59 protein-coding genes and 1 tRNA gene (2 of these 60 only partly in view) are annotated in these 54422 nt (G+C 67.4%); 31 read left to right on the top strand and 29 right to left on the bottom strand.

The window, feature by feature from the left end:
• From ypfJ to gcl, 6 genes are all read right to left on the bottom strand, one after another.
• On the bottom strand, positions 1-878 hold the 5' portion of the coding sequence (ypfJ, locus tag KHO22_RS05705; RefSeq protein ID WP_211946132.1) for a KPN_02809 family neutral zinc metallopeptidase. Its footprint begins 1 nt before the window's first position; only the first 878 of its 879 coding nucleotides appear in the window; it begins with the start codon at positions 876-878; only part of the stop codon is in view: it crosses the left edge, with 2 bases visible at positions 1-2.
• A gap of 244 nt (positions 879-1122) precedes the next feature.
• A complete protein-coding gene (pyk, locus tag KHO22_RS05710) occupies positions 1123-2586 on the bottom strand; it encodes a pyruvate kinase (RefSeq protein WP_211946133.1) in 1464 nt (487 codons plus the stop codon).
• A 103-nt stretch (positions 2587-2689) separates the two neighbouring features.
• Positions 2690-3997, bottom strand: a complete 1308-nt coding sequence (locus tag KHO22_RS05715) for a glycerate kinase type-2 family protein (protein WP_211946134.1) — start codon at positions 3995-3997, stop codon at positions 2690-2692.
• Positions 3998-4114: 117 nt separating this feature from the next.
• On the bottom strand, positions 4115-5035 hold the full coding sequence (gene glxR / locus KHO22_RS05720) for a 2-hydroxy-3-oxopropionate reductase (RefSeq protein WP_211946135.1): 921 nt from the start codon (positions 5033-5035) through the stop codon (positions 4115-4117).
• A gap of 69 nt (positions 5036-5104) precedes the next feature.
• Entirely contained in the window at positions 5105-5887 is a 783-nt protein-coding gene (hyi, locus tag KHO22_RS05725; RefSeq protein ID WP_211946136.1) for a hydroxypyruvate isomerase, read from the bottom strand.
• Positions 5888-6018: 131 nt separating this feature from the next.
• Positions 6019-7803, bottom strand: coding sequence for a glyoxylate carboligase (gcl, locus tag KHO22_RS05730; RefSeq protein WP_211946137.1), 1785 nt, complete (start codon positions 7801-7803; stop codon positions 6019-6021).
• Positions 7804-8085: 282 nt separating this feature from the next.
• On the opposite strand from gcl, the gene KHO22_RS05735 reads away from it, so the two are divergent.
• A complete protein-coding gene (locus tag KHO22_RS05735; protein WP_230426747.1) occupies positions 8086-8865 on the top strand; it encodes a hypothetical protein in 780 nt (259 codons plus the stop codon).
• A 13-nt stretch (positions 8866-8878) separates the two neighbouring features.
• Here the strand turns inward: KHO22_RS05735 and KHO22_RS05740 are convergent, their stop codons facing one another.
• A complete protein-coding gene (locus KHO22_RS05740; RefSeq protein ID WP_211946138.1) occupies positions 8879-10093 on the bottom strand; it encodes a M20 aminoacylase family protein in 1215 nt (404 codons plus the stop codon).
• A gap of 29 nt (positions 10094-10122) precedes the next feature.
• Complete coding sequence (locus KHO22_RS05745; protein ID WP_211946139.1) at positions 10123-11418, bottom strand: MFS transporter; 1296 nt, start codon at positions 11416-11418, stop codon at positions 10123-10125.
• Positions 11419-11745: 327 nt separating this feature from the next.
• Here KHO22_RS05745 and KHO22_RS05750 point away from each other — a divergent pair, with 327 nt between their 5' ends.
• From KHO22_RS05750 to KHO22_RS05760, 3 genes are all read left to right on the top strand, one after another.
• Positions 11746-12696: a LysR family transcriptional regulator gene (locus KHO22_RS05750; protein WP_211946140.1), complete on the top strand. Its 951-nt coding sequence runs from the start codon at positions 11746-11748 to the stop codon at positions 12694-12696.
• 64 nt (positions 12697-12760) lie between these two features.
• The gene (locus tag KHO22_RS05755; protein WP_211946141.1) at positions 12761-13675 is read left to right on the top strand and encodes a LysR family transcriptional regulator; all 915 of its coding nucleotides are present in this window, start codon (positions 12761-12763) and stop codon (positions 13673-13675) included.
• 5 nt (positions 13676-13680) lie between these two features.
• Positions 13681-14055 carry a DUF2784 domain-containing protein gene (locus tag KHO22_RS05760; RefSeq protein ID WP_211946142.1) on the top strand — a complete coding sequence of 125 codons (375 nt, stop codon included), beginning with the start codon at positions 13681-13683 and terminating at the stop codon, positions 14053-14055.
• Between the two features lie 85 nt (positions 14056-14140).
• Here the strand turns inward: KHO22_RS05760 and KHO22_RS05765 are convergent, their stop codons facing one another.
• The 6 genes from KHO22_RS05765 to KHO22_RS05790 all read right to left on the bottom strand — a co-directional run bounded on the left by KHO22_RS05765 (position 14141) and on the right by KHO22_RS05790 (position 21062).
• Positions 14141-14983 (bottom strand): crotonase/enoyl-CoA hydratase family protein, encoded by an 843-nt coding sequence (locus KHO22_RS05765; protein WP_211946143.1) that lies wholly within the window; start codon positions 14981-14983, stop codon positions 14141-14143.
• Positions 14984-15054: 71 nt separating this feature from the next.
• Complete coding sequence (locus KHO22_RS05770) at positions 15055-16716, bottom strand: long-chain-fatty-acid--CoA ligase (RefSeq protein WP_211946144.1); 1662 nt, start codon at positions 16714-16716, stop codon at positions 15055-15057.
• Between the two features lie 100 nt (positions 16717-16816).
• Positions 16817-17602 (bottom strand): enoyl-CoA hydratase-related protein, encoded by a 786-nt coding sequence (locus tag KHO22_RS05775; protein ID WP_211946145.1) that lies wholly within the window; start codon positions 17600-17602, stop codon positions 16817-16819.
• A gap of 32 nt (positions 17603-17634) precedes the next feature.
• Positions 17635-18435, bottom strand: a complete 801-nt coding sequence (locus KHO22_RS05780) for an SDR family oxidoreductase (RefSeq protein ID WP_211946146.1) — start codon at positions 18433-18435, stop codon at positions 17635-17637.
• Positions 18436-18930: 495 nt separating this feature from the next.
• Positions 18931-19623 (bottom strand): GntR family transcriptional regulator, encoded by a 693-nt coding sequence (locus KHO22_RS05785; protein ID WP_211946235.1) that lies wholly within the window; start codon positions 19621-19623, stop codon positions 18931-18933.
• Between the two features lie 47 nt (positions 19624-19670).
• A complete protein-coding gene (locus KHO22_RS05790) occupies positions 19671-21062 on the bottom strand; it encodes a C4-dicarboxylate transporter DctA (RefSeq protein ID WP_211946147.1) in 1392 nt (463 codons plus the stop codon).
• 405 nt (positions 21063-21467) lie between these two features.
• Here KHO22_RS05790 and KHO22_RS05795 point away from each other — a divergent pair, with 405 nt between their 5' ends.
• Both KHO22_RS05795 and KHO22_RS05800 read left to right on the top strand, forming a co-directional pair.
• Positions 21468-22721, top strand: coding sequence for an allantoate amidohydrolase (locus KHO22_RS05795; RefSeq protein ID WP_211946148.1), 1254 nt, complete (start codon positions 21468-21470; stop codon positions 22719-22721).
• Positions 22722-22777: 56 nt separating this feature from the next.
• Positions 22778-24046 (top strand): M20/M25/M40 family metallo-hydrolase, encoded by a 1269-nt coding sequence (locus KHO22_RS05800; protein WP_211946149.1) that lies wholly within the window; start codon positions 22778-22780, stop codon positions 24044-24046.
• A gap of 284 nt (positions 24047-24330) precedes the next feature.
• Here KHO22_RS05800 and KHO22_RS05805 read toward each other — a convergent pair whose 3' ends face one another.
• Positions 24331-24906 (bottom strand): GNAT family N-acetyltransferase, encoded by a 576-nt coding sequence (locus KHO22_RS05805; protein ID WP_211946150.1) that lies wholly within the window; start codon positions 24904-24906, stop codon positions 24331-24333.
• A 140-nt stretch (positions 24907-25046) separates the two neighbouring features.
• Between KHO22_RS05805 and arsC the strand changes: the two genes are divergently transcribed.
• Positions 25047-25406 (top strand): arsenate reductase (glutaredoxin), encoded by a 360-nt coding sequence (gene arsC, locus KHO22_RS05810; RefSeq protein ID WP_211946151.1) that lies wholly within the window; start codon positions 25047-25049, stop codon positions 25404-25406.
• 119 nt (positions 25407-25525) lie between these two features.
• On the opposite strand, the gene KHO22_RS05815 is transcribed toward arsC, so the two are convergent.
• The 3 genes from KHO22_RS05815 to KHO22_RS05825 all read right to left on the bottom strand — a co-directional run bounded on the left by KHO22_RS05815 (position 25526) and on the right by KHO22_RS05825 (position 27262).
• Positions 25526-25753 carry a hypothetical protein gene (locus KHO22_RS05815; protein ID WP_211946236.1) on the bottom strand — a complete coding sequence of 76 codons (228 nt, stop codon included), beginning with the start codon at positions 25751-25753 and terminating at the stop codon, positions 25526-25528.
• 185 nt (positions 25754-25938) lie between these two features.
• A complete protein-coding gene (locus tag KHO22_RS05820; RefSeq protein WP_211946152.1) occupies positions 25939-26586 on the bottom strand; it encodes a 3'-5' exonuclease family protein in 648 nt (215 codons plus the stop codon).
• A gap of 25 nt (positions 26587-26611) precedes the next feature.
• Positions 26612-27262 carry an MBL fold metallo-hydrolase gene (locus KHO22_RS05825; protein WP_211946153.1) on the bottom strand — a complete coding sequence of 217 codons (651 nt, stop codon included), beginning with the start codon at positions 27260-27262 and terminating at the stop codon, positions 26612-26614.
• A gap of 260 nt (positions 27263-27522) precedes the next feature.
• Between KHO22_RS05825 and KHO22_RS05830 the strand changes: the two genes are divergently transcribed.
• Positions 27523-28251: a septal ring lytic transglycosylase RlpA family protein gene (locus tag KHO22_RS05830; protein ID WP_211946154.1), complete on the top strand. Its 729-nt coding sequence runs from the start codon at positions 27523-27525 to the stop codon at positions 28249-28251.
• A gap of 65 nt (positions 28252-28316) precedes the next feature.
• On the opposite strand, the gene rsmI is transcribed toward KHO22_RS05830, so the two are convergent.
• Positions 28317-29213, bottom strand: a complete 897-nt coding sequence (rsmI, locus tag KHO22_RS05835) for a 16S rRNA (cytidine(1402)-2'-O)-methyltransferase (protein WP_211946155.1) — start codon at positions 29211-29213, stop codon at positions 28317-28319.
• An 11-nt stretch (positions 29214-29224) separates the two neighbouring features.
• Between rsmI and KHO22_RS05840 the strand changes: the two genes are divergently transcribed.
• The 18 genes from KHO22_RS05840 (at position 29225) to KHO22_RS05925 (ending at position 42914) form a co-directional block, all read left to right on the top strand.
• Positions 29225-29608, top strand: coding sequence for a YraN family protein (locus tag KHO22_RS05840; protein ID WP_211946156.1), 384 nt, complete (start codon positions 29225-29227; stop codon positions 29606-29608).
• Positions 29609-29724: 116 nt separating this feature from the next.
• Positions 29725-30312 carry a phosphoheptose isomerase gene (locus KHO22_RS05845; RefSeq protein WP_211946157.1) on the top strand — a complete coding sequence of 196 codons (588 nt, stop codon included), beginning with the start codon at positions 29725-29727 and terminating at the stop codon, positions 30310-30312.
• A gap of 31 nt (positions 30313-30343) precedes the next feature.
• Positions 30344-31162, top strand: coding sequence for a BON domain-containing protein (locus KHO22_RS05850; RefSeq protein ID WP_211946158.1), 819 nt, complete (start codon positions 30344-30346; stop codon positions 31160-31162).
• Positions 31163-31288: 126 nt separating this feature from the next.
• The gene (locus KHO22_RS05855; RefSeq protein WP_211946159.1) at positions 31289-31615 is read left to right on the top strand and encodes a c-type cytochrome; all 327 of its coding nucleotides are present in this window, start codon (positions 31289-31291) and stop codon (positions 31613-31615) included.
• A gap of 25 nt (positions 31616-31640) precedes the next feature.
• A complete protein-coding gene (locus KHO22_RS05860) occupies positions 31641-32900 on the top strand; it encodes an NAD(P)/FAD-dependent oxidoreductase (protein WP_211946160.1) in 1260 nt (419 codons plus the stop codon).
• Between the two features lie 101 nt (positions 32901-33001).
• Entirely contained in the window at positions 33002-33901 is a 900-nt protein-coding gene (locus KHO22_RS05865; protein WP_211946161.1) for an EamA family transporter, read from the top strand.
• 75 nt (positions 33902-33976) lie between these two features.
• Positions 33977-34393, top strand: a complete 417-nt coding sequence (locus KHO22_RS05870) for an ArsR/SmtB family transcription factor (protein WP_211946162.1) — start codon at positions 33977-33979, stop codon at positions 34391-34393.
• A gap of 69 nt (positions 34394-34462) precedes the next feature.
• Entirely contained in the window at positions 34463-35812 is a 1350-nt protein-coding gene (gene soxC, locus KHO22_RS05875) for a sulfite dehydrogenase (RefSeq protein ID WP_211946237.1), read from the top strand.
• Positions 35796-36845, top strand: coding sequence for a c-type cytochrome (locus tag KHO22_RS05880; protein WP_211946163.1), 1050 nt, complete (start codon positions 35796-35798; stop codon positions 36843-36845). The genes soxC and KHO22_RS05880 overlap by 17 nt, the downstream gene beginning before the upstream one ends.
• Before the next feature lie 117 nt (positions 36846-36962).
• Positions 36963-37289, top strand: a complete 327-nt coding sequence (locus KHO22_RS05885; RefSeq protein ID WP_211946164.1) for a c-type cytochrome — start codon at positions 36963-36965, stop codon at positions 37287-37289.
• 167 nt (positions 37290-37456) lie between these two features.
• Positions 37457-37912 carry a thiosulfate oxidation carrier protein SoxY gene (gene soxY, locus KHO22_RS05890; protein ID WP_211946165.1) on the top strand — a complete coding sequence of 152 codons (456 nt, stop codon included), beginning with the start codon at positions 37457-37459 and terminating at the stop codon, positions 37910-37912.
• Positions 37913-37958: 46 nt separating this feature from the next.
• Positions 37959-38270, top strand: a complete 312-nt coding sequence (gene soxZ, locus KHO22_RS05895) for a thiosulfate oxidation carrier complex protein SoxZ (RefSeq protein WP_211946166.1) — start codon at positions 37959-37961, stop codon at positions 38268-38270.
• A 76-nt stretch (positions 38271-38346) separates the two neighbouring features.
• Positions 38347-38805, top strand: a complete 459-nt coding sequence (locus KHO22_RS05900; protein WP_211946167.1) for a DsrE family protein — start codon at positions 38347-38349, stop codon at positions 38803-38805.
• 76 nt (positions 38806-38881) lie between these two features.
• Positions 38882-39709 (top strand): sulfur oxidation c-type cytochrome SoxA, encoded by an 828-nt coding sequence (gene soxA, locus KHO22_RS05905; RefSeq protein ID WP_211946168.1) that lies wholly within the window; start codon positions 38882-38884, stop codon positions 39707-39709.
• 18 nt (positions 39710-39727) lie between these two features.
• A complete protein-coding gene (gene soxX / locus KHO22_RS05910; protein ID WP_211946169.1) occupies positions 39728-40402 on the top strand; it encodes a sulfur oxidation c-type cytochrome SoxX in 675 nt (224 codons plus the stop codon).
• A 10-nt stretch (positions 40403-40412) separates the two neighbouring features.
• The gene (locus tag KHO22_RS05915; protein WP_211946170.1) at positions 40413-40919 is read left to right on the top strand and encodes a TlpA family protein disulfide reductase; all 507 of its coding nucleotides are present in this window, start codon (positions 40413-40415) and stop codon (positions 40917-40919) included.
• A 124-nt stretch (positions 40920-41043) separates the two neighbouring features.
• Complete coding sequence (gene soxB, locus KHO22_RS05920) at positions 41044-42765, top strand: thiosulfohydrolase SoxB (protein ID WP_211946171.1); 1722 nt, start codon at positions 41044-41046, stop codon at positions 42763-42765.
• Positions 42766-42838: 73 nt separating this feature from the next.
• Positions 42839-42914 (top strand) — tRNA-Ala (locus tag KHO22_RS05925).
• Between the two features lie 80 nt (positions 42915-42994).
• Here the strand turns inward: KHO22_RS05925 and KHO22_RS05930 are convergent.
• The gene (locus KHO22_RS05930) at positions 42995-43246 is read right to left on the bottom strand and encodes a hypothetical protein (protein ID WP_211946172.1); all 252 of its coding nucleotides are present in this window, start codon (positions 43244-43246) and stop codon (positions 42995-42997) included.
• A gap of 120 nt (positions 43247-43366) precedes the next feature.
• Positions 43367-44902 (bottom strand): DHA2 family efflux MFS transporter permease subunit, encoded by a 1536-nt coding sequence (locus tag KHO22_RS05935; protein ID WP_211946173.1) that lies wholly within the window; start codon positions 44900-44902, stop codon positions 43367-43369.
• 143 nt (positions 44903-45045) lie between these two features.
• Between KHO22_RS05935 and KHO22_RS05940 the strand changes: the two genes are divergently transcribed.
• The 3 genes from KHO22_RS05940 (at position 45046) to KHO22_RS05950 (ending at position 46957) form a co-directional block, all read left to right on the top strand.
• Entirely contained in the window at positions 45046-45489 is a 444-nt protein-coding gene (locus tag KHO22_RS05940) for a MarR family winged helix-turn-helix transcriptional regulator (protein WP_211946174.1), read from the top strand.
• A 6-nt stretch (positions 45490-45495) separates the two neighbouring features.
• Positions 45496-46425, top strand: coding sequence for a cation diffusion facilitator family transporter (locus tag KHO22_RS05945; protein WP_211946175.1), 930 nt, complete (start codon positions 45496-45498; stop codon positions 46423-46425).
• 388 nt (positions 46426-46813) lie between these two features.
• The gene (locus KHO22_RS05950; protein ID WP_211946176.1) at positions 46814-46957 is read left to right on the top strand and encodes a hypothetical protein; all 144 of its coding nucleotides are present in this window, start codon (positions 46814-46816) and stop codon (positions 46955-46957) included.
• Between the two features lie 31 nt (positions 46958-46988).
• On the opposite strand, the gene KHO22_RS05955 is transcribed toward KHO22_RS05950, so the two are convergent.
• The 3 genes from KHO22_RS05955 to KHO22_RS05965 all read right to left on the bottom strand — a co-directional run bounded on the left by KHO22_RS05955 (position 46989) and on the right by KHO22_RS05965 (position 49242).
• Positions 46989-47615 carry a DNA-3-methyladenine glycosylase I gene (locus tag KHO22_RS05955; RefSeq protein WP_211946177.1) on the bottom strand — a complete coding sequence of 209 codons (627 nt, stop codon included), beginning with the start codon at positions 47613-47615 and terminating at the stop codon, positions 46989-46991.
• A gap of 146 nt (positions 47616-47761) precedes the next feature.
• The gene (locus KHO22_RS05960; protein WP_211946238.1) at positions 47762-48679 is read right to left on the bottom strand and encodes a hypothetical protein; all 918 of its coding nucleotides are present in this window, start codon (positions 48677-48679) and stop codon (positions 47762-47764) included.
• 236 nt (positions 48680-48915) lie between these two features.
• The gene (locus tag KHO22_RS05965) at positions 48916-49242 is read right to left on the bottom strand and encodes a hypothetical protein (RefSeq protein WP_211946178.1); all 327 of its coding nucleotides are present in this window, start codon (positions 49240-49242) and stop codon (positions 48916-48918) included.
• A gap of 274 nt (positions 49243-49516) precedes the next feature.
• Between KHO22_RS05965 and KHO22_RS05970 the strand changes: the two genes are divergently transcribed.
• Positions 49517-50419, top strand: coding sequence for a DODA-type extradiol aromatic ring-opening family dioxygenase (locus KHO22_RS05970; RefSeq protein ID WP_211946179.1), 903 nt, complete (start codon positions 49517-49519; stop codon positions 50417-50419).
• A 50-nt stretch (positions 50420-50469) separates the two neighbouring features.
• On the opposite strand, the gene KHO22_RS05975 is transcribed toward KHO22_RS05970, so the two are convergent.
• The 4 genes from KHO22_RS05975 to KHO22_RS05990 all read right to left on the bottom strand — a co-directional run bounded on the left by KHO22_RS05975 (position 50470) and on the right by KHO22_RS05990 (position 53067).
• Positions 50470-51747, bottom strand: a complete 1278-nt coding sequence (locus KHO22_RS05975; protein ID WP_211946180.1) for an MFS transporter — start codon at positions 51745-51747, stop codon at positions 50470-50472.
• Positions 51748-51826: 79 nt separating this feature from the next.
• A complete protein-coding gene (locus KHO22_RS05980) occupies positions 51827-52237 on the bottom strand; it encodes a VOC family protein (RefSeq protein ID WP_211946181.1) in 411 nt (136 codons plus the stop codon).
• Positions 52238-52254: 17 nt separating this feature from the next.
• Complete coding sequence (locus tag KHO22_RS05985) at positions 52255-52605, bottom strand: GFA family protein (protein WP_211946182.1); 351 nt, start codon at positions 52603-52605, stop codon at positions 52255-52257.
• 33 nt (positions 52606-52638) lie between these two features.
• Positions 52639-53067 carry a GNAT family acetyltransferase gene (locus tag KHO22_RS05990; RefSeq protein WP_211946183.1) on the bottom strand — a complete coding sequence of 143 codons (429 nt, stop codon included), beginning with the start codon at positions 53065-53067 and terminating at the stop codon, positions 52639-52641.
• Between the two features lie 125 nt (positions 53068-53192).
• On the opposite strand from KHO22_RS05990, the gene KHO22_RS05995 reads away from it, so the two are divergent.
• Entirely contained in the window at positions 53193-53813 is a 621-nt protein-coding gene (locus tag KHO22_RS05995) for an HD domain-containing protein (protein ID WP_211946184.1), read from the top strand.
• Between the two features lie 44 nt (positions 53814-53857).
• Here KHO22_RS05995 and KHO22_RS06000 read toward each other — a convergent pair whose 3' ends face one another.
• Positions 53858-54422 carry the 3' portion of an indolepyruvate ferredoxin oxidoreductase family protein gene (locus KHO22_RS06000; RefSeq protein WP_211946185.1) on the bottom strand. The gene runs 3041 nt beyond the window's last position, so only the last 565 of its 3606 coding nucleotides appear in the window; its start codon lies beyond the right edge, outside the window; the stop codon is at positions 53858-53860.

Genomic DNA, 54422 nt, shown 5'->3' on the forward strand with positions numbered 1-54422 from the left:
CAGAGCTGGCGCGCGGCGAAGGTATCGCACTTGCGGATATCACCCGTGGTCAGGCCCTGGCGCAGCCAGCGCACGCGCTGCTCGCTGGTGCCGTGGGTGAAAGCTTCCGGCACCACATAGCCTTGCGCCTGCTTCTGCAGCCGGTCGTCGCCGATGGCGGCGGCGGCCTTCAGGCCTTCCTCGATATCGCCCGGCTCCAGCAGCTGCTGGTTGGCGCGCTGCGCGTTGGCGGCCCAGACGCCGGCCAGGCAGTCGGCCTGCAACTCCATGCGCACCGAAAGCTGGTTGGCCTGCGCCTCGCCCATGCGCCGGCGCGCGGCATCGACCTTGTCGGAGACGCCCAGCAGGTTTTGCACATGGTGGCCGATCTCGTGCGCGATCACATATGCCTGCGCGAAATCGCCGCCCGCGCCGAAGCGCCGGCGCAGCTCGTCATAGAAAGCCAGGTCGATATAGACCTTGTGATCCCCGGGGCAGTAGAACGGGCCCATGGCCGATTGCCCCGTACCGCACGCGGTCGGTGTCACGCGCGAGAACAGCACCAGCTTGGGCGGCTCGTAGCGGCGGTTCAGCTCGGTCTCGAAGATGTGCTCCCATGTCCGCTCGGTATTGCCCAGGACCTTGCTCGTGAACACCGTCAGCTGGTCATTGGCCGGCGGCCGGTTGGCCTGTTGCTGCGGCTGGGGTGCCTGCTGGCCCTGCAGCACCGACGCGCCCTGCATGATGACCGACGGGTCGATGCCAAAGAAGTAAGAAGCGGCAAGGGCGATGATGACCGTGCCGATGCCGATGGTCTTCGGACCACCGAACCCGCCACCGCCAAAGCCGCCGCGGCGGTCTTCAACGTTCTGGCTTTCGGACTCGTCATCGAGACGCATGGGGGGCTCCGGGGGATTGGGGGACGGGTAGGTAGTGAAGTATAGCAACGAGGATTGGCGGCATACGTAGGGGCCGGGTACCCGCCAGGCAGGACAATTCATCAGGTTTCCAGCAACCCGTTCCCCAAAAAAAACGCCACCCGCGCAGCCTTGGAGAAGGCTCTCGCGGGTGGCGGGCGGCAATCGGCACAAGCGGGGCACCACCGGGGCACGGCCAGTGCCCCGGCAGTTACAAAAAGGCGGATCAGACCGTGGCAGCCTCCCGGGCGGAGCCCACCGCGGCCACCGCATTGCCGCTGACTTCCGCCACGCGCAGCAGGTTCGTCGTTCCACCCTGGCCAAACGGCATGCCGGCGGCAATCGTGATCTGGTCGCCGGGCGCGGCATAGCCTTCGACCAGCGCTGCGCGCGTGGCCGCTTCGACCATCTCGTCGACGCTCTTCACATCCGGGCTCACGGTCGAGTGGACGCCCCAGGCAATCGCCAGCCGGCGCGCGATCTCGAGGTTCGGCGTGATGCTGACGATCGGTGCGCACGGCCGCTCGCGCGCCGCGCGCAGCGCCGTGGCGCCAGACGACGTATAGGTCACGGTCGCCGCGGCACCGATGATCTGCGTGACTTCGCGCAGCGCCGCGCAGATGGCATCCTGGCGCGTGTTCAGCGGCGTTTCGTGCTGGGCGTCGAGCAGGTTGCGATAGAGCGGATCGCGTTCCACTTCCGTGACGATGCGGTTCATCATCGACACCGCCGGCACCGGATAGCGGCCGTTGGCCGACTCGGCCGACAGCATCACCGCATCGGCGCCTTCATAGATCGCGCTCGCCACATCGGAGGCTTCGGCACGCGTCGGCACCGGCGAGTCGATCATCGACTCGAGCATCTGCGTGGCGATCACCACCGGCTTGCCGAGCTGGCGGCACACGCGCAAGATGCGCTTCTGCACGCCAGGCACACGCTCGGGCGGCAGTTCCACGCCAAGGTCGCCGCGCGCAACCATCACCGAGTCCGACACGCGCACGATCTCTTCGAGCTGCTGCAGCGCGGCCGGCTTTTCGATCTTCGACAGGATGCCGGCACGCGTGCCGACGATCTCGCGCGCTTCGACAATGTCGGACGGGCGCTGCACGAACGACAGGCCGATCCAGTCGGCGCCGAGCGACAGCGCGAAGTCCAGGTCCTTGCGATCCTTGTCGGTCAGCGCGGGAATGGGGATCACCGCGTCGGGCACGTTCACGCCCTTGCGGTCGGACAGCGTGCCGTTGTTCACCACACGCGTGGTGATGCTGCCGCTTGCCACGGCTTCGATGGCCAGGCGTACCTTGCCGTCATCGATCAGCAGCGACTGTCCGGGCTGCGCCGCGCGGAACAGTTCCGGGTGGGGCAGGTGCACGCGCGTGCCGTCGCCGGGCGTGGGGTCGCTGTCGAGCACGAAGGTATCGCCGGCACGCACGGCCACCTTGCACGCGGCGAACACGCCGATGCGCAGCTTGGGGCCCTGCAGGTCGGCCAGCACCGCGATCGGGCGGCCGGTCTCGGCTTCGATCTGGCGCACGGCGTCGTAGCGTGCGCGGTGATCTTCATGCGTGCCGTGGCTGAAGTTCAGGCGGAACACGTCGGCCCCGGCTTCGAACAGCTGTCGGATCACCGCGATATCGGTGCTCGCGGGACCGAGCGTGGCAACGATCTTGGCTTTGCGCTGGCGTCTCATGATGTCTCCTCTTCCATTCTCGGAACGGCGCGCCGGATGCGGCGCGCCGGTGATGCAATGCGATTCGGCAATGCGATTCGTCTATTCGGTTCGGCGGCGATGCTCAGACGATGAGGATCGCGCGGAAGTCGTTCACGTTGGTGCGGGTCGGTTCGGTGACGATCAGGTCGTCCACGCCGGCAAAGAAGCCATAGCCGTCGTTGTTTTCCAGGTGCGCGCGGGCCGACAGGCCGCGTGCCGCGGCACGCGTCAGCGTGTCGGGCGTGAGCAGGGCGCCGGCGTTGTCTTCGGAACCATCGATGCCATCGGTGTCGCACGCAATCGCATGCACGCCGGGCAGGCCGTCGAGTGCGACGGCCAGCGACAGCAGGAACTCGGCATTGCGGCCGCCACGGCCCTTGCCGCGCACGGTGACGGTGGTTTCCCCGCCGGACAGCAGCACGCATGGCTTGCTGAACGGCTGGCCGTGCTGCGCAATCTGGCGTGCGATGGCGGCATGCACGACGGCCACGTCGCGGGCCTCGCCTTCGATGCAGTCGGACAGTATGTGCGCCTCGAAGCCGAGTTCGCGCGCGCGCGCCGCCGCGGCTTCGAGCGACTGCTGCGCGGTGGCCAGCGTCACGCTGCGGTGGCCGGCAAAGCGGGCGTCGCCGGGCTTGGGCGTTTCGCCCGCGCCGCTCTCCAGGTGCGCGCGCACATTGGCTGGCACATCGATGCCGTACTTGGCGATGACGGCGAGCGCGTCGGCGCAGGTGGTCGCATCGGGCAGCGTCGGGCCGCTTGCGATCAGCGTCGGGTCATCGCCGGGAATATCGGAAATCAGCAGGGTCTCGACGCGGCCCGGCGCGCAGTGCAGCGCCAGGCGGCCGCCCTTGAGCGCGGACAGGTGCTTGCGCACGCAGTTCATCTCGCCGATGCTCGCGCCGCTGCGCAGCAGCGCCTTGTTGACGGCCTGCTTGTCGGCCAGCGAGATGCCGGGCGCGGGCGCGGCCAGCAGGGCGGAGCCGCCGCCGGAGATCAGGCACAGCACGAGGTCGTCGGCGCTCAGGCCCTGCACGAGTTCGACCATGCGCTGCGCGGCGCGGGCGCCGGCTTCATCGGGCACCGGATGCGCGGCCTCGACGACTTCGATGCGCCTGCAGTCGGCACCGTGGCCATAGCGCGTCACCACCAGTCCGCTCAGCTCGCCCTGCCAGTGGGCTTCGACAGCCTGCGCCATCGCGGCGGCGGCCTTGCCGGCGCCGATCACCACCGTGCGGCCCTTGGGCGGCTGCGGCAGGTGCGGGGGCAGGCAGTGGCTGGCGCTGACCGACGCCACGGCGGTATCGAACAGGTCGCGCAGCAGGGCACGCGGCTGGAGGCTGGGGCGCTGCGGGGTCAGCAGGGCGGCGCTGGTTTCGGTGTCGAGCATGGGGAATCCTGGGAACTGAAACTGAGGCCGTCCCCGGCGCAGGGGACGGCGTTTGCTGCAACTACAGGTACTGCGGGTACTGCGGTTACTGCGGGAAGTGCGTGTACAACGACGCGCTTACTTGGCGCTGGCGATGTCGTGGTTCGACATGATCTCGATCGCGCGGCACAGGGCCGAGTGGTCGGCCTTGCCGAAGCCGTTCGCGGCGCAGGTGTTGAACAGCTCTTGCGCGGTCGCGGTGTTCGGCAGTGCCACGCCCAGCGCCTTGGCGCCCTGCAGCGCGAGGTTCAGGTCCTTCTGGTGCAGTTCGATGCGGAAGCCCGGGTCGAAGGTGCGCTTGACCATGCGTTCGCCGTGCACTTCCAGGATGCGCGACGCGGCAAAGCCGCCCATCAGCGCCTGGCGCACGCGTGCCGGATCGGCACCGGCCTTCGACGCGAACAGCAGTGCTTCGGACACGGCCTGGATGTTCAGCGCGACGATGATCTGGTTGGCCACCTTGGTGGTCTGGCCATCACCGTTGCCGCCCACCAGCGTGATGTTCTTGCCCATCAGCTCGAACAGCGGCTTGACCTGGTCGAACGCTTCTTCCGGACCGCCGACCATGATCGTCAGCGAGGCAGCCTTGGCGCCCACTTCACCACCGGACACCGGTGCGTCCAGGTACGAGGCGCCCAGCTTGTTGATGCGCGCGGCGAAATCCTTGGTCGCGATCGGCGAGATCGAGCTCATGTCGACCACGATCTTGCTGTAGCTGGCTTCCTTGCCGGCGGCCTTGAACGCGGCGGCAACGCCCTTCTCGCTGAACAGCACGGCTTCGACGTGCGGGGTGTCCGGCACCATGATGACGATGATGTCGGCGCGCTTGGCGACTTCCTCGGCGCTCGTGCACACGGTCACGCCGGCATCGACCAGGACCTGCGGGGCCGGGTTGACGTCATGCACGAACAGCGTGTGGCCGGCTGCGCGCAGGTGCCCCGCCATCGGTGCGCCCATGATGCCCAGACCGATGAAGCCGATATTGCGTTGGTTTGCCATGTTGATGTCTCCGATTGGATGTTAAGTCTGTGATGGATAGCGTGGGCGGTAACCCGTTACTGCACGTTGTTACTGCACGCCGTGGGCGGCGCGCCAGCCCAGGCCGGCTTCGGTGGTGGTCTTCGGCTTGTACTCGCAGCCGATCCAGCCGGTGTAGCCGATCTCGTCCAGGTACTTGAACAGGAAGGGGTAGTTCAGCTCGCCCGTGCCCGGCTCGTTGCGGCCCGGGTTGTCGGCCAGCTGCACATGCTTGATCTTCGGCAGGTTGGCCTTGATGGTGTTGGCGATTTCGCCTTCCATGCGCTGCATGTGATAGATGTCGTACTGCACGTAGAGGTTGGGCGCGTTGACCTGGTTGATCAGGTCCACGGCCTGCTGCGTGCGCGACAGGAAGAAGCCCGGGATATCGAAGGTGTTGATCGGCTCGATCAGCAGGTCGATATGCTCGGCGGCCAGCGCGTTGGCGGCGAAGCGCAGGTTCTCCACCAGCGTTTCCTGCGCCTGCTCGCGCTTCACGTTCTGCGGCTGGATGCCGACCAGGCAGTTGAGCTGGCGCACGCCCAGCACCTTGGCGTACTTGATGGCCTCGCCCACGCCGTCCTGGAACTCGCCGACACGGTCCGGGTGGCAGGCAATGCCGCGCTCGCCCGCATCCCACTTGCCGGCCGGCAGGTTGTGCAGCACCAGGTCGAGCTGGAAACGGTTCAGGCGGTCCGCGATCTGGTCCGCGTGGAACGCATACGGAAACAGGAATTCCACGCCGCGGAAGCCCGCGCGTGCAGCGGCTTCGAAGCGGTCGAGAAAGCCGACTTCGTTGAACAGCATGGTGAGGTTTGCCGCAAGTTTGGTCATGAATCTCTCCGGTTTAATTGTGGTTGTCGCTCCGCCGGTGCGGAGCCATTACTGCGCGTGCTGCAAAAACTGGGGGCGCCGACAGCGGCGCGGGCTGGTTTTTTTTGCCCGCGCCGCTTGGGGAGGCTTGCTTACGCCGTTTCCACTTCTTCCTTCAGGATCGCTTCTTCGATGTCCTCGAGGTCCTCGATCGGCTCGAACTCGTTGATGTTGTCGATCTCGGTGCCCATCGCGATATTGGTGACGCGTTCCAGGATCACTTCCACGACCACCGGCACGGAGAACTCGGCCATCAGGTCGCGCGCCTCGGCAAAGGCCGGGGCGATGTCTTCCGGCTTGAACACGCGGATCGCCTTGCAGCCCAGGCCTTCGACCACCTTGACGTGGTCCACGCCGTAGCCGTTCAGCTCAGGCGAGTTGACGTTGTCGAACGCGAGCTGCACGCAGTAGTCCATCTCGAAACCGCGCTGTGCCTGGCGGATCAGGCCGAGGTAGGAGTTGTTCACCACCACGTGGATGTACGGCACCTTGAACTGCGCGGCCACGGCCAGCTCTTCGATCATGAACTGGAAGTCGTAGTCGCCCGAGATCGCCACCACGTCCGAGTCCGGCGAGGCGGTCTTCACGCCGATCGCGGCCGGGATGGTCCAGCCCAGCGGGCCGGCCTGGCCGCAGTTGATCCAGTGGCGCGGCTCGTTGACCGACAGGAACTGCGCCGCGGCGATCTGCGACAGGCCGATGGTGCTGACGTAGCGCACGTCGCGCGGGAAGTACTGGTTCATCTCGCGGTACACGCGCTGCGGCTTGACCGGCACGTTGTTGAAATCGCTCTTGCGCTGCATGGTGCGGCGGCGCTTCTGCACGTCGGCGACCCACGACTTGCGGCACGGCAGGCGGCCGGCCATCTTCATTTCGCGGGCGACTTCGACGAACAGTTCCAGCGCGGCCTTGGCGTCCGACACGATGCCCAGGTCCGGACCGAACACGCGGCCGATCTGGGTGGGCTCGATGTCGACGTGCACGAACTTGCGACCCTTGGTGTAGACGTCGACGCTGCCGGTGTGGCGGTTGGCCCAGCGGTTGCCGATGCCCATCACGAAGTCCGACGCCAGCAGCGTGGCGTTGCCGTAGCGGTGCGAGGTCTGCAGGCCGACCATGCCGGCTTGCAGCGGGTGGTCGTCGGCCAGCACGCCCCAGCCCATCAGCGTCGGCACCACCGGCACGTTGACCAGCTCGGCGAACTCGACCATCAGGTCGGCTGCGTCAGCGTTGATCACGCCGCCGCCGCACACGATCAGCGGCCGCTCGGCCGCGTTGAGCATGGCGATGGCCTTCTCGATCTGGGCGCGCGAGGCGGCCGGCTTGTACGGCTGCAGCGACTGGTAGGTGTCGACATCGAATTCGATCTCGGCCACCTGCACATCGAACGGCAGGTCGATCAGCACCGGACCCGGGCGGCCCGAACGCATGATGTGGAAGGCTTGCTGGAACACCTGGGGCACCAGTGCCGGCTCGCGCACGGTCACGGCCCACTTGGTCACGGGCTTGGCGATCGACTCGATGTCGACGGCCTGGAAGTCTTCCTTGTACAGGCGCGCGCGCGGGGCCTGGCCGGTGATGCACAGGATGGGGATCGAATCGGCCCAGGCCGAGTACAGGCCGGTGATCATGTCGGTGCCGGCGGGGCCCGAGGTGCCGACGCAAACGCCGATATTGCCCGGCTCGGCACGGGTGTAGCCCTCGGCCATGTGCGAGGCGCCTTCGACGTGGCGGGCCAGCACGTGGTTGATGTTGCCCGTCTTGCGCATGGCCGAGTAGAACGGGTTGATGGCCGCGCCCGGCACGCCGAATGCCGTGGTCACGCCTTCCTTCTCCAGCACCGCGATGGCCGCGTCGATTGCTCTCATCTTTGCCATGATCTTGTCTCCAGTTGGGGTGGGTTTTCCGTTGGAGTTGATCCTATTCCCGCAGCCGGTGTGGGATAAAGGGAAGCGAGATCAGTTGATTCGATACCTGGAGTTTGCAATGTGGCCCTGGAAGGCGCGACGGACGGTCGGCGCCCATGCCGCGCGCGCCGGGATTCGAGATGACGTGTGATGATCTGGATACGTGAACGCTTTCCGCTGCGCGCGGCTGCGGCGACAATGGCGGGATCGGCCCCGCCGCGCCGACTCCAAACCACCACCTTCCCGAGCGCCATGTACTCCCGGCTACCGTCCACCTACGAACTGCTCGAAGCCCTGGCCGCCGCGCCGGCGCCCGCGCCCGTGCCGGCATCCGTCAGTGCGGCGGGGGTGACGCCCTGGGCGCAGCGGCTTGGCCGGGGTCTGTGGCTGGGCTTCGTGGTCACGCTGGTGGCAACCCTGCTCGCGGCCACCGGGCTGGCGGTCTGGCGGCTGGTGCTGAAGCATCCGCTGGCACCATGGTCGGTCCGGCTGGCCGAGGCGCTGCTGGTGCTGTGCGCCGCGTGCTATGCGGGGGCGGGACTGATGCGCCTGCCGCGCGTGCTGGCAATCGTGCGCAACCCGCTGCGCTGGCAGGCCGGCCAGATGGATCTGGACAGCGCCATCGAGAACGCGCTGCTGCGCCGGCTGGGGCGGATTCCTCCGCTGCAGCTGCAGGCGCGGCAACGGCGGGTGGCCTTGCAGATCCGGTTGTGGGAAGGGATGGCGCGTACCGTCGGCCTGCTGCTTGCACTGGCGCCCGCGGCGCTGGTGCTCGTGAGCGGGTTGCATCCGCTGCCGCATCAGGCCGGGATGAAGGGGACTTTGCTATGGCTTTACGCCGTGATGGTGGTCGTCGGCGGGGCGTTCTGCCTCTATGTGCATGTCCAATGCAGCCGGCCGCTGCGGCGGCTGTCGCATGTGCTGGGGGAGGCGGCGGAGATCAATGCGCGGGTTGGTGCGCAGGTGGGTGCGCAGGTTGGTGCGCGGCGCGCGCAGCCGGCTCCTTCCAGCCAGCCGGCCGCCGCGCAGTAGGAGGGGGGCGCGTTCAGTCCGCCACCAGGTAGGTCTGCGCCAGCCGCACCCAGGCCGCGGCGCCGAGCGGCAACACGGCATCGTTGAAGTCATAGCCCGGGTTATGCACCATGCATCCCCCGAACTCGCCTTCGCCGTTGCCGAGAATCAGATAGCACCCCGGCACCGCATTGAGCATCCACGCAAAATCCTCGCTGCCATTGAGCCCCTTGGGCGCCTGCGTGACCACGTTTTCCGCACCGACCAGTTCCGCGCATACCCGCTGCGCGAGCTGCGTTTCCGCTTCGGTATTGACCATCGGCGGCGTGAGCTGACGGTAGTCGATCTGTGCTTCCACGCCATGCGCCTGTGCCGTCAGCGACACGATCTCGCGGATGCGCTGCTCCACCAGCGCACGCGTCTCCGCACGTGCCGCGCGCACGTTCAGGCCGATCGTCACGGACTCGGGAATGACGTTGTGCGTGGCGCCCCCACGGATGAAGCCGACCGACACCACGGCGGTGTCATCGGGCGCGACATTGCGCGCCACCACGGTCTGCAGCGCGGTGACAATGGCCGCCGATGCGGCGATGGGGTCGCGCGCGCGGTGCGGCATGGCGCCGTGGCCGCCCACGCCCTTGATCGTGACGTCGGCCACATCGGACGACAGACTGACCGGGCCCGGCAGCACGCGGAAGGTGCCGGCGGGTACGCCCGGCATGTTGTGCAGCGCGAACACCGCGTCGCACGGGAATCGTTCAAACAGCCCGTCCTCGATCATCGCGCGGGCGCCGCACAGGTTCTCCTCGTCGGGCTGGAAGATCAGGTTCAGCGTGCCGTCGAAATCGGGGTGGTCGGCCAGCGCCTTGGCCGCGGCCAGCAGGATCGCGGTATGGCCGTCGTGGCCGCAAGCATGCATCTTGCCGTGCAGCTTGCTGGCGTAGGGCAGGCCGGTGGCCTCGACGACCGGTAGCGCGTCCATGTCGGCGCGGATACCCAGGCGGCGCTTGCCGCTGCCGCGCTTGAGCTGCCCCACCACGCCACTCCTGCCGATGCCGGTGTGGACTTCGTAGCCCCATGCGGCGAGCAGTGTGGCCACGAGCCTGCTGGTCGCGCCGACCTCGAAGCCGAGTTCGGGTTGCGCATGGATCTGGCGGCGGATGCCGACGAAGGTCTCGGCGTCGATCTCGATGTTCGGCAGCAGGTGCGGCAGGTATTGGAAGGGCTTGAGTGTGGGTGCGCGGGTCATGGATCGGGTCTCCGGGAGAATGGTGGGAATCAGTGTGCGCGGCGTTCGCGGATGCTCAGCACGGCGATCAGCGTGATGACGCTGCAGACCAGCATGTACCAGGCCGGCGACAGCGGATTGCCGGTGCGCGAGAGCAGGCACGTGACGATGAACTGCGACGAGCCGCCGAATACGGTCACGCCCACGCTGTAGATCACCGACAGGCCGCTGGCGCGCACGCTGGCGGGCAGCATCTCCAGCATCATCAGGAACATCGGCGTGGTGCCCAGGTTGATGCCCGCGGTCAGCAGCGCCGACAGGCACAGCACCAGCGGCACGCTCGGGTAGGCGTTGATCAGCCAGAAGGCCGGGTAGACAGCCAGCATGCTGAACACCAGCGATGCCACCACCAGCGGCTTGCGCTTGGTCAGGCGGTCGGCCAGGCGCCCCGCAATCAGCGATACCACTGTCAGCGTGATCCCGGTCACGCAGCCCGACAGGAACGACAGCGACGGCGGCATCTTCAGCACGCGGATCATGTAGGTCGGCATGAAGAACACCACCAGGTACATGGTCGCGGTGCCGGCCGTGGTGGCCAGGATGCCCTTCACCACGGTGGCCCAGTGGTGGCGGAACAGCTCGCCGAGCGGGCTCGGCGCGTGGGCGTCAGCCTGGTGCGTTTCATCGAGGTTGGCGCGGATGTAGAGGCCCACCGGCGCGATCAGCAGGCCGACCAGGAACGGCAGGCGCCAGCCCCAGCTTTCCAGCGATTCGGTCGGCAGCAGCGTGTATAGGGCTGCGCCGGTCAGCGCGCCCAGCAGCGCCGAGATGCCCTGGCTGCCGAGCTGCCAGCTCACGCGCCAGCCGCGACCGCGCACGCCGCCGGATTCCATCAGCATGGCGGTCGACGCACCGATCTCGCCGCCCAGCGAAAAGCCCTGCAACAAGCGGCCGGCCAGGATCATCAGCGAACCGAACACGCCCGCCGACGCATACGGCGGCGCCAGCGCGATGCACAGCGTGCCCGCCACCATCAGAGCGATGGTCAGCGTCATGGCGTTCTTGCGGCCCCGACGGTCGGCGTAGCTGCCGATCACGACGCCGCCAAGCGGTCGCATCACGAAGCCGATGCCGAAGGTGGCCACGGCCAGCAGCAGCGAACCGTATGGGTTGTCGGACGGGAAGAACAGTTTGCCGATCAGCAGCGAGAAGAAGCTGTAGACGGTGAAGTCGAACATCTCCAGCGCATTGCCGAGCGAGCAGGCGGCAATCAGGCGGAACTGGCTTTGCGGGCGCGCCGGCGTGGCGAGCGTGCCGGTGCCGGCGGCGAGGGTGGCGTCGTTCATGCGGTCTCCACGAACTGGTGGGTGGGGGCGCACGCGGGAGCCGGTCTTGTCCGTGCCGGGTCATCGGGATCCGCGTTGGCTGCGATGAAGTATTCAGGCAAACGCGGCGGGACAAAAAATCATATATTTTCATATTGATAACCAAATCGAATCACCGTCATAACCGGTTGCCCGCGGATATCGGGACAACTACCGATGCCGGGGCGAAACCCAGTGCCGGCGCGGGATGGCGGGAAAGCGGCGTGCGCCGCGCATGGATCGCGCAAGCCCGCTGACGGGGCGTGCTGCACTGCATGCGGGCGCACGGCATCACGAAACAGGGGACCGATGAAGCTGCAACAACTGCGCATCCTGCTGGCCGTGGCCGAGCACGGCAGCATCCATGAGGCGGCGCGCGCGCTGCATATCTCGCAGCCGGCGCTGTCCAAGGCGATCGCGGAGCTCGAACGCGAACTGGGCGTCACGCTGATGTCGCGCTCGGTGCGCGGCGTGAGCCTGACGGCCTATGGCGTGGCGCTGGTGAAGCGGGCGAGCGTGGTGGAACAGGAGCTGCGGCATGCGCTGGAAGACATCGAGTCGATCCGCGGCCATGCCGAGGCCGAGCTCAATATCGGCTTTACCGCGGTGGCTTCGAGCGGGCCGCTGCCGGACGCCATGGCGGCGTTCCGCCAGCGCTTCCCGAATGTCGCGCTGCGCGGCTTCGAACTGCGTCCGCAGCAGATCCAGGAAGGGCTGCGCGAAGGGCGACTGGACCTGGGGCTGATCTCCACCAACAGCGGACCGGGATCGGCGTCGTTCCAGTGGGAGCCGCTGTTCTCGGTCGGCATGAAGCTGGCCGTGCGCACCGGCCACCCGCTGCGGCGCGCGCGGCGCCTGCGGCCGCTGCTCGATGCCGATTGGCTGGTGCTCGATCCGGTGGACGACGCCGGCAGCCCGCTGGCCAGCCTGATGCGCCTGCACCGGCTGGAAATGCCGCGGCGCGTGGTGCAGAGCGCATCGAACCTGCTCGGCCTGCAGCTGGCGACCAAGACGGACCTCGTCAGCATGTGGTCGGATTTCGTCTTCTTCGGCACCGGCGGCCCGCTGCAACTGGTACGCGACGCGCTCGTGCCGCTGCCGATCCAGGACGAACTGCCCGATTTCCGCGTGTTCCTGGTCTACCGCTCGGTGGACCTGATGACCCATGTCTGCGCGGAATTCGTGCGCGAGGTGCGTCATTGTGCCCGCCAGATGGGCGAGCCGCTGGCCACCATGCGCAAGTCCCGATCCGCTTCATAAGTGCCGGCAAGGTGCCAGCGCCGCGCCGATGCCGCACAATGGCGGCCAGGAGACGCAACACCCTATGGACAAACTCAAACAGATAGAAGCCTTTATCGCCGTAGTCGAACACGGCAGCATGGCCGCCGCCGCGCTGACCCAGGACGTCACGCCGGTGATGATCGGGCGCCGCATCAACGCGCTGGAGGCGCGCATCGGCGTCAAGCTGCTGCACCGCTCGACGCGGCGCATCGTGGTGACGGAGCAGGGCGCCGTGTTCATGGAGCAGTGCAAGAAGGCACTGGCCGACCTGGACCGCGCCGAGATGCTGATCGCCGAAGGCAAGCACAAGGCCACTGGCCACCTGATCGTGTCGGCCCCGGCCGCGTTCGGGCGCAAGCACGTGGCGCCGCACGCGCCGGGCTTCCTGGCGGCGAACCCGGAAGTGCAGATTTCCTTCAACCTGACCGACCGCGTGGTGGACCTGGTGCGCGAAGGGTATGACGTGGGCATCCGCATCGGCGGCGCCATCGACCCGAACTTCGTGGCGATCAGGCTGGCCACGAACAAGCGCGTGGTATGCGGCACGCCCGCCTACTTTGCGAAGCACGGCGTGCCGCTCACGCTCGACGACCTGCAGCACCACAACTGCCTGGCCTTCAACCTGCAGGGCGGCCAGCAGCGCGGCTGGTACTTCCAGCAGAACGGCAAGACCGTGACGGTGCGCGTCAACGGCAACCTCGACTGCAACGACGGCGAGCTGCTGCACCGCTGGACCGGCGAGCACCTGGGCCTGGGCTGGCGCTCCACGTGGGAGATCCTGCCGCAACTGGAAAGCGGCGAGCTGGTCACGGTGCTCGACGAGTACGCATTGCCGGACTACGACATCCTGGCCGTGTACCCGCAGCAGCGTCCGGTGCCGGCCAAGATCCGCTTCTTCATCGAGCACCTGAAGACACAGTTCGCGCAACCGGGCTACTGGACCGGGCGCAGCGGCTGACCGAGATGCGGGGAGGGGCGACGGCGGGTTGGCTGGCGGACCTGGTGGTCGTGATCCACTTCCTGTTCATCGCGTTCGTGGCGGGTGGCGCGCTGCTGATGTTCCGATGGCCCCGCGTGGCGTGGGTACACCTGCCGGCGGCAGCGTGGGGCGTGTTCGTGGAGTGGTCGGGGCGAATCTGTCCGCTCACGCCGCTGGAGAATGCCTTGCGTCGCGCGGCGGGCGAGGCGGGATATGGTGGCGGGTTTGTCGAGCGATATCTGTTGCCGGTGATTTATCCGGCGGGGCTGACGACCGGGATTCAGCTCTGGTTGGGGACGTTCGTGCTGCTGCTCAACGTGGTGATCTACGCGGTCTGGTGGCGATCGTCACGTTCATGACCATTGACACCCGTGACCCGGCGGTGCCTCCCTCTCTCGCTTGCAGGAGAGGGGAGCACGGCAGCGGTGAAGCGGAACGCGCCGCTCAGTCGCGCGCCGCTTCGAATCGCGGCGCCCGCTTCTCCAGGTTTGCCCGCACCGCTTCGCGCTGGTTTGGCGAGCCGACCAGCCTGTCCTGCTCCACCGACTCGGCCATCAGGATGGCCGCGTTATCGCCGCCCTCGACCACTTCCATCAGCCGCTTGGCGGCGCGGATGGCGTGCGGGTTCCTGTGCGCGACCTGGCGTGCCGCTTCCAGCGCGGCGGCGCGCGGATCGTCCACCACGCGCGTGGCCAGGCCCAGCTCGCACGCTTCCGTGCCGCTGACCACACGGCCCGTGTAGACCAGTTCGCGCAGCACGTCCGGGCGCACCAGCCCGCGCGTCAGCACCATGCCTGCCATATCGGGCACCAGGCCCCACTTGATCTCCATGATCGAAAGCCTGGTGTCGGCCGTGACGAAGCGCACGTCCGCGCCCAGCGCCACCTGCAGGCCGCCGCCGAACGCCACGCCATGCACCGCAGCGAACACGGGCACCGGCAACTCGCGCCACACCATGCACGCGTATTGCGGTCGGTTGGAGATGCCATGCACGCGCGCGGCCAGACGGCCCGGGCGGATGCCGGGGTCGCCACCCTCGCCACCCGCGCCGTTGCCGAGCATGCCGGCCATGCTTTCCATGTCCAGGCCAGCGCAAAACGCGCGGCCTTCGCCCGACAGCACCACCGCGCGCAGGTCCGGCGTCTCGCGCAGCCGTTCGCCGGTGGCGATCAGCGCGTCGAACATGGCGGGATCGAGCGCGTTCATCTTGTCGGCGCGGTTGAGGCGCACGTCGGCGACGCCGTCCTCGATGGTCACAATGATGCGGTCGGTGCTGCTGGCGCTCATGCTCGGCTCCTTCTGGCTTGGTTCAGTGTCGGGATTGGCTGCCCGCACCGCGACGGCGCGGGCAGCAGGTCTTACGCTGTGCGCTCGTCTTTCACGGTCGGCAGCACATAGTTGCGGTAGGCCTCGCGCAGCTTCAGCTTGAGCAGCTTGCCGGTCGCCGTATGCGGCAGTGCATCGACGAACACCACGTCGTCGGGCACCCACCAGCGCGCGACCTTGCCCGCCAGGAAGGCAAGCAGCTCGGCTGGCCTGACTTCCTGGCCGGGCCGTTTCACCACGATCAGCAGCGGCCGCTCCTGCCACTTGGGATGGGGCACGCCGATGACGGCCGCCTCCGCCACCGCCGGATGGCTCATGGTGGCGTTCTCCAGGTCGATCGACGAGATCCACTCGCCGCCGGACTTGATCACGTCCTTGGCGCGGTCGACCAGCTGCACATAGCCTTCGGGGTCGATATTGGCCACGTCGCCGGTATCGAACCAGCCGTCGTTGTCGAGCGCGTCATGCTCGGCCTTGAAATAGCCCGAGGCGATCCACGGACCGCGCACCTTGAGGCGGCCGAAGGCCTTGCCGTCGTGCGGCAGCGCGCGGCCTTCGTCGTCCTCGATGCGCAGCTCGACGCCCCACAGCGCGCGGCCCTGCTTCAGCTTGATCCTGAGCTGCTCGGCCTCGCTCAGGCCGGCATGCTGCGGCAACAGCGTGTTGATCACGCCGATCGGGCTGGTCTCGGTCATGCCCCAGCCCTGCACCAGCGCCGCGCCAAACTGCTTTTCGAAGCGCTCGATCATGGCCGCCGGCGCGGCCGATCCGCCCACGCCAGCCACGCGCAACACCAGCTCGCGCGGATCGATCTCGGGGTGTGCGTCGAGGTACTGGAACAGCATCAGCCATACCGTGGGCACGGCGGTGGAGTAGTTCACGCGCTCGTCGCGCAGCAGCCGGTACACGCTTTCGCCGTCGAGGTGCTGCGCCGGCAGCACCATCTTCGCGCCGTTCATCGCGCACGCGTAGGGCAGGCCCCAGGCGTTGGCGTGGAACAGCGGCACGATCATCAGGATGCTGCTGGCGGGGCTGACGCCGAAGGTGTCGGAGCCGCTCGCCTTGAGGCTGTGCAGCACGGTGGAGCGGTGCGAGTACAGCACGCCCTTGGGGTTGCCCGTGGTGCCGGACGTGTAGCACAGCGAGGACGCGGTGCGCTCGTCGAACTGGGGCCACTCGTAGTCTTCGCTGCTGCCGGCGAGCAGGTCTTCATAGCAGAGCAGGTTGGGAATGCCCATCCCGGCCAGCGCTGCCATGTGCTCGGGATCGGTCATGGCCACGTAGTGCCTGATCGTCCCGAGCTGCGGTGCGAGCCTGGCGACCAGCGGCGCGAAGCAGCTGTCGAAGCACAGCACGCTGTCTTCGGCGTGGTTGACGATGTATTCGATCTGCTCGGGGAAGAGCCGCGGGTTGACCGTATGCAGCACGGCGCCCGAGCCCGACACGCCGAAATACATCTCCAGGTGCCGGTGCGTGTTCCACGCCAGCGTGCCGATGCGGTCGCCTTCGCTCAGGCCCAGCTTGGCGAGCGCGTTGGCCAGCTGCCTGGCGCGGCGATGCACCTGGTCATAGTTGCTGCGCACCGTGCCGCCTTCCACGGTGCGCGAGATGATCTCCTGTTGCGGGTGGTACGCCGCCGCGTACTCGATCAGCGATGAAATCAACAACGGACGGTCTTGCATGAGGCCCAGCATGATGCGTCTCCTTGTGTTGTTCTCGTGATGCCCCGGGATGGCCGTCCCGGGGGTGCTGCGGGGGTGCTGCGTACGGCGTTTGACCGGGCAACGAGGGCGATCAGCGGCCCTTGAACTGCGGCGGCCGCTTGCCCACGAACGCGGCCACGCCTTCGCGGAAGTCCTCGCTGCGGCAGGCCAGCGACTGCTGCGACGCCTCCAGCTCGAGCTGCGCCGCCAGGTCGTTGCCAGAGCTGGCGTTGAGCGCCTGCTTGATCAGGCCATAGGCGAAGGTCGGCATGCTGGCGAGGTGGTGCGCCATCTTGCCGGCCTCGGCCTGCAGCGCATCGTCGGCGTGGACCTTCCACACCAGGCCGATGCGCTGGGCTTCTTCCGCATCGATCTTCTCGGCCAGGATGGCCAGCGCACGCGCGCGCATCTCGCCCGCGTAGCGCGGCACAAAGTATGTGCTGCCGGCATCGGGCACCAGGCCGATCTTCGAGAACGCCTGCAGGAACGAGGCCGACTTCGCCGCCAGCACCACGTCGGCGGCCAGCGCGATGCTCATGCCGGCACCGGCGGCAACGCCGTTCACGGCGCTGATCACGGGCTTGGGCATCTCGCGCAGCTTGAGGATCAGGGGGTGATAGCGTTCGCGCAGCAGCGCGCCGGAATCGGCCATCTCGCCGCCGGCATTCTGGCGCGCGGCCAGGTCCGCGCCCGACGAAAAACCGCGGCCGGCACCGGTCAGCACGACCGCGCGCACCGACGCGTCGTCGGCGGCGCGGTCGACGGCGGCGCGCAGCTCGCGCAGCAGGTCGGCGTTGAGCGCGTTCAGGACTTCAGGACGGTTCAGGGTGATGGTGGCCACGCCTTCGCTGGCGTGGTAGAGCACGGGGGAGGTCATCGGACTGTTTTCCTTCGGGTGATCGTTGGTCTTCAGTGGGTCTTCAGGGCATCGGCCGAGGCGTCGCCGAGCTTGCTGCCGCCGTCGCAATCGAGAATGGTGCCGGTGACGTAGCGCGCGTTGTCGCAGCTCAGGTACAGCGCGGCATCGGCAATGTCCTGCTTGCTGCCGTAGTCGCGCAGCGGCAGGCGGCCCTTGTAGCGCGCCTCCATCTCGGGCGTGGGCGCCAGGCGCGCCATGCCTTCCGTATCCGCGATCGGGCCGGGAGAGATGCCGTTCACGCGCACGCCGGCAGGGCCCCATTCCATCGCCAGGCATTTCACCAGCATGTTGATGCCGGCCTTGGCCGCGCACGCGTGGGCCTGGAACATCATCGCGTTCACGCCCTGCGGCGCGGTGATGGCGATGAGCGAGGCGCCAGGCTTGTTCAGGTAGTCGAACGACGCGCGGAACACATTGAACGTGCCGATCAGGTCGATGTCGACCACGGTCTTGAAGCCGTTGGCCGACATGCCGACCACCGGCGCCAGGAAGTTGCCGGCCGCCCCCGATATGACGATGTCGATCGGGCCGAGCGTGTCGCGCGCCTGTTTCAGCGCGGCTTCCACGGCGGCGTAGTCACGCACGTCGGCGGCCATGCCGATGGCGGTGCCGCCGGCCCCGGTGATCGTGGCCGCGGCGGCCGCAACGCGCTCCGGGTCGCGGCTGATCAGCGCGAGCCTGGCGCCGGCACGGGCAAAGCTCTGGGCGATGCCGAGGTTGATGCCGGACGAGCCGCCGGCCACGAAGACAGTCTTGCCGGCGAGCGCGTCAGGACGGAATGCACTGGACATGGGATTCCCTCTGTTGAATGGGTGAGCGAGACAGGCACCGGCGTGCGAGCGGCATGCCGGCGGTTCACGTAAAGGGAGCAGGGGGGAGCAGGGGAAGCAGGGCCAGGTTCAGCGCAATGCGCGCGTGGTCGGCCAGGTATTGCGGCAGGGCTCAGCGTGGGCGCAAACGTGCATGGGTGTCTCCTGTCTGTAGTTTTGGCTGGCTCGGCCTGCGACATGCTAACCCGAAGACGGATTCGGTTCATGCACGCCACGCGCGATGCCGCGCCGCAGCAGCGGAAATTATGTGGCGCCACACGGCGGCGCGGCAACCGGCAAAGACAGGCTTCCAAAAAGAAAAAGCCCGCACACCGTTGCGGTGTGCGGGCGGCCTGCCGGATGTATCAAAGATATTTCAGGAAGGCGCAGTGCCCGTGAAGTGCGCCCCCGCGTCTTCACGAGCGGGGTCAATATTGCATCGCCGCACACGGAAACGCTTTGACCGTCGTCAACCACTCAGGCGAGCAGCGCCGCAACCAGGTCCTTGCCGCGCGCCGCGGGCGGGCTTTCCTCGAAGTGCAGGGCGGCCTCGACGTGGCTCAGGTGGTCGACCATCAGCGCCACGGCGCGCTCCACGTCGCCCGCGCGGGCGGCCTCGATGAACTCGCGATGCTCGTCGGACGAGCAGACCGCGTCGCGCCGCGACTGGTACAGCATGGTGATCACCGCGCTGCGCGTCGACAGCTCGCGCATCATCTCGGTCAGCACGCTGTTGCCGACCACTTCGGCCAGCACGATGTGGAAATCGCCGAGCAGGCGGGTGCGGGTCTGGGCGTCGACGCCTTCGACCGACTTGCGCTCGGAGGCCAGGTGCTTGTCGATGCGCTTGTAGTCGGCCGGCCGCGCCTTGGCGACGAACTCGCGCGCGAGCGCCGCTTCCAGGATGCGACGCACCGCGAACACCTCGCGCGCCTCTTCGGCGCTCGGCTTGGCGACGAAGGCGCCCTTGTCCGGCACGATCTGAATGACCTTGTCCTTGGACAGCATCAGCAGCGCCGCGCGCACCTTGGTGCGGCTCACGCGGTAGACGCTGGCCAGGGCTTCCTCCCGCAGCTTGGTGCCCGGGGGCAGCCGGTGCGAGACGATCGCCGCGACGATGTCTTCGGCGATCGCTTCGGCGGTCATGTCAGGATCGATATGCTCGGGCATGGCTTGCATGGGCGCAGGGCATGCGCATTGGAGGAAATGCCGAGATTCTAGCGCCCCGCCGCCGGTGACGGCACGGGCACCACGGCATCGGCCGCGTCGGCCATCGGCAGGCCCTCGTCCAGCTCGGTGGCCGGCACCACGCCGTTGAGCACGTCGTGCGCGCGGCCGCGGTCGATATCCTTCTCCCAGGCCGCCACCACCACGGTGGCCACGCAGTTGCCGATCAGGTTGCCCAGGGCACGGGCAATGCCGATGAACCAGTCGACGGAAAGCACCAGCACCAGGCCGATAGCCGGGATGGCCGGATGCGCCGACAGCGTCGCCGCCAGGATCACGATGGCCGAGCCGGGGATGCCGTGCGCGCCCTTGGAGGTGATCAGCGCCACCGCCAGGATGCCGAGCAGGTCGCCCATGGCCAGCGGCGTATTGGTGGCCTGCGCGATGAACACGGCGGCCAGCGTCAGGTAGATCGAGAACGCGTCGAGGTTGAACGAATAGCCGGTCGGGATCACCAGCCCGACCACGGACTTCTTGATGCCCATGAACTCGAGCTTCTTCATCACCTGCGGCAGCACGCTGTCGGACGAAGCGGTGCCCAGCACCACCAGCAGCTCGGCGCGCAGGTAGCGGATCAGCTTGATCACGGAGAAGCCGCACAGCCGCATGATGGTGCCCAGCACCACGAGCACGAAGACGATCACGGCGCCGTAGAAGAGCACCACGAGGAAGCCGAGCTGCTTGAGCGAGCCGATGCCGTACTTGCCCACCGTGAACGCGACCGCGCCCAGCACGCCCAGCGGCGCGAGCTTGATGATGAATCCCATCATCTTGAACAGCGTGTGCGAGAAGGTGTCGATCAGGCTCACCAGCGGCTTGGCCTTTTCACCGACCAGCGACAGCGCACAACCGAACAGCACCGAAACCAGCAGCACCTGCAGCACGTCGCCGCTGGAGAAGGCGCCCATGATCGTGTTCGGGATCAGCTTGAGCAGGAAGTCGGCCGTGCCCTCGCTCTTCACCTTGGTGGCGTTCTCGATGTAGCCGGCAATGGCGGAAGCATCGAGCGAGCGCGGATCCACGTTCATGCCGGTGCCCGGATGGAACACATAGGCCAGCAGGATGCCCAGTCCCAGCGCAATGGTGGTGACGATCTCGAAATAGAGCACCGCCTTGATGCCCACGCGGCCGACCTTCTTGAGTTCGCCCGCGCCGCAGATGCCGGCCACGACCACGCAGAACACGATGGGGCCGATCAGCATCTTGACCAGCTTGATGAAGGCGTCGCCCAGCGGCTTGAGCTTGGCGGCGAATTCGGGGAACAGCATGCCGAGCGCCGTGCCGATCACAAGGGCGATCAGCACCTGGCCGAACAGCGAGCGGGTAAAGCGGGTGTGGAGGCGGCCACCAGGGGCGGGGCGCGACTGGACTGCGTGCTGCATGGTTGTCTCCGTACCGGGTCGTGGCCTGCGCCGTTCGCTGGCCCGCCCGTTATCTGATTCCAGGAATGCCTTGCTGCCCGTACTGCATTCACCTGGGCTGCCGGCCTGCCGTTCAGGACGCACCGTCGAGTTCCGGACGCATCACCCTCGCGGAATGCCCCCCTGTTGGGGCGGATTCCACGCAATCCGTTGTTCGGACCGGATTGTCCGCAGCGGATTGTCTGAACGTTGGAGCGAATATAGTGCATATCATTTTTGTATGCAATTTTTGAATTCACTGTGCTACCATGAATCGCACAGAATAGAGCTTCGGCCCGGGGCGCCTTTAACTAGGCAGCGCCCCGACTGGCGCCCCCGCCAGCCCGCGTGCCGCCGCTTCAAGTCCTTCAAGCAGGAGACAAACGCATGGCAGCAAACCTGTCGCCGGCCGCAGACATCGGCACGCGCATCATGGCCTGGCACGACGCCCTGGCCGTCCACACCGAGCAGCCTGGCATGCTCACCCGCACCTACCTGACTGAAGCCCACCACGGCGCCGCCGCGCAGCTGACCGAGTGGATGCAGGCCGCCGGCATGACGGTGCGCCGCGATGCGGCCGGCAACGTGATCGGCCGCTATGAAGGGACCGCGCCGGGAGCCCCGGCGCTGCTGACGGGTTCGCACTTCGACACCGTGCGCGACGGCGGCCGCTATGACGGCAACCTCGGCGTGATCCTGCCGATCGCCTGCGTGGCCGAATGGCACCGCCAGGGCAAGCGCTTCCCGTTCGCCGTCGAGGTGGTGGGGTTCGCGGAGGAGGAGGGCGTGCGCTTCAAGGCCACGCTGCTGGGCAGCCGCGCCATTGCCGGCACCTTTGACAACAACGTGCTGGACAACGTCGACGACAGCGGCAAGACCATGCGCGACGTGATGGCCGCGGCCGGCTTCGACCCGGCCGGCCTGCCCGCCGCCGCGCATGACCCGAAGAAAGTGCTGGCCTTCATCGAAGTCCATATCGAACAGGGACCGGTGCTGCTCAACGAAGGCCTGCCGGTCGGCGTGGTGACCGCCATCTCGGGCGCGAGCCGCTTCATCATCGAACTCGAAGGCCTGGCCGGCCACGCCGGCACGGTGCCGATGGACATGCGCCGCGACGCGGCCATGGCCGGCGCCGAGATCGGCCTGTACATCGAGAAGCGCTGCGGCGGCAAGCCGGGCCTGGTCGGCACGGTTGGCCAGTTCAACGTTCCCAATGGCGCGACCAACGTGGTGCCGGGCCGCGCGGTATTCTCCATCGACATCCGCTGCGGCGACGACGCGGAGCGCGAGGCCGCCGTCAATGACGTGCTGGCCGAGATCGAACGCGTGTGCGCACGCCGCAACGTGCGTGCGCAGGTGCGCAAGACGCACGAAGCCAAGAGTGTTCCCTGCGCCCCGTGGCTGCAGGAGCAATGGGCCGCCGCCATCGCCCGCCAGGGCGTGCCGGTGCGCCACCTTCCCTCCGGCGCCGGCCATGACTCCATGGCCATTGCCGCGATTGCCGATGTCGCGATGCTGTTTGTGCGCTGCGGCAACGGCGGCATCAGCCACCACCCCACCGAAATCATGACCGCCGAAGATGCCGAGCTGTCCGCGCGCGTGTTCAGCGATTTCGTCGAGCAATTCCGGCGGCAGCAATAAGCTGCGCGCGCCTGGAGCGCTTCCTGAAGCTACAGCACAATCCCTGAGAACAAGACATGACCGCACGAGACAATATGAACCCGACCGAAACCACGCTGACGACGTTCATCGACCAGCACCGCCCGCAGCAGGAAGCCTTCCTGGCCGAGCTGGTCAAGGTGCCCTCCGACAACCCGCCGGGCGACTGCGACGCCCATGGCAAGCGCGCCAGGGAACTGCTCGAAGGCCTGGGCTTCACCGTCGAAGCCCACAAGGTGCCTGACGAGCAGGTGAAGGCCGCCGGCATGATCAGCGCCACCAACCTGATCGTGCGCAAGCAGTTCGGCACGGGCGGCCCGGTCATCGCCATGAACGCCCACGGCGACGTGGTGCCTCCGGGCCTGGGCTGGACCAAGGACCCGTACGGCGGTGAGATTGCGGACAGCGAGCACGGCCCGGTCATGTACGGCCGCGGCGTGGCCGTGTCCAAGTCGGACTTCGCCACCTACACCTACGCCGTGCTGGCGCTGATGGAAGCCGAGAAGCAAGGCGCGAAGATCAACGGCGCGGTCGAGCTGCAGTTCACCTACGACGAGGAAACCGGCGGCGACATCGGTCCCAAGTTCCTGCTCGACAACGACCTGAGCAAGGCCGACTACGCGATCTCGGCCGGTTTCTCGTACGGCATCACGTCGTCGCACAACGGCTGCCTGCACGTCGAAGTGACGGTCAAGGGCAAGCAAGGCCACGCCGCCATGCCGCACACCGGCGTGGACGCGATCGAGGCCGCCACGCACATCCTGCAGGCCATCTACGGCCTGCGTGCCGAGCTGGCCACGCGCAAGTCGAAGGTGCCGGGCATCGACACCGCCACGCTGAACGTGGGCCTGATCAAGGGCGGCATCAACACCAACGTGGTGCCGGACCTGGTGACCTTCCGCGTCGACCGCCGCATGATCCCCGAGGAAATCGGCTTCGACGCCGAGGGCGAACTCCGCGCCGTGGTGGAAAAGGCCGCCAAGGACCGTCCGGGCATCGAGGTGAAGGTCGAGCGCATCATCCTGGCCGAGCCGCTGTCGGAACTGCCGGGCGTGGAAAAGCTGATCGGCGCCCTGAAGGGCCGTGCCGAGTCCGTGTTCGGCGTGGACATCCCGGTGCAGGGCGTGCCGCTCTACACCGACGCGCGCCATTACACCAAGCGCGGCATCCCGACGGTGCTGTACGGTGCCGGCCCGCGCACGCTGATGGAAGCGCGCGGCCATAACTCGGACGAGAACCTGCGCCTGAACGACCTGAACCGCGCGACCAAGGTGGTGGCGCTGGCGCTGTCGGACCTGATGAAGTAAGCCTGAACCGCATCAAGTTGAAAGCAGCCCGCAGCGATGCGGGCTGTTTTTGTTTCTGCCCCCGGCCATCGCATGTCACGGACCGACAGCATCACACAACGAATAATGCCTGGCATTTTCCCGATCATGTCATTCATGCAGTCGATGAGTCCGGGCTCGTCGCAGCAGCAGGTACAGCCGCCAGCAGATCGCGATGCACCAAATTGGTGTCGGATGCCTCCGTGACGCGTTGCAGCTGTCGTTCCCCGAAGACTCGGTCGGATCTTGGGTCCGCTCCAATCCGCTCACTCCGGCAGACTGCCGCGCCCAGCCCCAAGCTCGCGCTGCATCAATACCGTATCGATCCACTGCCCATGTTTGAAGCCGACGGCTTCGAGCCGGCCGACCGTGCGGAACCCCAGCCGCTCGTGCACGGCCAGTGATCCGGCGCCTTCGCCGCTGGCCGTGCAGGCGACGACGGCCACCATCTGCCGCCACGGCCCGGTCTCGCAGCGGGCGATCAGTGCTTCCAGCAGCGTCCGTCCCAGGCCCTCGCCGACACAGCGGTGGTCGATGTAGATGGAGTCCTCGATGGCGAAGCGGTAGGCGCTGCGCGCGCGGTACGGCGACGCGTAGGCGTACCCGAGCACCTCGCCGTCGCGCTCCGCCACCAGGTAGGGCAGGCCCTTGCGCCGGACTTCGGCCATGCGCAGTTGCATGTCATCGGCGTTCGGCGGCGTTTCCTCGAACGAGGCCCGGCCATGCACCACGTGATGGGCGTAGATAGCCTGGATGGCCGGCACGTCGGCCGGTCCGGCGTCGCGCAGGGTGAAAGGTTTATGCATCCGGCCGGCGGCGGCCGGCATGGGTGAATTCGTCATGATGGAGGGTGCAGCCGCGATCCGCGCGAGAGTAAATGTGCACGGAAACAGCACAATGCATGCCGAGGCACACAGGCGAACTTGCACTGCGCTGGTGCACGTATATAGTGCGTGATTATTCGACCAGAAGGACACCTGCCATGATCACGATCTATCACAACCCTCGCTGCTCGAAATCGCGCGAAACGCTGGCCATGGTCGAGGCCGCCGCCGAACGCCTCGGCGAACCGGTGGAGATCGTGGAGTACCTGAAGGCGCCGCCGTCGCTGGCGACGCTGCGCCAGCTCCAGACCATGCTGGGCGTGTCCGCGCGCGAGATGATGCGCGACAACGAAGCGCCGTATGCGGAATTGGATCTGGCGGATCCGGGTTTGACCGACGCGGAGTTGCTGGCTGCGGTGGCGGACAATCCTGTTCTGCTGCAGCGGCCCGTGGTGGTACGGAACCGGCGGGCGGTTATCGGGAGGCCGCCGGAAAACGTGGTTTCGTTGCTGGCCTGAAGGTTTGAGGGTTTGAGGAGCCTGTCAGGACAGGCGCCCTCGCCCCGAAATAAAACCGGCCTCCACGAACGTGAAGGCCGGCCCGGTCAGTCAAGCCGAATCGCTTCAGGCGAGTCGTCTCAATGAACACCCAACCAGTGCATGGCTTCCTGACCGAAAGCGATTGCCGCCAGCACCACGAGCAGCACAACCAGCGTGACCGTGCTCACGTACAGGGTTGCCTTGGCGATTTCGGCATCATCGTCCAAGGTGTGGCGGTGCGTGATTTGCGTGTCATTGCGCGCGGCATGCGGCCAATGTATCCGGCCGGCCAGTTCCCTGAAGTGCAGGTCGGTTGGAAAACGCATGATCAACACCTCCTCGACGGGCGCCGCGCAGGCCGGGCGACGGGATGACGCAGACAGATGGCGTGATTGCGCATGGTCCGCGAATCGCAAGTCGTCTGGTTTCACCCGGTGCCGCCACCTGCATCTTTACTATAGGCGGGCTGGGCGCAGATGCCAGCCCGTGCACATGCGCCGCGGCCCGTGACCTAGGGTGCCTGTGGCGGAGGTGAAGGTTCGCTTACATCTGACACCTCGCCAGGAGCCAGTCTGGCCTCGCGCGCACGGACTTCCGCGAGCATGTTGCAGAACAAGGCGCCTTGCTCGAGCGCGTCGTCCAGCGCCACGTGGGTATGGGGCAACGGGTCTTTCCAGGCGTCGGGCAAGGCCGGCTTGACGGTCTTGCGGTACGGCAGCCCGGTCAGCGCGAAGCCCAGCGTCTTGACGTCGAGCGCAGCCCAGCCGAACGGGGAACGGCCGACGAAGCGCATCATGTACCAGAACATCCACGTGAAATCGAAGCCAGCCGGGAAGGCCACGAAGACCGGCTTGCCGGGCAGGCTCTCGACCCATTCGACGTAGCGCGCCAAGGCTTCCTCGGGCCGCTGCAGGTCGCGGCGGCAGGCGGTCCAGGCCTCTGGCTGGGTCTCCCACCATTGCATCTGGACCGGGTGGCCAACCGCGCCCGGCAAGGTTTCGAGGTTTGCCGAGAACGTGCCCACCACGGTCTTGTCGGCCAGCATGGCGGCCGAGGCGAACGACAGCATCGAATGCGGGCCCGGAATCGGCCCGTCGGCCTCGATGTCCGTACTGACGTAGATTTCCGGGCGGGTATCGGGGGCTTGTCGTTTGGCCATGGCACTTGCGGGAACGGCCTGCCGCTCAGGCCACGTCCATGAGGTGATCGGCGACGTACGGGTTGTTGCGGCGTTCCTCGCCGAACGTCGACACCGGGCCGTGGCCGGGGATGAAGGTCACGTCCTCGCCCAGCGGCCACAACTGCGTGCGGATCGAGCGGATCAGGTCGGCATGGTTGCCGCGCGGGAAATCCGTGCGGCCGATCGAGCCGGCGAACAGCACGTCGCCCACCACCGCAAGCCGGTTCGCGCGCGAAAAGAACACCACGTGTCCGGGCGTGTGCCCGGGGCAGTGGTAGACCTCCAGCGTCTCGCCGCCGAACTGGACCGTATCGCCGTCCTGCAGCCAGCGGTCGGGCTCGAACACCTCGGCCTGGCCAAAGCCGAAGCGGCGGGTCTGCTCCGGAAGCTGCTCGATCCAGAAGCGCTCGTCCTCCTGCGGGCCCTCGATCGGGATGCCGAGCTGGCGCGACAGCGCGGCCGCACCGGCGCAGTGGTCCACGTGGCCATGCGTCAGGAAGATCTTTTCCAGCGTCACGCCCTGTTCCTTCACTGCCTCCAGAATGCGATCCAGGTCGCCGCCGGGGTCGCAGACGGCTGCCTTGCCGGTGTGCTCATCGATCAGCAGCGAACAGTTTTGCTGGAAGGGCGTGACGGGGATCAGCAGGACTTTCATGAGTGTTTTTTCGTAGGCCGCGACGGGCTCGGCCGCTTGCGGCGGGTTGTGCGGGCATTGTAGCGCCGGCCGACCTCAAGGCTCGCTCAACGCAGGGAATGTGCTGATTGAGTAACTCGCATTACAACTTTGGCCGTCGGCCGGAAACCCTTGCCAGGCGGTGGATTCCGGGGAATTGACGGGCCATTGGTGCGAGAACGCACATATTTCGTAACAAAATCAAGGGTATAGCCGTAACTGTACGGTGATAGACTCCCGCGATGAACTGGATTCTGCCGATCTCCTCCGGCTGGCAGCGGCTGGCAAAACTGGGCACATGCACGGCATGCGCCGTGGTGCTGGCCGCCTGTGCAACGCCGCCCGAGGGAGGCGATTCGTCGAGCGCGGGGACCTCCGGCGCGGTGCCGACCAAATCTGCCCGCACGCCGAAAACCGCCAGGGCCGACAAGCCCGACACCGGCGGCAGCTGGAACCTCTTTGGTCTCGACCAGGACGACAGCAGCCTGAGCGGCCGTTCGCTGGATGGCTTGCGCGCCGACGTGGGCACGTTCGAGCAGCGCGGCATGGCGTCCTGGTATGGCAAGGGCTTCCATGGCCGCAAGACCGCCAATGGCGAGCGCTTCGACATGCGCGCGATGACCGCGGCCCATCCGTCGCTGCCGCTTGATAGCTGGGTGCTGGTGCGCAACCTGCGCAACAACAAGGTGGCCGTGCTGCGCATCAATGACCGCGGCCCGTACCACGGCAACCGCGTGCTCGACGTTTCCTATGGCGCCGCGCGCCGGCTGGGCTTTGTCGACCACGGCGCCACGCAGGTGGAAATCCGCCGCCTCTCGCGCACCGAAGTTGCCGCGCTGGGTCCGCAATTCGACGCTGGCGGCAATGAAGCCGGCGACGGCGCCGGCGATGACGATGTCGCGGTGCCCGAACTGGCCTCAGGCAAGGCGTCCGCGAAGGGCCGGTCGACGGCCAAGCGCAAGCGCCACTGAGACGGCGCGGGCCGAGCATGCCGCCGCGCGCCCCGCTTCTCCCCTCCGCCTTTCCCCGCTTTCCCTCAGTCCCCGCCGCGCTGCGCCAGCGCCAGCTTGTAGAGCGCATCCGTATCCGCGCCGGTGATCGCGGCGGCCAGCTTGGCCGCACGCTTGGCGGGCAACTCCGCCAGCAGCAACGCCAGGACGCGCTGCGCTTCGGCGTCGGGCGCGCCAATATGGGCGGTCCCCGCTGCACCTTCCACGACCAGAACGAATTCTCCCTTGGCCCGCGTGGCCTCCGCCGCCAGCCATGCGGGCGCCTCGGCCACGGTCATCACCGGGGTCTCCTCGAACAGCTTGGTCAGCTCACGCCCGATCAGCAGCCGGCGCGCGGCTGGCAGCCCGGCTGCCAGCGCGGCGAGCGTTTCGGCAATGCGGTGTGGCGCTTCATACAGGACCCAGGCGTGGTCGAGCGCGGCCAGCGTGGCGATGGCCTCGGCGCGTGCCTTGGCCTTGCTGGGCAGGAAGCCGACAAAGGTAAAACGGCCCGCGCCGGTATCGAGCATCTCGCCGGCGACCGACAGCGCCGCCACGGCGGCACTGGGGCCGGGCAGCGGCACCACGGGCAGGCCCGCGGCGCGCGCCGCCTCGACCAGCCGTGCGCCCGGATCCGAAATACCCGGCGTGCCGGCGTCCGACACATAGGCAATGCGCTCGCCGGCTGCCAGCCGCTGCACGATGCGGCCGGCGGCCTCGCGCTCGTTGTGTTCGTGGACGGCCACCAGCGGCCGCTGCAGGCCCACGCGCGACAGCAGCTGACCGGTATTGCGCGTGTCTTCGCAAGCAATGGCATCGGCCAGGCCCAGCACATGCAGCGCGCGCAGCGACAGGTCCGCCACATTGCCGATCGGGGTCGCCACGATGTACAGCGTGCCGGCCGGGTACGACTGGCCGGCCGCCAGCGAGATCCAGTCACTCATGAGAACTTCCGTTGATTCGATCATTCAAAAGCACGACGCAGGCACGCGGCGCGCTGGCCGAGGACCGCGCGCTTGCCCACCTGCAGCGGCACGGCTTGCAGCCCGTGGTGCGCAATTATCGCTGCAAAGGCGGCGAGATCGACCTGGTCATGCGCACGCCGGACGGCACGCTGGTGTTTGTCGAGGTGCGCCAGCGCAGTGCGGCCGCGTTTGGCGGCGCGGCGGCCAGCGTGACGCCGGCCAAGCAACGGCGCGTGGTGGTGGCGGCGCTGCACTACCTGGCTACGCTGGCGCAGCTGCCGCCGTGCCGGTTCGACGTGGTGGCCCTGGCGCCGGGCCGGCTCGAATGGCTGCCGCACGCCTTCGACCTGGATACCGCGGGCGACCTTTACTGACCGCGGCTGATCGCGGCCGACCGCGGCCGACCGCAGCCAAGGGGCCGCGCTGGTTCATAATGCGCGATATTGCGCGGCACGTGCCGCCACAGCAACAACAAGGCCCCCATCGAGCGATGAGCATCGAAAGCATTCAGCAGCAATTCCTGGACAGCGCCGACACCAAGCGCCAGGCCGCGGCCGTGATGGCGCCGCATATCGACGCCGCCGTGGAACGCATGGTCGGCGCACTGACCAGCGGCAACAAGATCCTTGCCTGCGGCAACGGCGGTTCGGCCGCCGACGCCCAGCATTTCGCCGCCGAACTGGTCGGCCGCTTCGAACGCGAGCGGCCCGGCCTGGCGGCGATCGCGCTGACCACCGACAGCTCGATCCTCACCGCCATCGGCAATGACTACGACTTCAGCATGGTGTTCTCCAAGCAGGTCGAGGCGCTGGGCCAGCCCGGCGACATCCTTCTGGCGCTGTCCACGTCGGGCAATTCCGGCAATGTGATCGCCGCGATCGAAGCCGCGCGCCAGCGCGACATGAGCGTGATCGCGCTGACCGGCAAGGGCGGCGGCAAGATCGGCGCCATGCTCGACGAATTCGATATTCACCTGTGCGTGCCGAGCGAGCGAACAGCGCGCGTCCAGGAAGTCCACCTGCTCACCCTGCATTGCCTGTGCGATGGCATCGACGAGGCATTGCTCGGCGAAGCCTGATCCACCTACCCCAAGCTACAGCAAGGACAGCATGACGAAACTGCCTTTCCAAGCCTCCCGACTGACCCGCATCGCGCTCACCGCAGCCGTGCTCGCCGTCGGCACCACCCAGCTCGCCGGCTGCTTCCCGGTCATGGCCGGCGCCGTGGCCAGTGGCGTGGCGGTTGCCACCGACCGTCGCCCGACCGCCACGCAGACCGTCGACCGCGGCCTGCAGATGGAGGCCGACAGCACGCTGAGCTCGCGCTATAACGGCCAGGCGCGCGTGAGCGTCACCGTGTTCAACCGCAAGGTGCTGTTGACCGGCGAAGCCGCGAACGACAGCGTGAAGCAGCAGGTCGACCAGTATGTGCGCGGCCTGCAGAACGCGCGCGTGGTGGTCAACGAACTCGAGATCGTGTCGTCGCCGTCATTCATGACGCAGAGCCAGGACACCTACCTGACCAGCAAGGTCAAGACCCAGCTGATGACGGCCGAGGGCGTGCCGTCCAACTCCATCAAGGTCACCACCGACAAGAGCGTGGTCTACCTGCTGGGCATCGTCACCACGGCCGAGGGTGACCGCGCCACGGAAGTCGCCCGCAACACCAGCGGCGTCACCAAGGTGGTCAAGGCCTTCGACTACGTGAGCGAAGCCGAGCGCGCGCGCCTGGATCAGGCCTCCACCTCGCAGAATCCGCAGCCGGACGGCACCGTCGGTACGCCGGCGCCCGTGCAATCGGTGCCGGGCGTCGGTGGTCCGGTCAATGCGCCGGCCGACTCGTCGGCCGCCAATGGCGCTGTTGCGACGCCGGTGACGTCGCCGGTGGCTTCCCCGGTGGCCCTGCCTCCGGGCCGCAGCCTGCCCTGAGCAGCATCCGGACCCGGTCAGGCAGCAACGGCTGCCTGACGTCATGCGGATTTCGTTCCGCCCGCCCGCGCGCAATGTGATACGGTAGCCACGCGCCGCCCGCCGGGCGGACCCCGGAGCGAGACCATGACAAGGATCCCCCTGCCCGCGGCGCTGGCCGCGCTGGCCTTGCCGATCGCGTGCGGCACCGCCTCCGCGGCCGACACGGACGCATCGGCGCAGCGCGCCCGCAACCATGCCGCGGCCTGCACCAACTGCCACGGCCCGCAGGGCCGCCCGCCCGCGGGCAGCCCCATTCCCGCGCTGGCCGGCCGCTCCCAGTCCGAACTCGTTTCCCAAATGCAGGCATTCAAGGCCGGCAAGCGCCCGGCGACCGTCATGCATCAGATTGCCAGGGGCTACAGCGACGATCAGATCACTGCGATCGCGGCGTGGTTTGCCGCCGTCAGGTAAGGGGTAAGGGATACGGGGGGGCACCATGCAACGACGCAACTTTCTGAAGGCGGCGGCCGGCGCCGCTGCACTGGGTACGCTGGGCGCGCACGCGACCGCTCCGGCGAAGGTGGTCGTGGTCGGCGGCGGCTACGGCGGCGCGACCGCGGCGCGCTACCTGCGCGAATGGAGCGGCCAGACGATCGACGTCACGCTGGTGGAGCCCAATGCGGCCTTCGTCTCTTGTCCGCTGTCCAACCTTGTGATCGGCGGCAGCCGGCGCATGGAGGACATCACCGTGTCCTACGACGCGCTGGTGCGCCGCCACGGCGTGAAGCTCGCGCGCGACAGCGCCGTGGCCATCGACGCCGCCCGGCGCACGGTCCGCCTGGCCGGCGGCGCGATGCTGCCCTATGACCGCCTGGTGCTGTCGCCCGGCGTCGACATGATCAGCGACGCACTGCCCGGGCTGCAGCAGCGCGGCGGCGACCAGATCCTGCACGCCTGGAAAGCGGGCCCGCAGACGCTGGCGCTGCGCCGCCAGCTCGAAGCCATGCCGGACGGCGGCACCTTTGCGATCAGCATCCCGCTCGCGCCTTACCGCTGCCCGCCCGGCCCCTACGAGCGGGCCTGCCAGGTGGCGCACTATTTCAGCCGCCACAAGCCGCGCAGCAAGGTGCTGATCCTCGATGCCAATCCGGACATCACCTCGAAGGCGGCGCTGTTCCGGCAGGTCTGGGGCACGCAGTACCAGGGCATGGTGGAGTACCGGCCGCAGTACAACGCCGTCGATGTCGACGCCGCCAGTCGCACGCTCAAGTTCGACGTGCAGGATGACGAACGGGCCGACGTGCTCAACGTGCTGCCACCGCAGCGTGCCGGCGCAATTGCCGTGTCGGCCGGGCTGGCCACCGCCAATGGCCGCTGGTGCGAGGTGGATTTCCTGACCTTCGAATCGCTTGCGGTGCCGAATATCCATGTGCTCGGCGACGCCATCCAGATCGCGCCGCTGATGCCCAAGTCCGGGCATATGGCCAACCAGCACGGCAAGGTCGCGGCGGCGGCCATCGTTGCGCTGCTCTCGGGCGACACGCCCGACGCCGAGCCGCTATACAACAACACTTGCTACAGCTTTACGTCGGACCGCGAGGCGGTGCACGTGGCGAGTGTGCATCGCTACGATGCAGCGCAGAAGACCATGGTCACGGTGCCTGGCTCGGGCGGGCTGTCGGCTGCGCCGAACGTGCCGGAAGGGGATTTCGCCCTGGCGTGGGCCAAGGGCATCTGGGCTGACATGCTGAGCTAGTCGGCTCCGCATAAACCGCAGGAACGTGCAATGCCCCGGCCCGCAGCGCTGCTACGCTGTAGCTTTCCGATCTGCCCCCCGCGCAGCCACGCGCCGTCCCCATGCAACCCAAAGACCGCCTCCTCGCCCTGGCCATCGTCTGCGTCTGGGGCATCAACTTCGTTGTCATCAAGGTTGGGCTGGCGGGGGTTCCGCCGATGCTGCTGGGCGCGCTGCGCTTCTGCCTGGTGGCGTTCCCGGCCATCTTCTTCGTCCCGCGCCCGCGCGTGCCGCTGCGCATGTTGCTGGCCTATGGCGCGACCATCAGCCTCGGGCAGTTCGCCTTCCTGTTCTATGCCATGGCAGTCGGCATGCCGGCCGGGCTGGCGTCGCTCGTGCTGCAGTCGCAGGTCTTCTTCACGGTGGGCATCGCCGCGCTGTGGCTCGGCGAGCCGGTGCGCTGGCACAACCTGGCCGGGATGCTGGTGGCCGCATGCGGACTCGTGCTGATCGGCACGGGCGCTGCAACGGGTACGGCCCCGGGGGGCATGAGCGTCGCCGGGTTCCTGCTGACGCTGTGCGCGGCGGCCTGCTGGGCGAGCGGCAATATCGTCAGCAAGAAGATCGGCCCGGTCGACCTGCTGGGGCTGGTGGTCTGGGCGGCGCTGATCCCGATTGTGCCGTTCGCGCTGCTGTCGCTGTGGTTCGAAGGGCCGACGCGCATCGCGGCAAGCCTCACCCATGTCTCCGGCGCGGCAGTGTTCGCCGTGCTGTACCTGGCCTTTGCCGCGACCGTGTTCGGCTACACCATGTGGGGCCGGTTGCTGACCCGCTACCCGGCCAGCCAGGTGGCGCCGCTTACGCTGCTGGTGCCAGTGGTGGGGCTGGTGGCCGCGCACGGGCTGCTCGGCGAAGACCTGTCGGTGGCCCAGTGGCTCGGCGCCGCCGTGGTCATGGCGGGCCTGCTGCTCAATGTCTTCGGTGGCCGGCTGTGGGTGGGCCGGCGCTTCGCGCGCCGCTGATCACGCGACGGTTCTGGTGCCGCCGTGCGACTGGCGGCACAATCCTGCTGTTCTGCATCAATGGGTAAACACTATATGCGCAATCACGCATATACGAATATATTGGACGGCATGGAAGAGCTGGATCGCGTGTTCGAGAAGGTGTCGGGGTATTTCAGCCTGCTGGCGGAGCCTACGCGGCTGAAGATCCTGCACGCCCTGTGCGATGGCGAGAAGCCGGTGAACACGGTGGTGGAGACGGTGGGTTCGTCACAGACCAATGTGTCGCGGCATCTCAACGCGATGTACCGCTCGGGCGTGCTGTCGCGCCGCAAGGAGGCGAACCTCGTGTACTACGCCATTGCGGACGAAAGCGTGGTGGAGTTGTGCCGCACGGTCTGCGTGCAGGTGGCCAGCCGGCTGGAGGACAATGCCCTGGCCTCCGGCGCGGTGAACCGCTTCATGGCCCAGCCCGAACCGCCACCCGCCCGGCGGCGCAAGGCCGCGCAGTAGCCTGGCTCTTCCTGCAGACCGCATCAGAACAGGCGCGCCGCCATGGCGAGCGCGCCGGAGGAGACGGCATTGCAGGAACGGAATCCGCGCGGGCGCATCGTGTCCGCGCCCGAGCACTTCGTCAGCACCACGCTGCAGCAGGACATCGCCCGGCACGGCCTGGACAGTCCGCGCCGCGACTTCCTGCGCAAGAGCTTCCTTGGCGCGGCCGCCGGGATTGCCGCAGCCGGGCCGGGCCGGCGCGCCCTGGCCGCAGATGGCGATCCCGCCATCCTGGAACCGCAGCCATGGGCCACATCCCTGGGCCAGCCGGTGGCGGCGCGGCCGTACGGACAGCCTTCGGTCCATGAGAAAAACCTGGTGCGGCGCGAGTCGCCCGGCCTGACTCGGGTAGCGGCGGCTTCGGTCGCGTTCGCGCCGCTGCAGGGGCTGTTCGGCATCATCACGCCCAGCGGCCTGCATTTCGAGCGGCACCACCAGGGCTGGCAGGACATCGACCCCGGCCGCCACCGCCTGATGATCAATGGGCTGGTCAAGGCGCCGCGCGTCTATACGATGGATGACCTGATGCGCCTGCCGTCGGTGTCGCGCATGCATTTCATCGAATGCGGCGCCAATACCGGCATGGAATGGGGCAACGTGGCGGTGCCGACGGTGCAGTACACCCACGGCATGCTGTCGTGCTGCGAATTCACCGGCGTGCCGCTCAAGGTGCTGCTGGACGACGCCGGCGCGGACCTGCGCCGCGGCAAATACCTGCTGGCCGAAGGTGGCGACGGCTCCGGCATGACGCGCACCATCCCGATGGAGCTGGCCGACGAGATCATCGTCGCCTGGGGCATGAACGGCGAGATGCTGCGCCCCGAGAACGGCTACCCGCTGCGGCTGGTGGTGCCGGGGGTGCAGGGTGTGTCGTGGGTCAAGTGGCTGCGCCGGCTGGAACTGGGTGACCAGCCCTGGAACGCCAAGGACGAGACCATCCACTACGTGGACATGATGCCGGACGGCAAGCTGCGCCAGTACTCATCGATCCAGGAATGCAAGTCCGTCATCACCTCGCCGTCGGGCGGCCAGCAGATGGTCGGCAAGGGCTTCTACAACATCAGCGGGCTGGCGTGGTCCGGACGCGGACGCGTGCGCCGAGTGGATGTCTCGACCGACGGCGGGCGCAACTGGCGCACGGCACGGCTGGAAACGCCGGTGCTGTCCAAGTGCCTGACGCGCTTCAACCTGGACTGGAACTGGGACGGCGGGCCGGCCATCCTGCAAAGCCGCGCGATCGACGAAACCGGCTACGTGCAGCCGAAGATGGCGCAGTTGCGCGCGGTGCGCGGCACCCGCTCGATCTATCACAACAATGCCATCCAGAGCTGGCAGGTGGCCCAGAGCGGGGAGGTGTCCAATGTCCACGTGGGCTGACACGGCGCGCACGCTGGCGCTGGTGGCCGGCTGCGTGGCCCCGGCGGCCTGGGCCGGCACGGCAGACACTGCCGCGGCGCGCGCGGCGCTGGGCCGCACCGCGACCGCGGCCGAAGTCGCGGCCTGGGATATCGACGTGCGCCCGGATTTTCAGGGTCTGCCCAAGGGTAGCGGCACGGTGGCGCAGGGGCAGAAGGTCTGGGACGGCAAGTGCGCGTCGTGCCACGGCGACTTCGGCGAATCGAACGAAGTCTTCGCGCCCATCGTGGGCGGCACCACGGCCGACGATATCCGCCGCGGCCGCGTCGCCGCGATGACCGGCAACCAGCCGTACCGCACCACGCTGATGAAGGTAAGCACGGTCAGCACGCTGTGGGACTACATCCACCGCGCCATGCCGTGGAATGCGCCGAGGAGCCTGAGTGCCGACGATGTCTATGCCGTCACGGCGTACCTGCTGAACCTGGGCGAGATCGTACCGGCCGACTTCACACTGTCGGACGCCAATATCGCCGAAGTGCAGCGCAAGATGCCGAACCGCAACGGCATGACCACGGACCACGGCATGTGGCCGGGCCGCGGCCATCCGGATACGCACAACACGGCTTGCATGAAGGACTGCGAAGCAAACGTGAAGGTGGTCTCGGCCATGCCGGCATACGCGCGCGATTCGCACGGCGACCTGTCGCAGCAGCAGCGCGCTTTCGGGCCGACGCGCGGCGTGGCGGCGCTGGCTTCCGCACAAGCCGTATCGGTCGCCGCGGCGCCGGTGGCGACCGTGGCGCCCGGCGCCAGGCTGACCGGCCAGTACCAGTGCATGGCGTGCCATGCGCTTGACCGCAAAGTGGTGGGGCCGTCATTTTCGGAGATCGCCGGCAAATATCGCGGGCAGGGTGACGCCCACGCCGCGCTGGAGCGTAAGGTCAAGATGGGCGGACAGGGCGCCTGGGGCAGCGTGCCGATGCCGCCGCAGCCACAGATCCCCGATTCGGACATCCGTGCCATGGTGGGGTGGATTCTTGAGGCAAAATAGCGGGCTGGCCGCTGGAGTGCCCCCAGGCGGCGGCCAGAGTGTGTCGCGCCGCAGCGCAGTCCGGTTGTGGCGTTGCCTTTGCCGTCCCCACGGCTTTACAGAGCTTGGAGCTTAATAATGAAGCAGTTTGTCATCGCAGCGCTGATGCTGGGCGCCGCCGCATCGGCCCACGCGGTCGATGCCGCCAAGGCACAGGAGATCGCCAACAAGAACGCCTGCATGGGTTGCCACCAGGTCGACAAGAAGCTGGTCGGCCCCGCCTACAAGGACGTGGCCGCCAAGTACAAGGGCGACAAGAACGCCCTTGCGACCCTGACCAAGAAGGTCAAGGCCGGTGGTTCGGGCGTGTGGGGTCCGGTGCCGATGCCGGCCAACACCGGTCTGAGCGACGCTGACGCGAAGACCGTGGTGGAGTGGGTCCTGGCTGGCGCGCCGGCCAAGTAAGCACGGCCCGCAAGGGCCAACGCACCGATGCAACAGGCCGGCCGGCATCCGCCGCGCGGGCCTGGACACAGAGCACAGCGGCCGGCCAAGCACCGGCCGCATGCAGGAAGCACCGCCCCAAGCGGTCAACCACGAGTGGGAACGGAGTAGCTGGAGAGCTGACCACAATGAATTCAAAACGACGAGAAGTACTGCGGGTCACCGCTGTCCTGTCGCTGATGGCCGCAACGGGCCTGATCACCGAAGCGCAGGCAGCCGAGTGGAACAAGACCGCTTTTGACGGCAAGAGCGTGGCCGAGGTCATCAAGGCCCTGGGTGGCAGCGGCACCGAAAAGAGCACCGCCATCACCTTCAACGCCCCGGACATCGCCGAGAACGGCGCCGTGGTGCCGGTGGCCGTGACCAGCACGATCCCGGATACCGAGCAGATCGCCATCCTGGTCGAAAAGAACCCGAACACGCTGGCCGCGGATTTCGTGATCCCGGCGGGCACCGAACCGTTCGTCTCCACGCGCGTGAAGATGGGCCAGACCTCCGTGGTGCATGCCGCGGTCAAGGCCGGCGGCAAGTGGTACGTGGCATCCAAGGAAATCAAGGTCACCTTGGGCGGCTGCGGCGGCTGAGCCCCGCGCCCCGCCACACCACGATCATCTGCAACAGGAGAGAGCAATGGCAGACCCGATGCGCGTACGCGCCACCGAGAACGGCGGCGTGGTAGACGTCAAGATTCTGATGAAGCACGACATGGAAACCGGCCAGCGCAAGGACAGCGCCGGCAAGACTGTTCCGGCGTGGCATATCCAGACCGTAAGCGCCCAGTGCAAGGGCAAGGAAGTGTTCCGCGCCCAGTTCGGCCCGGCGGTATCCAAGGACCCGTTCCTGAACTTCAAGTTCAAGGGCGGCGCCAAGGGCGACAAGGTCGCCGTGACCTGGATCGACAACCGCGGCGACAAGCGCACCGACGAAGCGACGATCGCCTGATACGCCTGATACCAGCCCGGCGCGCGCGGCTGTCGTCTGCTATGGTTCTGGTCGGAAACTGACCTCGGGAACAATCATGCGGCGAGCATTCATTCGGGCATCGGCGGCACTGGCCGCCATCGGACTGGCGGCAAAGGCGGCGGCGCAGGCAGCGCCGGCGGCGTCGGCAGGCAAGGGCGGGCGCGTCAAGGTGGTGTACCAGCTATCGGAAGGCATCGACCAGGCGGTGCGCGCGATGGGCAACCTGCGCAACCACCTGAACGGCGCCCCGGGCACGAAGCTGGTCGTGGTCGCGTTCGGCTACGGTGTGGATTTCCTGCTGGAAGGCGCCAAGGACGCGCGCGGCAACACGTTTGACGGCCCGGTGGGCGCGCTGGCTTCGGCCGGCGTGGAGTTCCGCGTCTGCCGCAATACGTTGACGGCACGCAAGATTTCCGAATCGAGCCTGCTGATGGAATCGAAGATCGTACCGGCCGGCGTGGTGGAGATCGCCCGCCTGCAGTTTGACGAAGGCTACGCCTACATCAAGCCTTGAGGACGGCCCGGGCTCCGGAAGGCCCGGCGACAGAAGAATGACCGGCGCGCGAGCGGCCGGGAGGAGAAGCCCCCCAATGACCAAGATCCGACGCCTGGCCACGGGCGCCGCGCTGGCCGCGGCCGGCGCCACCGCGCTGACCCTGGCGGCCGCCGTGCACGCGCAGGGCAGCACCGCCGACGAAATCGCCAAGTACCGCCAGATGCTGGCCGAAGGCAATCCCGCCGAGCTGTGGGAAGCCGCCGGCGAAGAGCTGTGGAAAAAGCCAGCCGGCCCGAAGAACGTCTCGCTCGAACAATGCGACCTGGGCAAGGGCCCGGGCGTGACCAAGGGCGCCTACGCGGAACTGCCGCGCTACTTCAAGGACACCGGCAAGGTGATGGACCTGGAGCAGCGCCTGGCTTATTGCCGCGTGACACTGCAGGGCCTGACCAGGGAAGAGGCGATGGCCAACCCGTTCTCGTCGTCGGGCAAGCCGTCGGACATCGAGCGCCTGGCCTCGTACCTGACCGCCGAATCGCGCGGCGTGAAGATGAACGTCCAGCTCGGCCACCCGGAAGAGCAGCGCACCTACGCGCTCGGCCAGAAGATGTTCTTCTACCGCGGCGGCGCCTATGATTTTGCCTGCGCCACCTGCCACGCGGTGGACGGCCAGCGCATCCGCCTGCAGGACCTGCCCAACCTGCTGACCGAGAAGGGCGCGCAGGCGGCCTACACGACGTGGCCCGCGTACCGTGTCTCGCAGGGCGAGGTACGCACCATGCAGCACCGCCTGTATGACTGCCTGCGCCAGCAGCGCTTTCCCGAGCCGGCCTACGGTTCGGACGTGATCACCGCCCTCACCATGTTCCTGGCCAGGAACGCCAACGGCGGCACCTACGATGGCCCTGCCATGAAGCGCTGACGAGCCCGGGAGACAGACATGCAAGCATTCACCAAGCAATACGGCGTGTGGGCGGCCGCCGCGCTGGCGCTGGCCGCCAGCACCGGCGCCATCGCGCAGGACAGCGCCAAGGCCAAGCCGGCGGCGAAAGCCAAGGCAAGCGCCGTCAGCGCCGCCGACATGAAGCACCTGATCGAAGGCTCGTTCTCCTCGAAGGGGCCGGCCACCGTCGAAGGCGTGCTCAACCAGGACGCCATGCAGCAGGCCTGCAGCCAGTACCCGGACCGCTCCAAGGTGCCGGCGGCCACGGCAAAGAAGATCGAAGCCGCGGAACTGAAGCAGGTCAAGTATCCCGGCGACGGCAAGTGGCTCGGCGACTGGAAGGAAGGCGAGAAGGTCGCGCAGAACGGCCGCGGCATGCAGTTCTCGGACCAGGTCGGCGGCACCAACGGCGGCAACTGCTACGCGTGCCACCAGATGACCAAGGCGGAGATCTCGTTCGGCAATATCGGCCCGTCGCTGTACCAGTACGGCAAGCTGCGCGGCAATTCCGAAGACGTGGTCAAGTACACCTGGGGCAAGATCTGGGACTCCAGCGCCTATGCGGCCTGCTCCAACATGCCGCGCTTCGGCCACAAGGGCATCCTGACCGAAACGCAGATCCGCGACGTGATGGCGCTGCTGCTGGACCCGGCCTCGCCGGTCAACCAGTAAGGGCACGGGCATGCTGCGCGCCCGCGCCACTTTCACCGGCGTCATCGCGTGGCTGCTGGCCTTCGGCCTGATGGCCGGAGCCGGCAGCGCCGGCGCGCTGGAGGTCGGCGACACCGTGCGGTTGCCCGATATGCAGACGCTCGATGGCCGCACTGTCAGCGCGGCAGCGCTGGCCGGCAAGCCGCTGATCGTGGAGGTGTGGGCCTCCTGGTGCCCGTTCTGCGCCATGCAGAACCCGCGCCTGCAGAAGCTCTACGAGCGCACGCGCGGCACGCCGCTGCAGGTGCTGACCATCAGCATCGACAAGGACCCGCGCGCGGCGGCCGAGTACCTGCGCAAGCGCGGCTACACCTTCCCGGTCACCATGGACTCGCCGGCGTTGCGCAGCGCCATCAGCCCGCGCAAGGGCCTGCCGGAGCTGTATGTGATCGACGCGCGCGGGCGCGTGGTGCAGAAGGAAGTGGGCGAGATGCTCGAGGACGAGGTCGCGGCGCTCGACCGTTACGCCAGGCCCTGAACATTGCCTTGCCGTGCGCGGTCGCCAATCCGCGCACGGCCAACTTGAAACGATGCCGGAACGCCCCTGCATGCCTTGCAGGGGTGCCGACCGGCACGCCGATTCCACAGGAAGAGACGACGACATGAACCGACGCGAGTTCCTGCAGGTGCTGGCCATTGCCGGCGCCGGCGGCATGAGCTTCCCCGCCAGCGCGGCCCAGGCGGCGAAATCCGCTGAGGCCATGTACGACCTGCCGCGCTTCGGCAATGTCCACCTGCTGCATTTCACCGATTGCCATGCGCAGCTGCGGCCGGTGTACTTCCGCGAACCCAACGTCAACCTTGGCATCGGCGGCTATGCGGGCAAGCCGCCCCACCTTGTCGGCGACGCGCTGCTGCGCCACTACGGCATCCGCCCCGGCACGCCGCAGGCGCACGCGTTCACCTACCTGGACTTCACCGAGGCCGCGCAGCGCTATGGCAAGGTCGGCGGGTTTGCCCACCTGGCCACGCTGGTCAAGCGCATGAAGGCCAGCCGGCCGGGCGCGCTGCTGCTCGATGGCGGCGACACCTGGCAGGGCTCCGCCACCGCGCTGTGGACCAAGGGCCAGGACATGGTCGACGCGGCGCTGGCGCTCGGTGTCAACGTCATGACGCCGCACTGGGAAATGACGCTCGGCGCCGACCGCGTCAAGGAGATCGTCGAGAAGGACTTCAAGGACAAGGTCTCGTTCCTGGCGCAGAACATCAAGACCAACGACTTCGGCGACCCGGTCTTCGACCCCTACGTGATGCGCGACATCAACGGCGTCGCGGTCGCCATCATCGGCCAGGCCTTTCCGTACACGCCGATCGCCAACCCGCGCTACTTCGTGCCGGACTGGACCTTCGGCATCCAGGAAGAGAACCTGCAGCAGGTTATCGACGACGCGCGCAGCAAGGGCGCCCAGGTGGTGGTGCTGCTGTCGCACAACGGCATGGACGTCGATCTGAAGCTGGCCTCGCGCGTGCGCGGGCTCGACGCGATCCTGGGCGGCCACACCCATGACGGCATGCCGGCGCCTGTGCCGGTGAAGAACGCGGGGGGCACCACGCTGGTCACCAACGCGGGCTCCAACGGCAAGTTCCTTGGCGTGCTGGACTTCGACGTGAAGAACGGCAAGGTGACGGATTTCCGCTACCGCCTGCTACCGGTGTTCGCCAACTACCTGCCGGCCGACCCGGCCATGGACGCGCTGATCAGGAAGGTCCGCGCGCCGTACGAACAGAAGCTCGGCGAAGTGCTGGCGGTGAACCGCGGCCTGCTGTACCGGCGCGGCAATTTCAACGGCACCTTCGACCAGCTCATCCTGGACGGCCTGATGGAAGTGCAGGGCGCGCAGATCGCGTTCTCGCCGGGCTTCCGCTGGGGCACCACGCTGCTGCCGGGCGAGGCCATCACCATGGAACACCTGATGGACCAGACCGCCATCACCTACCCGTACACCACGGTAACGGACATGAGCGGCGAGACCATCAAGACCATCCTCGAAGATGTGGCCGACAACCTGTTCAATCCGGACCCGTACTACCAGCAGGGCGGCGACATGGTGCGCGTGGGCGGCCTGCAATACACCATCGACCCGAACGCGGGCATGGGCAGGCGCATCAGCGACATGCGCCTGAACGGCCAGCCATTGGACGCTGGCAAGACCTACAAGGTGGCCGGCTGGGCGCCGGTGGCCGAAGAAGCGCGCCAGACGGGCGGTGCCCCGATCTGGGATGTCATGGCCCAGTGGCTGCGCGCCAGCAAGGAAGTCAGCGCCCGCCCGCTGAACCAGCCGCGCGTGGTCGGCATGGACCGAAATCCGGGCATGGCGGCGTGATGTTGCGCGGGATCATCACCCGGCGGGTACGGATTGAAGCGTTAAACGGAAGTACGCTACAATCGTCCGCGATGGGCCGATAGCTCAGCTGGGAGAGCGCTGCGTTCGCAATGCAGAGGTCGGGAGTTCGATCCTCCTTCGGTCCACCAGATACAAAAAGGGCTCGGAATTCGTTCCGAGCCCTTTTCTTCTTTCGTTTGTCTTTTTTCCCCGGCGAACCCATGCGGCGTCACGCCACCCGCGGTCCCCGCTTTGCCTTCATCGCAGAAGGCCGTACCTGTTGCAGCGCCCGCAATGACTGCAGCGCATCTTCCACGGCCTCGATGCCGTCACGCAGCCGCGCCGTGGCATAGCCGAGCCGGCTTTGCGTATCCGGGTCCGGCGCGGACAGGTGCTCGAGCGCATCGACTTCCGCCTGCATCTGGCCGATCAGGCGGCGCAATTGGGATGTGCTGTGCGAAGCAAGCGAGCGGATTGCCATGCGAACTCCTTGGACGTCGACGTCGGGGGCGCCCGCTTTGTACGGTAGTACGTCACAGGAAGATCACCAGGGCTGTTACGTCTCCATACACCTGTGCGGCCTCGCGCATACCGGCAGTGGTCAGTCCATTGCGGCATGGGCCATGTCGGTCGGAGCCTGCCGGGCGGGCCGCACCAGCAGGATCAGCGGCACGACCAGCAGCGTGGCGATGAACATCACCTTGAAATCGTTGAGGTAGGCGATCATCGACGCCTGCTGGTTGATGGCGTGGTTCAGCGCCATCAGGTCGGCGCGCGAGCCGTTCGCCACCATCGACTGCAGGTTCGGGTTGTAGACGCTGACATGCGCGGCCAGGTCGGCGTGCGCGACTTGCGTGTTGCGCGTCATCAGCGCCTGGATCACCGAGATGCCGATGCTGCTGCCTATATTTCGCACCAGACTGTAGGTGGCGGTGCCATCGGCACGCAGATCCGGCCGCAGCGTGGAGAACGTCAGCGCGCTGAGCGGCACGAATACGAGGCCGAGCCCGAAGCCCTGGATCACGCCGGGCCAGACGATGTCGGACATCGACAGGACGATGGTGTAGTGCATCATCTGCCACAGCGCGAACGCGGAAATCAGGAATCCCGACAGGAGCAGCAGCCGTGCGTCGATGCGGCGCAGCAGGCGGCCCGCGAGAAGCATCGCCACCATGGTGCCGGCGCCGCTGGGCGCGGTGACGAGGCCGGTGGTGGCCACGGGATACTGCATCAGGCCCTGCAGCATCGGCGGCAGCAGCGCGCGCGTCGCATACATGACCGCTCCGATCACGAAGATGAAGCAGGTGCCGGTGGCAAAGTTGCGGTCCTTCAGTAGTTCATAGCGGAAGAAGGATTTCGATCCCGCCGTGGCCGTGTGCACGATGAAGTAGGCGAAGCTGACTACCGCGAGCAGGGCCTCGATGCGGATTTCGAGCGAGCTGAACCAGTCGAGCTGCTCGCCGCGGTCCAGCATGGCCTGCAGTGCGCCGATGGCCAGGCTCAGCGTGGCAAAGCCGAACGCGTCGAACCTGACCTCGCGGCGCGGTGGCCTGTCGGGCAGGAAGGACATGACCCCGAACATCGCGAACGCACCGATCGGTACGTTGATGAAAAACACCCAGCGCCAGTTGTAGCTGTCGGTCAGCCAGCCGCCCAGCGTCGGGCCGAGGATCGGGCCGACCATCACGCCCATGCCCCACACGGCCATGGCCTGGCCTTGCCGGGCGGGTGGGTTGATGTCGAGCAGGATGGATTGCGACAGCGGCACCAGCGACGCCCCGAAGACTCCCTGCAGCAGGCGCGCCGCCACCATCTGCGGCAGCGTCTCGGCCAGGCCGCAGAAGGCCGAAGCCACGGTGAAACCGCCGATGGCGACCAGCAGCAGCTTTTTCACCCCGAGGCGGTCGGACAGCCAGCCGGTCAGCGGCGTGGCGATGGCCGCCGCCACGATGTACGAGGTCAGCACCCACGTGATCTCGTCCTGCGAGGCCGACAGCGTGCCCTGCATATGCGGCAGCGCGACGTTGGCGATGGTGCTGTCCAGCGTCTGGATCAGCGTGGCCAGCATGATCGAGACCGTGATCATCGGCCGGTTCAGTGGCGTGTCGGCGCCGGCCTGCCGAGCAATGGAGGACATGGAGGTGGGGGGGGCTGTTTGATTGATAAGCGTGCTTATTATATGACCGGCCCGGCCCTGTGCGCCGGGCCCATATGCGCCGGGCCTTCGTGGGCCGTGTGCCGGCCCGTTCACTGTCATGGTTCTTGGGCTATAGTCGCGCGATGGAATCGGAATCGGAAAAACGCCTCGGCTTCCTGGTAACCGACGTGGGCCGCCTGTGCGGCAAGCGCTTCGACGACCTGGCCAAGTCCAAGCTGGACCTCACGCGCGCGCAGTGCCGCGCGCTCGTCTACCTGGCCCACCACGGCGAGATCAACCAGGCCAGCCTGGCCGAGATCCTCGATGTGGCGCCCATCTCGGCCGGCCGGCTGCTTGACCGCATGGAAGAGGGCGGCTGGATCGAGCGCCGGCCCAACCCGGACGACCGCCGCGAACGTCTCGTGCAGATGACCGGCAAGGCCCGCAAGGCCCTGGGCCAGGCGCGGCGCGTCGGCGACGAGATCGCCGGCGAAGCCATGCGCGGCTTCACGCCGCAGGAGCAAGAGCAACTGATCACCCTGCTGCAGCGCGTGCGTGCCAACCTGGGCGCCGCGGTGGAGCGCTGAGCCATCATGCCCCTTCAGGATCCTTCCGTGCGCCAGTCAGCGGACGCGCACGCCGATTACCTCGCCGGCCGACGCAGCACGCTGGTCAGTGTCGCCGTCAATCTCGCGCTGAGCCTGGCCCAGGCCGTGGCCGGCCTGTGGGCGGGCTCGCAGGCGCTGCTCGCCGATGCCTTGCACTCACTGTCTGACCTGGTGTCGGATTTCGTGGTCCTGCTGGCCGGACACCACGGCCGCAAGGATCCCGACTCCGATCACCACTACGGTCACCAACGCTACGAAACCGCCGCCGCTCTGGTACTCGGTTGCCTGCTGCTGGCGGTCGGGCTCGGCATGCTGTGGTCGGCGGTCGGCAAGATCCAGCATCCGCAGGGTTCCCAGGCGGTCAAGCCGATCGCCCTATGGGTGGCCGTGGTGGCGCTGCTGTCCAAGGAACTGCTGTTCCGCTACATGCTGGCCGTGGCCAAGCGGGTGCGTTCGGGCATGCTGGTGGCCAATGCCTGGCACGCGCGGTCGGATGCCGCGTCGTCGTTGGTGGTGGCGCTGGGCATTGGCGGCAACCTGCTCGGCTACCACGTACTCGACCCGGTGGCGGCCATCGTGGTGGGACTGATGGTGGCGCGCATGGGCGCGAAGTTCGGCTGGGATGCGCTCAATGACCTGATGGACCGCGCCGCCGATGCCGAAACCGTCGAAGCCATCCGGCAGACCATCCTCGAGACGCCGGGCGTGCAGGGCGTACATGACCTGCGCACGCGCAAGATGGGCGACCAGGTGCTCGTCGACGTGCATCTGGAAATCGATGCCGACCTCACCGTTGCCGAAGGCCACGCGATCGCGGCCGAAGCGCACCGGCGCACCATGGCCAGCCACGGCGTGCTCAGCGTCATGACGCATGTCGACCCGGTATACACCTCCGCGACCGAAGCCCACCGCTGAGTGCCCTGTGGATATCCACGCCCCGGCCTGGGGATAACTGGACGGGAAAGCTGTGCCCCGCCTGGGGGTGCGCTGTGAGCCGTATACGGACAAATTGCGCGCCGTTTTGGCCGACGTATATGGAGGCCCCGGATATCCCGGTGCAACCACCGCCGCTCCATACGGTTGTCTTTCTTGCAACCTCCTGATCCGAAAGGGAAAAGAGGGGTTATCCACGCGCTGGGGCGACGTTTACCTACTACTACTATCTACGTATACGTAAACAGTATTAAAGAAAGTAGTCAGATCATTCCCGTCAGCGACGAATCCGTTTACTGCTTTGTCCGTCGACGCGGCGTATACGTGCCATACGTGCCGCGCACCTCCCCTCCCACGAAGCCGGACTTCTGTGCCGCAACCGAGCACGGCCGCCAGCGCCTCCAGTTCTCCGCCGGCGCAGGCACTGACGCCGCTGACTCTCGAAAGCGTTTACGCGCTGCCCGCGCAGGTGTCGGCGGGCGAAGTCCCGGCGGTGACGTTCTGCCTGCCCTGAGCATCGGGCAGGCTGCTGACCAGGATGCCCGCTAACGCGGCACCTTGAATGCCTTGCGCGCGCGAAGCGCTTCGGCCCGGGCCCAGCAGCCGTCCTGGTGGTCGTTGACGAGTCCCATTGCCTGCATCAGCGCGTACATCGTGGTCGGCCCGACGAAGCGCCAGCCGCGCCGCTTCAGATCCTTCGACAGTGCCGCCGATTCCGGCGAGGTCGCCATGGTGCGCAGGACTTCGGGCGTCAGCACCTTGGGCCGGCTGGCCGGGTCGGGCTCGTAGCGCCAGAAGTAGGCCGCCAGCGACGACTCCGTTTCCAGCAGTTCCGCCGCCCGCTGCGCATTGTTGATGGCGGCTTCGATCTTGCCCCGGTGGCGCACGATGCCGGCATCGCCGAGCAGGCGCTCGATGTCGCGCTCGCCAAAGCGGGCCACCTTCTCGATGTCGAAATTGGCGAATGCCTTGCGGAAGGCCTCGCGCTTGCGCAGGATGGTCAGCCAGCTCAGCCCGGCCTGGAAGCCCTCGAGGCAGAGCTTCTCGAACAGCCGCCGGTCGTCGTCGACCGGATAGCCCCATTCGTTGTCGTGGTAGTGGCAATAGTCTTCCAGCGTGCCGCACCAGCCGCAGCGCACGCGTTCCGCGGCGGGTTCCTGTTTGCTTGTCATGCGTGCCTTTCCATGGCCCGGGGTTCGTCGTGGCCGGCGGCGCGATTGCGCAGTGCCGGCGTCCGCCGGTGATCATGCACCGGGCTGGCCATCCGGGGAAGGCCGGAATCGGACATGCGGATCGTGCTGCGGTCAGGGAGGATGGGTCAGAAGCTTGCCGCGAGCCCGAACGAGACCCCCGAGACGTTGTTGCCGAACACGTACCGCACCACCGCCCGGATCCGCGTGACAAAGACCTCATGGGCGCTGGTGTCCAGCTCCAGCCCGGTGCCGAGCGTGGTCAGGTAATTGAAGCCAAGCACGCCGGCCTGGCTGCCGAGGTAGTGCGAATGCGACAGCTCGAGCACGTAGCGCACGGGCCGGTCCAGCGCGTGCCAGCCGGTCGGCGCGCGCCAGCGGGCGTAGAGGTTGGCGGTCTGTGCGGTCGCGGTGCCCGTGACCCCCGCGGACGAACCGCCGAAGCTCTGCAGGTGGATATTGGTGTAGCGCAGTTCCAGGTCGATCTCGTGGGTCTCGCGGTAGTGCTCCCAGTCGAGCATGACTGAACCGCCGAGGCCGTAGGCGTTCAGCGAGCCGTGCTCAAGGAAGTTGATGCTGGCATCGGTTTTCCGCTCGATCACGAGCTCGCCCACCCTGAGGTCGCTGGAGACATTGCCCAGCGAGGCGTTGAAGATCGGCCGGAACACCAGTTCCCGGTTCTCGGTCAGCGGGAAGTCCCAGCCGACGCCGATGGTGCCGGAAAACGTGTTCCACCGGACAGGCAGCGGGCGGGACTCGGCGCCGCTGGTGGCGATGAAGGTCGGGTCGTAGCGGCTGTAGGCGATCGCCCCTTCCAGGTAGAGCGGGAACGACTTGCTCCAGGTGAAACCGCCGCCGAGCTGCCACATGAAGACGCCGGGGTTGTCGGTGGCCGCGTTGTTGATCGACAGGGAACTGGATGCCAGGTCCGGCACGACCGAGTACGACATCAGCGTGAGCACGCCGTTGGCATGCTTCTGCACATTGGCGCCGATGACCTGGAACCCGTTCGAACCCTGCGCCTGTGCCCGTGCCTGCCCCGGCATCAGCCAGAGCGAACCCGATAGGGCCAGACAGGCCGGCAGGGCAGCCGCGGCCCTGCGAAATTGCTGGAATGCGGACATTCGAGTTGCCGGGTAGGGTTCTCAAGCCGGCGCCATGTCGCGCGCGCCGCACCGGTGAAGCATTCTAGCTAGGGATGATGCATGCTGTATGTGGCAACGGCGCATGCTCGAATCTTTTCAGATCACCTGTTGCAAGTCTTCACAAGGGCGCAGCGCGACTATCCCGCGTGGTGGCGGCGAGGCGGGTTGGATGCCGGGTCCGGCTCGGCCGGCGGCGGCCGCGCGGTGCGCCTGCGCGTGAGCCACAACAGCGCGGCGCTGGCCAGCCAGCCGGCCACGAATACCGTATCTCCGGCATGGCTGATCCAGTAAGAGGCGCCGGGTGTGCCGAAGACGGCGTACAGGGCAGCGGCCGGCATCCGCGCGATGATCCAGAGCGCGACAGCCGGCGCGCTCGCGTAGGCGCCGGGTCGCCACCAGGGTGCGGGAATCGGTGCTGGCCGCCCGTGGTGGGGCGGGATGCGCGGAACCACGAAGATCTCCATCTCGCCGCGCATTCGCTGGCGGCATGCGTTGTGGATGGCGCGGGGTGCCCGTTGCGGACATCGCGATGAGCCGGAACAGGCTTCCCACAGGCATCGTATGCCTTTTCCCCGGCCCGCTGTGCACAGGGGCGATGCGCTGTGTGGGCCACCCCACGGTGGCCGCCGCCCGTCCCTTCAAGTTTTTTGCACGAACTGTCCGCAAATCCGATCCGCAGGGGCGTGCCTTCTTTGTCAAACTACCTTCAACCCACGAAATGCTTTGAAGGTGAGTGCCATGCTTCCCTCGATCTACCTCTCACACGGTTCGCCCATGCTGGCGATCGACCCGGGCCCGACCGGCGCCATCTTCGACGCGCTGGGCGCCAGTCTGCGCGCGCAACGGCCGCGCGCGGTGCTGGTGGTATCCGCGCACTGGATCTACAGCACGCTGGCCGTCGGCACACGTGAACGGCAGGAAGCGTGGCACGATTTCGGCGGTTTTCCGCGCGAACTCTATGCGTTGCGCTATGACGCGCCGGGATCGCCCGACCTGGCCGCGCGCGTCAAGGCGCTGGTCGAAGCCGCCCACATTCCGGGCGCGGGCTTTGTCGGCTTTGACGAAGAGCGCCCGCTGGATCACGGTGCCTGGATGCCGATGCGGCACTTTTTCCCGGATGCCGACATCCCGGTGGTGCAACTGGCGCTGAATCCGTACCTGGCGCCCGCCGTGCAGATCGAGATCGGCCGCGCGCTGGCGCCGCTGCGTGCCGAAGGCGTACTGGTGCTCGCATCGGGCAGCTTCACGCACAACCTGCAGGAAGTGTTCGGTGGCGGCCGGCGCGCCCAGCACGGCGGTGAGACCGAGCCGTACGTCGATGCCTTCCGCGGCTGGATGCTCGACGCGCTCGACGAGGCGCTGGCGACCGGCGATACCAGCCGCATCGCCGACTACCGCGCCCAGGCGCCGCACGCGCGCCGCGCGCATCCGACCGACGAGCACCTGTTGCCTTTTTACGTGGCGCTGGGTGCGGCGCTGGGCCCGCGCGAGGCCGGCAGCGCGCAAGCGCCCGCCGATGTTGCACCCGCCGACGTGGCGCGCGTCGCGGACGAAGTGACGTACGGCGTGCTGGCCATGGACACCTTCGTGTTCAACGGCCAGGGAGCCGGTGCGCGGCCGCCCGAGCGCGCCGCCGCCTGACCCGGTGCGCCTGCGCCGGTCAGCACGGGGCCGGGCGCCGAAGACCGGCGTCAGTCCACGGCGCGCAGCAGGCCGCGCCGGTGCAGCGCGAACGCAAACGAAAGCAAGGCCGCCAGCGCCAGCGCCACCATGGTCCACAGCATCAGCCAGTAGCCTCCGGCCGCGCGCCAGAGCAGGGCGCCCAACCACGGCGAGGCGGCCTGCATCAGCAGCACCGGCGTCATCATCAGGCCGTTGAGCGTGGCGTAGTGATGGCGCGAGATCAGCTCCGGCATGGCCATGGCGCGCAGCATGGTGTTGACGCCATTGGCACAGCCGTAGAGCACCGCCGCGACCATCAGCCAGGCGCCGTGCCCCAGCGCCATGCACAGCAGGCCGGTGCTCATCAGCGCATAGACCGGCACGGACAGCCGCACCGGGTGGCGCACCGTGGCGCGCATCATCAGCAGGCGCCCCACCACCTGCGCGGGGCCGATCAGCGCGGCGACCACGAGCTGCTGGCCCAGCGGCAGGCCCTTTTCGGTCAGCATCGGGATCAGGTGCGCGCCGAGCAGCGACGCCACCATGATCGTTGCCGTGAAGGCCAGTACGACCGCCCAGAACACCGGCTGGCGCAGCGTGGCGCGCGCGATGCCCTGGCTGGCGGCATCGCCCGCCGGCAGCGGCGAGGCCGGCTGCACGGCCGCGTAGCTGGCGTGCAGCGTGTAGCGCAGGCGCGCATGCAGCGGCGCGCAGACCAGCAGGTTGAGCGCGGCAAAGCCCAGCAGCGTGGGCCGCCAGCCGATCAGCAGCACCAGCCATTGCGCCAGCGGCACGAAGATCGTGCTCGCAAAGCCTGCCATCAGCGTGACCGTGACGATCGGTTTCTGGTAGCCGTCTCCGTACGCCTGGCGCAGCACCACGAAGGCGGGTTCATAGAGCGTGGTGGCCATGGCCAGGCCCAGCGGTATCCACATCAGCAGGAACATCGCCGGGGAGGGCGACCAGGCCCATAGCAACAGCCCGGCTGCGCCCAGCAGCGAACCGGCGCCCATCACGCGGCGCGCCGGCACGCGGTCCAGCAGCCGGCCCACGGCGAACGAGCATAGCGCCCACACCAGCAGGCCAAGCGAATAGCCGCCGGCCAGGAAGGGCTTGGAATAGCCCAGCGCGCGCGTCATTGGCCCGATGAAGACCGTGAAGGCGAAGTACAGCGTGCCCCATGAGATGGTCTCGGTCAGGCCAAGGATCCAGACCAGCCGGCGTGGTGGCGTGGCCGGATTGGCGGTGTCGGCTGGAACGGAAGGCGTGGCGGAGTCCGCGTCGGGCGTGGCGTCGGTTCGGGTCATGGCGCGCCCGGCGCCTGGGGGAACGGCGCGGCGGGTCTAAGCGGAAATTGTAACGACCACGGGCGCGTCGTGGTGACGGTCAGGCACTTTCGGCCGGCCCCTTGAGTTCGACCACGTTGCCATCCGGATCCTTGAGATACAGCGACGGCCCCTTGCCTTCGGCGCCGAAGCGCTGTTCCACCGCGCCAGTCTCCACACCGTGGCGTGCCAGCGCGGCACGCACGGCTTCGGCATCGAACGGGTCGATGCGCAGGCAGAAGTGGTCAAGGTTGCGGCCCTCCGCACCGGGGCCCGCGCCGCCAGCGCGACCAAGCGGGCCGTCGAGCGAGACCAGGTCGATCAGTCCGCTGCCCGCGCGCAACTGCGTCAGGCCGAACGCGGGCTGCTCGCGCTCCACGCTGCAGCCGAGGACATCCACGTAGAAGCGTCGCAGCCGGTCCACGTCGGCGGTGCGCAGCACCAGGTGGTCGATACCGAGGATGCGGAACATGCCAGGCTCCCGGGCGCTCAGTGGTGCAGGCCGTCGTAGTCGATGACCTTCAGCGCGTCGAGGTCGACGTTGTCCAGGCAGCGCACATTGACCGCCGCCATCGGCCGGCCGTCCTTGTCCTGGCCATCCGCATACGGTCCGCAGCCGCATACCGGACAGAAGCGGTGCGCGATCTTCATGGTGTTGAAGCGGTAGGTCGATGCGTTCGCTTCCGGCGTCGTCAGCTTGAACTGCAGGCGCGGCACGAACCACATCAGGTGCCCGCGCCGGCGGCAGATCGAGCAGTTGCAGCGGATCACGCTGGGGATGTTGTCGGCCTCCACCTCGAAGGCGATGGCACCGCAATGACAGCTGCCGTGGAATGTCATGACGTCTCCTTGTTGCCGGTTCTGCTGCAGGGTCTATTGATCGGGAAGATCAGGAATCAGCCGCTTGCCCAGGCTGACCACCGCATCCGGCGCGTACCCGAGCTTGTTGTAGAAATCGATCACGACGTCGTTGCCGGCGCGCACCAGCAGGTTGATCTTGGGACAGCCGCGCTCGATCAGCAGTTGCTCCGCGTGCGCCATCAGCATGCGTCCGCAGCCCTTGCCCTGGTGCGCGGGATCGATGGCCACATAGTAGACCCAGCCGCGGTGTCCGTCGAAGCCCACCATCGCGGACGCCATCGGCACTCCGGACACTTCGCCCACCAGGAACAGTTCAGGCTGTGCGGTCAGCTTGCGGGCAATGTCGCGGTACGGGTCATTCCATGGACGCGTGAGGCCGCAGGCCTGCCACAGCGCAACGATGGCTTCAGTATCTTCTTCGCGGAACGAACGGATCAGCATGCAGGGATGATGCGCCGCATCAATCGGCGCATTGTTCAGTTTTTGACAGTGTAGCCGCGCGGCCGGTGACACAATGCCCGCAGATCATCCAGACAACAGGCGACCCCGCCGCCAAGGAGACCAGCATGAGCGACACCCGCGACACCCACCTGCCCGCGCACGCTACTTTCAGCCATATGGAGCACGGCACCCGTGAAGACTGGGCCGCCATCTCCGCCGAGTTCATGCCGTTCGCAAAGGCCCTGCCGGACCGCGTGCTCGCGCACCTGCGCCTGCTCGAAGGCGATTGCGGCGGCTTTCCCGTGGACCGGCTCACGCACTCGCTGCAAACCGCCACGCTCGCGCACCGCGATGGCCGCGACGAGGAATACGTGGTGTGCGCGCTGCTGCATGACATCGGCGACACGCTCGGCAGCTACAACCATCCCGATATCGCCGCCGCTATCCTCAAGCCCTTCGTCAGCGCGGAGAACCTGTGGATGGTGGAGAAGCACGGCGTGTTCCAGGGCTATTACTTTTTCCATCACCTGGGACTGGACCGCAACCTGCGTGAGCAATTCCGCGATCAACCGGAACTGTTCGAGCGTACCGCGGAGTTCTGCCAGAAATATGACGCGGCCGCGTTCATGACGGACTACGACACGCTGCCGCTGTCGTTCTTCGAGCCGATGGTGCGGCGCGTGCTGGCCCACCCGCGCAACTCGATGTATGTGAAGCCGGGAGAGAAGGAGTTGGCGAAGGCGTAAGAGCTGGCGACTGGCAGCGCGGCATGCGCTGCCAGTCCGGCTGCCTACGCTACGCGCTGCGCCGTCTCCGGATGGCGGAATTGCTCCAGCAGCTTGGCCCAGCGCGCACGCACCGCTTTCAGGTTGTTGTCCTTCACGTGGCCAAAACCGCGGATGTCGTCCGGCAGGTTGGCCAGCGCCACGGCGGTATCGTAGTTGGCCGCATTCAGGCCCGCGGTCAGCGCATCGAGCAATGCACGGTATTCGCCGATCAGCGCCCGTTCCGTGCGGCGTTCCTCGGTCCTGCCGAAGATGTCGAACATCCCGCCACGCAGTCCCTTCATCCTGGTCAGCACACGGAACAGCGTCATCGTCGACGGGCCGAACTTGCGCTTGACCAGCTGGCCCTTGTCGTCGCGCTTCGCGGTGGCCGGCGGTGCCAGCCAGAAGTTGAGCTGGTAATCCTTGCCGGGCTCGCCTTCGAACTGCGCGCGCAGCTTGTCCAGGAAGACCGGGTCGGTGTACAGGCGCGCGACCTCGTACTCGTCCTTGTAGGCCATCAGCTTGGCGAGGTTGCGCGCGGCGGCTTCGGTGAGCGGCAGCGGCTTGCCGCTGCCCGCCAGCGCGCTT

The organism is Cupriavidus yeoncheonensis, from assembly GCF_905397275.1.
In the GTDB taxonomy this organism is placed as follows: domain Bacteria; phylum Pseudomonadota; class Gammaproteobacteria; order Burkholderiales; family Burkholderiaceae; genus Cupriavidus; species Cupriavidus yeoncheonensis.

Excerpts from the sequence above, each read along its gene's own strand:
- KHO22_RS05760 (WP_211946142.1), top strand. The coding sequence starts at position 13,681 with ATGCGGGGAGGGGCGACGGCGGGTTGGCTGGCGGACCTGGTGGTCGTG.
- KHO22_RS05770 (WP_211946144.1), bottom strand. The coding sequence starts at position 16,716 with ATGCTGGGCCTCATGCAAGACCGTCCGTTGTTGATTTCATCGCTGATC.
- hyi (WP_211946136.1), bottom strand. The coding sequence starts at position 5,887 with ATGACCAAACTTGCGGCAAACCTCACCATGCTGTTCAACGAAGTCGGC.
- KHO22_RS05820 (WP_211946152.1), bottom strand. The coding sequence starts at position 26,586 with ATGGCCAAACGACAAGCCCCCGATACCCGCCCGGAAATCTACGTCAGT.
- KHO22_RS05870 (WP_211946162.1), top strand. The coding sequence starts at position 33,977 with ATGCGCAATCACGCATATACGAATATATTGGACGGCATGGAAGAGCTG.
- KHO22_RS05800 (WP_211946149.1), top strand. The coding sequence starts at position 22,778 with ATGACCGCACGAGACAATATGAACCCGACCGAAACCACGCTGACGACG.
- KHO22_RS05935 (WP_211946173.1), bottom strand. The coding sequence starts at position 44,902 with ATGTCCTCCATTGCTCGGCAGGCCGGCGCCGACACGCCACTGAACCGG.
- KHO22_RS05915 (WP_211946170.1), top strand. The coding sequence starts at position 40,413 with ATGCTGCGCGCCCGCGCCACTTTCACCGGCGTCATCGCGTGGCTGCTG.
- KHO22_RS05790 (WP_211946147.1), bottom strand. The coding sequence starts at position 21,062 with ATGCAGCACGCAGTCCAGTCGCGCCCCGCCCCTGGTGGCCGCCTCCAC.
- KHO22_RS05775 (WP_211946145.1), bottom strand. The coding sequence starts at position 17,602 with ATGACCTCCCCCGTGCTCTACCACGCCAGCGAAGGCGTGGCCACCATC.
- KHO22_RS05970 (WP_211946179.1), top strand. The coding sequence starts at position 49,517 with ATGCTTCCCTCGATCTACCTCTCACACGGTTCGCCCATGCTGGCGATC.
- KHO22_RS05715 (WP_211946134.1), bottom strand. The coding sequence starts at position 3,997 with ATGCTCGACACCGAAACCAGCGCCGCCCTGCTGACCCCGCAGCGCCCC.
- KHO22_RS05830 (WP_211946154.1), top strand. The coding sequence starts at position 27,523 with ATGAACTGGATTCTGCCGATCTCCTCCGGCTGGCAGCGGCTGGCAAAA.
- KHO22_RS05980 (WP_211946181.1), bottom strand. The coding sequence starts at position 52,237 with ATGTTCCGCATCCTCGGTATCGACCACCTGGTGCTGCGCACCGCCGAC.
- soxA (WP_211946168.1), top strand. The coding sequence starts at position 38,882 with ATGACCAAGATCCGACGCCTGGCCACGGGCGCCGCGCTGGCCGCGGCC.
- KHO22_RS05880 (WP_211946163.1), top strand. The coding sequence starts at position 35,796 with ATGTCCACGTGGGCTGACACGGCGCGCACGCTGGCGCTGGTGGCCGGC.
- KHO22_RS05885 (WP_211946164.1), top strand. The coding sequence starts at position 36,963 with ATGAAGCAGTTTGTCATCGCAGCGCTGATGCTGGGCGCCGCCGCATCG.
- soxB (WP_211946171.1), top strand. The coding sequence starts at position 41,044 with ATGAACCGACGCGAGTTCCTGCAGGTGCTGGCCATTGCCGGCGCCGGC.
- KHO22_RS05990 (WP_211946183.1), bottom strand. The coding sequence starts at position 53,067 with ATGCTGATCCGTTCGTTCCGCGAAGAAGATACTGAAGCCATCGTTGCG.
- KHO22_RS05965 (WP_211946178.1), bottom strand. The coding sequence starts at position 49,242 with ATGGAGATCTTCGTGGTTCCGCGCATCCCGCCCCACCACGGGCGGCCA.
- KHO22_RS05975 (WP_211946180.1), bottom strand. The coding sequence starts at position 51,747 with ATGACCCGAACCGACGCCACGCCCGACGCGGACTCCGCCACGCCTTCC.
- KHO22_RS05845 (WP_211946157.1), top strand. The coding sequence starts at position 29,725 with ATGAGCATCGAAAGCATTCAGCAGCAATTCCTGGACAGCGCCGACACC.
- soxX (WP_211946169.1), top strand. The coding sequence starts at position 39,728 with ATGCAAGCATTCACCAAGCAATACGGCGTGTGGGCGGCCGCCGCGCTG.
- KHO22_RS05850 (WP_211946158.1), top strand. The coding sequence starts at position 30,344 with ATGACGAAACTGCCTTTCCAAGCCTCCCGACTGACCCGCATCGCGCTC.
- KHO22_RS05755 (WP_211946141.1), top strand. The coding sequence starts at position 12,761 with ATGGACAAACTCAAACAGATAGAAGCCTTTATCGCCGTAGTCGAACAC.
- gcl (WP_211946137.1), bottom strand. The coding sequence starts at position 7,803 with ATGGCAAAGATGAGAGCAATCGACGCGGCCATCGCGGTGCTGGAGAAG.
- KHO22_RS05825 (WP_211946153.1), bottom strand. The coding sequence starts at position 27,262 with ATGAAAGTCCTGCTGATCCCCGTCACGCCCTTCCAGCAAAACTGTTCG.
- soxY (WP_211946165.1), top strand. The coding sequence starts at position 37,457 with ATGAATTCAAAACGACGAGAAGTACTGCGGGTCACCGCTGTCCTGTCG.
- KHO22_RS05855 (WP_211946159.1), top strand. The coding sequence starts at position 31,289 with ATGACAAGGATCCCCCTGCCCGCGGCGCTGGCCGCGCTGGCCTTGCCG.
- KHO22_RS05765 (WP_211946143.1), bottom strand. The coding sequence starts at position 14,983 with ATGAGCGCCAGCAGCACCGACCGCATCATTGTGACCATCGAGGACGGC.
- pyk (WP_211946133.1), bottom strand. The coding sequence starts at position 2,586 with ATGAGACGCCAGCGCAAAGCCAAGATCGTTGCCACGCTCGGTCCCGCG.
- KHO22_RS05900 (WP_211946167.1), top strand. The coding sequence starts at position 38,347 with ATGCGGCGAGCATTCATTCGGGCATCGGCGGCACTGGCCGCCATCGGA.
- KHO22_RS05865 (WP_211946161.1), top strand. The coding sequence starts at position 33,002 with ATGCAACCCAAAGACCGCCTCCTCGCCCTGGCCATCGTCTGCGTCTGG.
- KHO22_RS05745 (WP_211946139.1), bottom strand. The coding sequence starts at position 11,418 with ATGAACGACGCCACCCTCGCCGCCGGCACCGGCACGCTCGCCACGCCG.
- KHO22_RS05940 (WP_211946174.1), top strand. The coding sequence starts at position 45,046 with ATGGAATCGGAATCGGAAAAACGCCTCGGCTTCCTGGTAACCGACGTG.
- KHO22_RS05955 (WP_211946177.1), bottom strand. The coding sequence starts at position 47,615 with ATGACAAGCAAACAGGAACCCGCCGCGGAACGCGTGCGCTGCGGCTGG.
- rsmI (WP_211946155.1), bottom strand. The coding sequence starts at position 29,213 with ATGAGTGACTGGATCTCGCTGGCGGCCGGCCAGTCGTACCCGGCCGGC.
- glxR (WP_211946135.1), bottom strand. The coding sequence starts at position 5,035 with ATGGCAAACCAACGCAATATCGGCTTCATCGGTCTGGGCATCATGGGC.
- arsC (WP_211946151.1), top strand. The coding sequence starts at position 25,047 with ATGATCACGATCTATCACAACCCTCGCTGCTCGAAATCGCGCGAAACG.
- KHO22_RS05985 (WP_211946182.1), bottom strand. The coding sequence starts at position 52,605 with ATGACATTCCACGGCAGCTGTCATTGCGGTGCCATCGCCTTCGAGGTG.
- KHO22_RS05780 (WP_211946146.1), bottom strand. The coding sequence starts at position 18,435 with ATGTCCAGTGCATTCCGTCCTGACGCGCTCGCCGGCAAGACTGTCTTC.
- KHO22_RS05795 (WP_211946148.1), top strand. The coding sequence starts at position 21,468 with ATGGCAGCAAACCTGTCGCCGGCCGCAGACATCGGCACGCGCATCATG.
- soxZ (WP_211946166.1), top strand. The coding sequence starts at position 37,959 with ATGGCAGACCCGATGCGCGTACGCGCCACCGAGAACGGCGGCGTGGTA.
- KHO22_RS05995 (WP_211946184.1), top strand. The coding sequence starts at position 53,193 with ATGAGCGACACCCGCGACACCCACCTGCCCGCGCACGCTACTTTCAGC.
- KHO22_RS05735 (WP_230426747.1), top strand. The coding sequence starts at position 8,086 with ATGTACTCCCGGCTACCGTCCACCTACGAACTGCTCGAAGCCCTGGCC.
- KHO22_RS05945 (WP_211946175.1), top strand. The coding sequence starts at position 45,496 with ATGCCCCTTCAGGATCCTTCCGTGCGCCAGTCAGCGGACGCGCACGCC.
- KHO22_RS05960 (WP_211946238.1), bottom strand. The coding sequence starts at position 48,679 with ATGCCGGGGCAGGCACGGGCACAGGCGCAGGGTTCGAACGGGTTCCAG.
- KHO22_RS05930 (WP_211946172.1), bottom strand. The coding sequence starts at position 43,246 with ATGGCAATCCGCTCGCTTGCTTCGCACAGCACATCCCAATTGCGCCGC.
- KHO22_RS05785 (WP_211946235.1), bottom strand. The coding sequence starts at position 19,623 with ATGCCCGAGCATATCGATCCTGACATGACCGCCGAAGCGATCGCCGAA.
- KHO22_RS05750 (WP_211946140.1), top strand. The coding sequence starts at position 11,746 with ATGAAGCTGCAACAACTGCGCATCCTGCTGGCCGTGGCCGAGCACGGC.
- KHO22_RS05815 (WP_211946236.1), bottom strand. The coding sequence starts at position 25,753 with ATGCGTTTTCCAACCGACCTGCACTTCAGGGAACTGGCCGGCCGGATA.
- KHO22_RS05805 (WP_211946150.1), bottom strand. The coding sequence starts at position 24,906 with ATGACGAATTCACCCATGCCGGCCGCCGCCGGCCGGATGCATAAACCT.
- KHO22_RS05740 (WP_211946138.1), bottom strand. The coding sequence starts at position 10,093 with ATGACCCGCGCACCCACACTCAAGCCCTTCCAATACCTGCCGCACCTG.
- KHO22_RS05860 (WP_211946160.1), top strand. The coding sequence starts at position 31,641 with ATGCAACGACGCAACTTTCTGAAGGCGGCGGCCGGCGCCGCTGCACTG.